This window comes from Tepidimonas ignava, from assembly GCF_004342625.1.
In the GTDB taxonomy this organism is placed as follows: domain Bacteria; phylum Pseudomonadota; class Gammaproteobacteria; order Burkholderiales; family Burkholderiaceae_C; genus Tepidimonas; species Tepidimonas ignava.
In genome coordinates this window covers 113440-168379 of the sequence record NZ_SMAH01000003.1, presented here as the reverse complement: position 1 = coordinate 168379, position 54940 = coordinate 113440, and the positions used below count along the sequence as shown (strand labels likewise).

Annotated in this window: 49 protein-coding genes, 5 tRNA genes, 2 pseudogenes and 2 riboswitches (2 of these 58 running past the window's edge); of the genes and pseudogenes, 25 read left to right on the top strand and 31 right to left on the bottom strand. The window is 70.0% G+C overall.

The window, feature by feature from the left end; all coding sequences use genetic code 11:
• The 3 genes in view from EDC36_RS03395 to mads1 are tightly spaced (at most 12 nt apart) and all read right to left on the bottom strand, a layout consistent with a single transcriptional unit that may run on beyond the window.
• On the bottom strand, window positions 1–1092 hold the 5' end (the start) of the coding sequence (locus tag EDC36_RS03395; RefSeq protein ID WP_132764525.1) for a DUF6079 family protein. The gene continues 2634 nt to the left of window position 1, outside the view; 1092 of the gene's 3726 nt are visible here — the first part of the coding sequence; the start codon lies at window positions 1090–1092; its stop codon lies beyond the left edge, outside the window.
• A gap of 12 nt (window positions 1093–1104) precedes the next feature.
• Window positions 1105–1572, bottom strand: coding sequence for a BREX-3 system P-loop-containing protein BrxF (brxF, locus tag EDC36_RS03390; RefSeq protein WP_062194137.1), 468 nt, complete (start codon window positions 1570–1572; stop codon window positions 1105–1107).
• 11 nt (window positions 1573–1583) lie between these two features.
• Window positions 1584–1811 carry a methylation-associated defense system helix-turn-helix domain-containing protein MAD1 gene (gene mads1, locus EDC36_RS03385; protein WP_055424393.1) on the bottom strand — a complete coding sequence of 76 codons (228 nt, stop codon included), beginning with the start codon at window positions 1809–1811 and terminating at the stop codon, window positions 1584–1586.
• A 277-nt stretch (window positions 1812–2088) separates the two neighbouring features.
• Here mads1 and EDC36_RS03380 point away from each other — a divergent pair.
• Window positions 2089–2421 (top strand): annotated as a pseudogene (locus EDC36_RS03380) (transposase); the annotation flags it as partial.
• A 386-nt stretch (window positions 2422–2807) separates the two neighbouring features.
• Here the strand turns inward: EDC36_RS03380 and EDC36_RS03370 are convergent.
• Window positions 2808–4508 (bottom strand): choice-of-anchor I family protein, encoded by a 1701-nt coding sequence (locus tag EDC36_RS03370; RefSeq protein ID WP_132961842.1) that lies wholly within the window; start codon window positions 4506–4508, stop codon window positions 2808–2810.
• Window positions 4509–4713: 205 nt separating this feature from the next.
• On the opposite strand from EDC36_RS03370, the gene EDC36_RS03365 reads away from it, so the two are divergent.
• A complete protein-coding gene (locus EDC36_RS03365) occupies window positions 4714–5373 on the top strand; it encodes a DsbA family protein (RefSeq protein ID WP_132961841.1) in 660 nt (219 codons plus the stop codon).
• A gap of 184 nt (window positions 5374–5557) precedes the next feature.
• Window positions 5558–5953 carry a cupin domain-containing protein gene (locus EDC36_RS03360; RefSeq protein ID WP_243646456.1) on the top strand — a complete coding sequence of 132 codons (396 nt, stop codon included), beginning with the start codon at window positions 5558–5560 and terminating at the stop codon, window positions 5951–5953.
• Here the strand turns inward: EDC36_RS03360 and EDC36_RS03355 are convergent.
• Entirely contained in the window at window positions 5935–6294 is a 360-nt protein-coding gene (locus EDC36_RS03355) for a helix-turn-helix transcriptional regulator (RefSeq protein WP_207895028.1), read from the bottom strand. The genes EDC36_RS03360 and EDC36_RS03355 overlap by 19 nt on opposite strands.
• A gap of 3 nt (window positions 6295–6297) precedes the next feature.
• Between EDC36_RS03355 and EDC36_RS03350 the strand changes: the two are divergent.
• Window positions 6298–7029 (top strand): annotated as a pseudogene (locus EDC36_RS03350) (transposase); the annotation flags it as partial.
• A 326-nt stretch (window positions 7030–7355) separates the two neighbouring features.
• Here EDC36_RS03350 and EDC36_RS03345 read toward each other — a convergent pair.
• Window positions 7356–7694, bottom strand: coding sequence for a YnfA family protein (locus tag EDC36_RS03345; RefSeq protein ID WP_132961839.1), 339 nt, complete (start codon window positions 7692–7694; stop codon window positions 7356–7358).
• 2 nt (window positions 7695–7696) lie between these two features.
• Window positions 7697–8083 (bottom strand): Hg(II)-responsive transcriptional regulator, encoded by a 387-nt coding sequence (gene merR / locus EDC36_RS03340; RefSeq protein ID WP_243646455.1) that lies wholly within the window; start codon window positions 8081–8083, stop codon window positions 7697–7699.
• A 166-nt stretch (window positions 8084–8249) separates the two neighbouring features.
• Between merR and EDC36_RS03335 the strand changes: the two genes are divergently transcribed.
• The 3 genes from EDC36_RS03335 (at window position 8250) to EDC36_RS03325 (ending at window position 10381) form a co-directional block, all read left to right on the top strand.
• Window positions 8250–8486, top strand: coding sequence for a GDCCVxC domain-containing (seleno)protein (locus EDC36_RS03335; protein ID WP_132961837.1), 237 nt, complete (start codon window positions 8250–8252; stop codon window positions 8484–8486).
• A gap of 135 nt (window positions 8487–8621) precedes the next feature.
• Window positions 8622–8816 (top strand): DUF2256 domain-containing protein, encoded by a 195-nt coding sequence (locus EDC36_RS03330; protein WP_132961836.1) that lies wholly within the window; start codon window positions 8622–8624, stop codon window positions 8814–8816.
• The gene (locus EDC36_RS03325) at window positions 8813–10381 is read left to right on the top strand and encodes a cryptochrome/photolyase family protein (RefSeq protein ID WP_132961835.1); all 1569 of its coding nucleotides are present in this window, start codon (window positions 8813–8815) and stop codon (window positions 10379–10381) included. The genes EDC36_RS03330 and EDC36_RS03325 overlap by 4 nt, the downstream gene beginning before the upstream one ends.
• 123 nt (window positions 10382–10504) lie before the next feature.
• On the opposite strand, the gene EDC36_RS03320 is transcribed toward EDC36_RS03325, so the two are convergent.
• The 4 genes from EDC36_RS03320 to aroE form a co-directional block, all read right to left on the bottom strand.
• A tRNA-Pro gene (locus EDC36_RS03320) sits at window positions 10505–10581 on the bottom strand.
• 10 nt (window positions 10582–10591) lie between these two features.
• Window positions 10592–11095 carry a MerR family transcriptional regulator gene (locus tag EDC36_RS03315; RefSeq protein WP_132961834.1) on the bottom strand — a complete coding sequence of 168 codons (504 nt, stop codon included), beginning with the start codon at window positions 11093–11095 and terminating at the stop codon, window positions 10592–10594.
• Window positions 11096–11161: 66 nt separating this feature from the next.
• Window positions 11162–12118: a transaldolase gene (gene tal / locus EDC36_RS03310; protein ID WP_132961833.1), complete on the bottom strand. Its 957-nt coding sequence runs from the start codon at window positions 12116–12118 to the stop codon at window positions 11162–11164.
• Window positions 12119–12167: 49 nt separating this feature from the next.
• Window positions 12168–13001, bottom strand: a complete 834-nt coding sequence (gene aroE / locus EDC36_RS03305) for a shikimate dehydrogenase (RefSeq protein ID WP_132961832.1) — start codon at window positions 12999–13001, stop codon at window positions 12168–12170.
• Between the two features lie 219 nt (window positions 13002–13220).
• Here aroE and EDC36_RS03300 point away from each other — a divergent pair, with 219 nt between their 5' ends.
• Window positions 13221–14027 carry a DODA-type extradiol aromatic ring-opening family dioxygenase gene (locus EDC36_RS03300; protein WP_132961831.1) on the top strand — a complete coding sequence of 269 codons (807 nt, stop codon included), beginning with the start codon at window positions 13221–13223 and terminating at the stop codon, window positions 14025–14027.
• A gap of 27 nt (window positions 14028–14054) precedes the next feature.
• On the opposite strand, the gene EDC36_RS03295 is transcribed toward EDC36_RS03300, so the two are convergent.
• A complete protein-coding gene (locus EDC36_RS03295; RefSeq protein ID WP_132961830.1) occupies window positions 14055–14357 on the bottom strand; it encodes a hypothetical protein in 303 nt (100 codons plus the stop codon).
• A 210-nt stretch (window positions 14358–14567) separates the two neighbouring features.
• On the opposite strand from EDC36_RS03295, the gene EDC36_RS03290 reads away from it, so the two are divergent.
• Window positions 14568–15203, top strand: coding sequence for a trimeric intracellular cation channel family protein (locus tag EDC36_RS03290; protein ID WP_132961829.1), 636 nt, complete (start codon window positions 14568–14570; stop codon window positions 15201–15203).
• Window positions 15204–15276: 73 nt separating this feature from the next.
• On the opposite strand, the gene gcvP is transcribed toward EDC36_RS03290, so the two are convergent.
• The 4 genes from gcvP to EDC36_RS03270 all read right to left on the bottom strand — a co-directional run bounded on the left by gcvP (window position 15277) and on the right by EDC36_RS03270 (window position 21792).
• Entirely contained in the window at window positions 15277–18213 is a 2937-nt protein-coding gene (gcvP, locus tag EDC36_RS03285) for an aminomethyl-transferring glycine dehydrogenase (protein ID WP_132961828.1), read from the bottom strand.
• A 24-nt stretch (window positions 18214–18237) separates the two neighbouring features.
• Complete coding sequence (gene gcvH, locus EDC36_RS03280) at window positions 18238–18603, bottom strand: glycine cleavage system protein GcvH (RefSeq protein ID WP_132961827.1); 366 nt, start codon at window positions 18601–18603, stop codon at window positions 18238–18240.
• A 42-nt stretch (window positions 18604–18645) separates the two neighbouring features.
• On the bottom strand, window positions 18646–19779 hold the full coding sequence (gcvT, locus tag EDC36_RS03275; RefSeq protein WP_132961826.1) for a glycine cleavage system aminomethyltransferase GcvT: 1134 nt from the start codon (window positions 19777–19779) through the stop codon (window positions 18646–18648).
• Window positions 19780–19829: 50 nt separating this feature from the next.
• Window positions 19830–19962, bottom strand: a riboswitch (glycine riboswitch).
• Window positions 19963–19977: 15 nt separating this feature from the next.
• A riboswitch (glycine riboswitch) is annotated at window positions 19978–20079 on the bottom strand.
• Window positions 20080–20106: 27 nt separating this feature from the next.
• Entirely contained in the window at window positions 20107–21792 is a 1686-nt protein-coding gene (locus tag EDC36_RS03270; protein ID WP_132961825.1) for an electron transfer flavoprotein-ubiquinone oxidoreductase, read from the bottom strand.
• A 151-nt stretch (window positions 21793–21943) separates the two neighbouring features.
• Between EDC36_RS03270 and EDC36_RS03265 the strand changes: the two genes are divergently transcribed.
• Window positions 21944–22369 carry an acyl-CoA thioesterase gene (locus EDC36_RS03265; RefSeq protein WP_132961824.1) on the top strand — a complete coding sequence of 142 codons (426 nt, stop codon included), beginning with the start codon at window positions 21944–21946 and terminating at the stop codon, window positions 22367–22369.
• 13 nt (window positions 22370–22382) lie between these two features.
• On the opposite strand, the gene EDC36_RS03260 is transcribed toward EDC36_RS03265, so the two are convergent.
• The 3 genes from EDC36_RS03260 to hemH are packed head-to-tail and all read right to left on the bottom strand — an operon-like array spanning window position 22383 to window position 24595.
• Window positions 22383–22970 carry a peroxidase-related enzyme gene (locus EDC36_RS03260; RefSeq protein ID WP_132961823.1) on the bottom strand — a complete coding sequence of 196 codons (588 nt, stop codon included), beginning with the start codon at window positions 22968–22970 and terminating at the stop codon, window positions 22383–22385.
• Between the two features lie 24 nt (window positions 22971–22994).
• Window positions 22995–23465: an RNA-binding S4 domain-containing protein gene (locus tag EDC36_RS03255; protein WP_132961822.1), complete on the bottom strand. Its 471-nt coding sequence runs from the start codon at window positions 23463–23465 to the stop codon at window positions 22995–22997.
• Window positions 23466–23503: 38 nt separating this feature from the next.
• Window positions 23504–24595: a ferrochelatase gene (gene hemH / locus EDC36_RS03250; protein ID WP_132961821.1), complete on the bottom strand. Its 1092-nt coding sequence runs from the start codon at window positions 24593–24595 to the stop codon at window positions 23504–23506.
• A gap of 18 nt (window positions 24596–24613) precedes the next feature.
• On the opposite strand from hemH, the gene EDC36_RS03245 reads away from it, so the two are divergent.
• Both EDC36_RS03245 and EDC36_RS03240 read left to right on the top strand, forming a co-directional pair.
• Entirely contained in the window at window positions 24614–25387 is a 774-nt protein-coding gene (locus EDC36_RS03245; RefSeq protein ID WP_165902802.1) for an HAD-IA family hydrolase, read from the top strand.
• A 75-nt stretch (window positions 25388–25462) separates the two neighbouring features.
• Window positions 25463–26125: a glutathione S-transferase family protein gene (locus EDC36_RS03240; protein ID WP_132961819.1), complete on the top strand. Its 663-nt coding sequence runs from the start codon at window positions 25463–25465 to the stop codon at window positions 26123–26125.
• Here the strand turns inward: EDC36_RS03240 and EDC36_RS03235 are convergent.
• From EDC36_RS03235 to hpnC, 5 genes are read right to left on the bottom strand one after another with little or no spacing between them, the layout of a single operon-like run.
• Entirely contained in the window at window positions 26097–27539 is a 1443-nt protein-coding gene (locus tag EDC36_RS03235; RefSeq protein ID WP_132961818.1) for a hydroxysqualene dehydroxylase, read from the bottom strand. The genes EDC36_RS03240 and EDC36_RS03235 overlap by 29 nt on opposite strands.
• Complete coding sequence (gene hpnD, locus EDC36_RS03230; RefSeq protein ID WP_132961817.1) at window positions 27533–28420, bottom strand: presqualene diphosphate synthase HpnD; 888 nt, start codon at window positions 28418–28420, stop codon at window positions 27533–27535. The genes EDC36_RS03235 and hpnD overlap by 7 nt, the downstream gene beginning before the upstream one ends.
• Complete coding sequence (locus tag EDC36_RS03225) at window positions 28417–31563, bottom strand: efflux RND transporter permease subunit (protein WP_132961816.1); 3147 nt, start codon at window positions 31561–31563, stop codon at window positions 28417–28419. The genes hpnD and EDC36_RS03225 overlap by 4 nt, the downstream gene beginning before the upstream one ends.
• Before the next feature lie 19 nt (window positions 31564–31582).
• A complete protein-coding gene (locus EDC36_RS03220; protein ID WP_132961815.1) occupies window positions 31583–32683 on the bottom strand; it encodes an efflux RND transporter periplasmic adaptor subunit in 1101 nt (366 codons plus the stop codon).
• Window positions 32656–33561 carry a squalene synthase HpnC gene (gene hpnC, locus EDC36_RS03215; protein WP_132961814.1) on the bottom strand — a complete coding sequence of 302 codons (906 nt, stop codon included), beginning with the start codon at window positions 33559–33561 and terminating at the stop codon, window positions 32656–32658. Before hpnC ends, EDC36_RS03220 begins: the two co-directional genes overlap by 28 nt.
• Before the next feature lie 146 nt (window positions 33562–33707).
• Here hpnC and EDC36_RS03210 point away from each other — a divergent pair, with 146 nt between their 5' ends.
• From EDC36_RS03210 to EDC36_RS03165, 10 genes are all read left to right on the top strand, one after another.
• Complete coding sequence (locus EDC36_RS03210; RefSeq protein WP_165902801.1) at window positions 33708–34733, top strand: GGDEF domain-containing protein; 1026 nt, start codon at window positions 33708–33710, stop codon at window positions 34731–34733.
• A 73-nt stretch (window positions 34734–34806) separates the two neighbouring features.
• Window positions 34807–34893, top strand: a tRNA-Leu gene (locus EDC36_RS03205).
• 64 nt (window positions 34894–34957) lie between these two features.
• Window positions 34958–36220, top strand: a complete 1263-nt coding sequence (locus tag EDC36_RS03200) for an ArsB/NhaD family transporter (RefSeq protein ID WP_132961812.1) — start codon at window positions 34958–34960, stop codon at window positions 36218–36220.
• Window positions 36221–36327: 107 nt separating this feature from the next.
• Window positions 36328–37638, top strand: a complete 1311-nt coding sequence (tig, locus tag EDC36_RS03195; RefSeq protein WP_132961811.1) for a trigger factor — start codon at window positions 36328–36330, stop codon at window positions 37636–37638.
• Between the two features lie 158 nt (window positions 37639–37796).
• Window positions 37797–38405 (top strand): ATP-dependent Clp endopeptidase proteolytic subunit ClpP, encoded by a 609-nt coding sequence (clpP, locus tag EDC36_RS03190; protein WP_132961810.1) that lies wholly within the window; start codon window positions 37797–37799, stop codon window positions 38403–38405.
• A 32-nt stretch (window positions 38406–38437) separates the two neighbouring features.
• The gene (clpX, locus tag EDC36_RS03185) at window positions 38438–39703 is read left to right on the top strand and encodes an ATP-dependent Clp protease ATP-binding subunit ClpX (RefSeq protein WP_132961809.1); all 1266 of its coding nucleotides are present in this window, start codon (window positions 38438–38440) and stop codon (window positions 39701–39703) included.
• A gap of 99 nt (window positions 39704–39802) precedes the next feature.
• Window positions 39803–42226, top strand: a complete 2424-nt coding sequence (gene lon / locus EDC36_RS03180) for an endopeptidase La (protein WP_132961808.1) — start codon at window positions 39803–39805, stop codon at window positions 42224–42226.
• Between the two features lie 89 nt (window positions 42227–42315).
• Window positions 42316–42391, top strand: a tRNA-Gly gene (locus EDC36_RS03175).
• Between the two features lie 73 nt (window positions 42392–42464).
• A tRNA-Cys gene (locus tag EDC36_RS03170) sits at window positions 42465–42538 on the top strand.
• Between the two features lie 37 nt (window positions 42539–42575).
• Window positions 42576–42651, top strand: a tRNA-Gly gene (locus tag EDC36_RS03165).
• A gap of 106 nt (window positions 42652–42757) precedes the next feature.
• On the opposite strand, the gene EDC36_RS03160 is transcribed toward EDC36_RS03165, so the two are convergent.
• A complete protein-coding gene (locus EDC36_RS03160; RefSeq protein ID WP_132961807.1) occupies window positions 42758–44383 on the bottom strand; it encodes a transglycosylase SLT domain-containing protein in 1626 nt (541 codons plus the stop codon).
• Window positions 44384–44422: 39 nt separating this feature from the next.
• Window positions 44423–45223 carry a hydroxyacylglutathione hydrolase gene (gene gloB, locus EDC36_RS03155; protein ID WP_243646453.1) on the bottom strand — a complete coding sequence of 267 codons (801 nt, stop codon included), beginning with the start codon at window positions 45221–45223 and terminating at the stop codon, window positions 44423–44425.
• Between gloB and xerD the strand changes: the two genes are divergently transcribed.
• Window positions 45224–46138 carry a site-specific tyrosine recombinase XerD gene (xerD, locus tag EDC36_RS03150; RefSeq protein ID WP_390616712.1) on the top strand — a complete coding sequence of 305 codons (915 nt, stop codon included), beginning with the start codon at window positions 45224–45226 and terminating at the stop codon, window positions 46136–46138.
• Window positions 46139–46148: 10 nt separating this feature from the next.
• Here xerD and EDC36_RS03145 read toward each other — a convergent pair whose 3' ends face one another.
• Window positions 46149–48221 carry a glutamine--tRNA ligase gene (locus tag EDC36_RS03145; protein WP_132961806.1) on the bottom strand — a complete coding sequence of 691 codons (2073 nt, stop codon included), beginning with the start codon at window positions 48219–48221 and terminating at the stop codon, window positions 46149–46151.
• Window positions 48218–49639 (bottom strand): GGDEF domain-containing protein, encoded by a 1422-nt coding sequence (locus tag EDC36_RS03140; RefSeq protein ID WP_132961805.1) that lies wholly within the window; start codon window positions 49637–49639, stop codon window positions 48218–48220. The genes EDC36_RS03145 and EDC36_RS03140 overlap by 4 nt, the downstream gene beginning before the upstream one ends.
• 213 nt (window positions 49640–49852) lie before the next feature.
• On the opposite strand from EDC36_RS03140, the gene EDC36_RS03135 reads away from it, so the two are divergent.
• A complete protein-coding gene (locus EDC36_RS03135; protein WP_185971202.1) occupies window positions 49853–50248 on the top strand; it encodes a hypothetical protein in 396 nt (131 codons plus the stop codon).
• A 71-nt stretch (window positions 50249–50319) separates the two neighbouring features.
• The gene (locus tag EDC36_RS03130; protein ID WP_132961804.1) at window positions 50320–51150 is read left to right on the top strand and encodes an undecaprenyl-diphosphate phosphatase; all 831 of its coding nucleotides are present in this window, start codon (window positions 50320–50322) and stop codon (window positions 51148–51150) included.
• Here EDC36_RS03130 and EDC36_RS03125 read toward each other — a convergent pair.
• The 3 genes from EDC36_RS03125 to recB form a co-directional block, all read right to left on the bottom strand.
• Window positions 51113–51988: an alpha/beta hydrolase gene (locus EDC36_RS03125; RefSeq protein WP_132961803.1), complete on the bottom strand. Its 876-nt coding sequence runs from the start codon at window positions 51986–51988 to the stop codon at window positions 51113–51115. The two genes, EDC36_RS03130 and EDC36_RS03125, sit on opposite strands and share 38 nt — an antisense overlap.
• Window positions 51989–52053: 65 nt before the next feature.
• Window positions 52054–53973, bottom strand: coding sequence for an exodeoxyribonuclease V subunit alpha (recD, locus tag EDC36_RS03120; protein ID WP_132961802.1), 1920 nt, complete (start codon window positions 53971–53973; stop codon window positions 52054–52056).
• On the bottom strand, window positions 53970–54940 hold the 3' end of the coding sequence (gene recB / locus EDC36_RS03115) for an exodeoxyribonuclease V subunit beta (protein WP_165902800.1). 2785 nt of this gene lie beyond the right edge of the window; only the last 971 of its 3756 coding nucleotides appear in the window; its start codon lies off the right edge, out of view — the gene reads right to left on this strand; the stop codon is at window positions 53970–53972. Before recB ends, recD begins: the two co-directional genes overlap by 4 nt.

Below are 54940 nucleotides of genomic sequence, written 5' to 3'. Positions count from 1 at the left end.
CAATACTGGGCCGATATTCGGGTCTGAGCGCAGCACCGAGTTGGAGGTGACCGTGTCCCAGAACTTGTCGTAGCCGATCAAGCCGGGGCGATCGGTCGGCACCTCCTCATCCAGGAGAGCCTGGATCTGGTCGCGCAAAGTGACCAGCGCGCCGCGCTTTTCGGTGAAGATCAGCCGCTCGAAGGTGCCGATGTAGTCCGGATGGACGGGAAACAGGCGGACATACTCATCCATCCGCTCGTTCATGTTGCTGTAGAACTTGGCGAAAGGCGTGAGGTAGGTGCGGATCTTGTGCTGCTGGTCCGCCGACTTCTTGAGCAGACGCTCCGCCACCACAAAGCTCACGTCCTGGCGGGCAAGCAGGACCTGGGTGAAGCGTTCGTTCACGCGACGCAGGCTGTCGGCGACATGCTGGAAGCGGCTGCTGTCGAAGATGGCTTCCTGCACGCCGGCCACAAAGCGGAAACGCAGATGCTTGGTGACCTCCCCGATCTCGCGCAGGAAGGACAGGTCCAGCACCAGATCGTGGTCCTTGCGGGAGCGCAGGTATTCGAGGAACTCGTCAACGACGAGGAGGACCCCATGGTTGGGGTGCACCTCGTCGAAGGCAGCCATCATCTCCTCGAAGGCGGCCTTGTTGTTGACCACTTTGTCGGCCGGCGGGAATGCGTAGCTGACGCCCTGGTTCTCCAGGAAGATCTCGAGCTCCTGCGTGATGATGTCGCGCAGGGACATCTGGCTGGAGATCTCGATACGGTGCACCTTGAACTTGCCGGCGATCGAACCGGCAGCCTCCGCGACTTTGGGGTGGTGGATCATCGGGACGTAGGCAGCGTCCTCGGCAATCAGCGAGAGCACCGACATCAAGTGCGACTTACCGGTGCCGTAGTTGCCGACCACGAGCACACCCTTGTGGTCGACCGATTCGTCGAACGAGAGCTGCGGGATCATCTGCTTGGTGATCCGCTCGGCCATGTCGTCGGAAATGACGTAGGTGGCGACGAGCTTCTTTGCCTCATCGGGCCGGTTGGCGTCGAGCAGCTGAATGACCGACTCGATCGGCTCGAACTGAATGAGATCCCCGTAGCGCATGCGTTTTCCTCTTTACCCCACCGTTTCAATCTCGAACGGGACCAGGCCGTCGAGGCCGTAGTCCTGATATTCCGGATGCCCCATCTCCGCGTAGATCAGGCGGCCATCCCGTAACTCTCCCGGCCACACCGCCACCACACGCCGGGCATGAGCGTGGCGCTTGAGCAGATCCAGCGGATCGAGCTTGAGCGACTGATCAAACAGCAGCTCGATGTTGTCGAGCAGGAGTAGATCGCCGCTTGCATATTCATCTGCCAGCTCCCGCAGGGCGACGTTGGCCTGGAGCGCCCGTTGCCGCTGCGGCAGCGCCGCGAGACGCTTTCCCAACACCGCTCCGACATTCATTACCTTCATACCGCGCTGATTGGCCAGCTCGGCCAGCAGCGCGCTCTTGCCGCATCCAGGGCGCCCAACAAGCAGGATCAGCTTGCTGTGCAGGGCCGCGATTTCGTCTACGAGACGGTCCAGTCGTGTGAGCATCCGGCAGCCCTTCACCCATTGCCGCCATGAGCCCCGCCAGGACCATCGTCGCCCTGGGCTTCCGCCGTCTGCTTCTTGATCCACAGGTCGATTTCCTGGCGCCGGAATCGCCACGTGCCACCGACTTTGAATGCGGGGATCTTCCTGCCCGCCGCCAAGCGATAGACCGTGCGTTTGCCGACCTTGAGGTAGGCAGCCACCTCGTCGAGCGTGAATATCTCTCCAGTGTCGTCTTTCATCGCTTCCCCGCCCGGCAACAGGACTGCGGCCGGTGATGATGGTAATCTTGGCAAGGATACGTCAAACTTGTGCATCTTTGAACAGCCAAGCGGCGGGAGGGGGGATGACAGATGGCCAAGGCGGTCGGCAGGTGAGCCAGGGCACTATGCAGGGATCGGTGGCCGAACACCCAGCGTGGCATCGGTTGGAAGACCAACTTCAGTGGTACGACAATTCAGGCCCCGCCCCCCGACGCGAGCCGACGAAGGCGCTCCGACTCGGCACGGGCTTCGGCCAGTGACATTGATCCATCGCGGCAAGAGCCGCTCGCTCACGCGCAGCCAGCGGCGCTGGCTGAAGCGGCGTCAGGCGGTCGAGCCGGCCATCGGGCATGCCAAGCACGATCACGGCATGAAGCGCTGCTGGCTCAAGGGGGCTGAGGGCGACGCGCTGCATGCGGTGTTGTGCGCAGCCGGCTTCAACATCCGCTGGCTGCTGCGTGCCATCGCCCGGCGGGGCATTGCTCCAGCCTTTTTGCGCTCGCTTTGGCTGCTGTCAACGCTCGCCGCGTCCGCGAGTCGACTCGCTACTCTTGCACGTCCGGCGCTTCTCGTCGGCGCCGCGAAATGAATTTTGCAGGGCCGACGACTTAGAGACCCCCGGTTGTAGTCAGAAACTGCCTTGCGGCGGCGACCCGGGCGCGACGAAGCGCAAAAAAGCCGCCCGCAGGCGGCTCCGGCAGCGGGCGGCGTGGCGGCAGTCAAGCAACCGCACCTGCTCGCGCGCCGCGTGCTGTACACGCCAGCACTGACCGCCAGTCGCCGCAACCCCGTCGTCCAGGCCTTCTACGAACGCCTGATCGCCGCCGGCAAGCTGCTGACGCACGCGGACTTCCTCGGGAGCCCGCGAAAGCGCATGGCAGGCCACATGGGTAGAGCCGAACCGTCAAGCCGTGATCCAAACGCCCAACCTCGTGAGGAGTTGGGCGCTCTCTTTTGCGCCGTCCGGCGCCTACCTCAGTAGCTCAGGTCGATCTGCAGGATCGTGGTGGTGCCGCTGACTTCGTGGCCGACCACGAGCAGGGGTTGGCCGTTGGGTGAGTCCTTGGCCGGGATGAAGGTGAGGCCTTCGGGGCCGAGGTCGCCGGTCTGGCCGCTGCGGGTGTTGAGGTAGGTCACGTAGGTCGGCGCGGTCGGTGCCGTGACGTCGTAGACCATCACGCCGCCCACGCGCTCCAGGCCGATGAAGGCATACGTCTTGGCGCCAAAGGTGGCGAGCACGACACCTTCGGGTTCCGGTCCCTTGTTGTCGCTGCGGTCGTCGAGGTTGTTGTTGCCGTTGCTCGCGTTGAAGGCGGCGATTGCGGGGGCGAGCGCGGCGGTGTGGCGCTCGAGCTGATCGCCGGAGTCCCACACCAGATCCCCGTCGGCCGACCATACCGAGAACGAGCGTCCGCCCAGCGCGAGCAGCTCGTTGCACTGCCCGCTTGCGTTCTTGCCGTTGCGGCCGCCATTGGGCATGGTCGTGATGGTCAGCCGGCCGAGGTTGGAATCGAAGAGCAGGGTGGCATCGGGGAACACCGTCGGGTCCAACCCTGCCGCGTTGCAGTAGGTGCGCACGCGCGACTCCTCCTTCAGGCCGGGCCACTCGCGGGCGTCGCCCTCGTTCGCGGTGACGAGGTAGCCCTTGCCGTCCACCGTGTAGTAGGCGATCGCGTCCGGCTGGTACATGCCTTTGACGGGTCGGTTGACGATCTTCACTGCCGGCGTGCCGCTGTTGGTGTTCGTGCCATCGTCCTCGTCGCTCGCATCCAGGCCGTTGCCCGGCAGGCTGTGGTCCTTCAGGCCGAGGGGCTTGATCGCGGTGACGGAGGCGCTCGCGATGTCGACGATGGCCAGGGCGTTGTTCTCCTGCAAGGTGACGTAGGCCGTCTTGCTGTCGGAGGAGACGGCGATGTACTCGGGCTCCAGGTCCTGCGCCACGGTGGCGTTGGGGCCGTAGATGCGCACGCCTGCCGCGCGCAACGCGTCGAGCTGCCCGTTGAAGCCGGCGAAGCCGGCCGTGCGCACCGGAAGGGCCGCGCCCTGGCTGGTCGGCGTGAGGGCGGAGACGTCGATCACGCTCACCGACCCCTCGGGGTCGACCGAGTCGGGCTGGCCGTAGCCGTTGGGCTCGCCTTCGTTGGCTGTCAGCAGGGTCTTGCCGTCGGGGGTGAAGGTGAGCATGTCGGGCTGCGCGCCCACCGTCACGCTGGCCAGCTGCGCCAGGGTCGCCGCGTTGTAGAAGACGACCCGGCCGGGGTCCGTTTTCACGGCGGCCTGCACCGCGACCGCCACCACGCCGTTGCGCACCGCGACGCTGTTGGCACTCTCGTTGGCCTCCAGCGTGAGGGTGCCGATCTGCGCGGGAGCGGCGGGATCGGCCAGGTCCAGCACGTCGACGGTGCCGAGCGCGCCGTTGACGACGAAGAGCCGCTTGCTCGCGGGGTCGTAGGCCGTGATCTCCGCGGAGGACTCGCCGCCGGTGTGCGCGAAGCCGCCGATCTTGCGCAGCGTCATCGCCGTGGGCGTCGGCTCCGGTGCGGGCGCGGGCGGGGGGGTGGACGCGCCATCCCCGTCGCTGCCGCCGCAGGCAGCCATCAGGACTGTCGCGCAGGCGGCGGCCAGCAGGGAGCGGATCGGCGTGCGGGCAAGGCATGAAGCGGGCAGCAGAGTCATTTCGTTCTTCCAGGTCGTTGGCGGGCAAAGTCCCCATGTTCTGGCGGCTTCGTGACTCGCCCGTGACAGGCCCTGGAGGGCGGTGCGTGGCCTCACCCCGCGCGGCCTTCGCGCCGCGGGGCGGCGGGCAGGCGCAGTGGCACACTTGGCCTGGGGCCCGCGGCACGTGCAGGGCGCGTGCGTCTTCGCCCCGAGGAAGTCCGCCATGGCCGATGCCGTCCTGCACTACATCCACGATCCCCTCTGCGGCTGGTGCTATGCCGCCTCGCCGCTCGTCGCGGCCGCGCGCCAGATGCCCGCGATGGAGATCCGCCTGCACGCGGGCGGGCTCTTTGTCGGCGCGAACCGCCGGCCCGTGACTCCCGAGTTGCGCGGCTATGTCCTGCCGCACGACCGGCGCATCGCGCAGCTCACGGGGCAGCCTTTCGGGGAGGCGTACACCGATGGCCTGTTGCGCGACCCCTCGGCCGTGCTCGACTCGGAGCCGCCCATCGCCGCCGTGCTGGCCGCCGACCAGATCGCCGGCCGGGGTCTGGATCTGCTGACGCGCCTGCAGGCCGCGCACTACGTGGAAGGGCGCAAGCTGGCCGAGCGCGAGGTGCTGGTCGCGCTGGCGAAGGACATCGGCCTGGACGAGACCGCGTTCGAGCAGGCGCTGGACGAGACGCTCGGCGCCCGCACGCAAGCGCACCTTGCCGACACCCGGACCTGGATGGCCCAGGTCGGCGCACGCGGCTTTCCGACGTTCGTGCTGGAACGAGGGGGGCGCCTTTCGACGATCGAGGCCGGCGAGTACCTCGGGCGTCCCGGACCGTGGCAGGCGCGGCTGCGCGCGCTCGCGGGGCATCGCGACCCGGCGACCTGAGCCGCAGCAGGAGGGACGGGCCGCGGCCGCGATGCTGCGCTACGCTTGCCGCACACACATATGGACTTGCGGAGGCAGCATGACGTGACCGATCGTCAACATCGACGAAGCGGACTACACCGACCTGGGTGAGCTCTCGCGGCGATGGGGCTCGGAGATGCCCGCGCAGCGGTACGGAGGGCGCATGGCGCCGGTCGGCCGCATGCTAGGCGCCCGGCAACTCGGCTACAACGTGACGGTGATCGCCCCCGGCAAGCGCGCCTATCCCTATCACTGCCACACCGTCAACGAGGAGATGTTCTTCGTCATCGAGGGCCAGGGCGAGGTGCGCATCGGGGGGCAGACCTACGCGATCCGCCGGGGCGACGTGATCGCCTGCCCGGCGGGTGGCCCCGAGACGGCCCACCAGATCGTCAACACCGGCACGGCAGAGCTGAAGGTGCTGGCAGTCAGCACCGCAGGCACGCCGGAGGTCTGCCACTACCCTGACACCGGCAAGTTCGGTGTGCTGGATCCCGAACACGGCTTCGCGTACATGGGCCGGGCAGAGGGGAGCCTGGACTACTGGGAAGGCGAGTGAAGGACCGCCCGCCCGGGCGGCCCCCCGCCGCGCCGGAACGTGCCGGGCGCCAGGCCCATTTCGCGCGCGAACGCGCGTGAGAAGGTCGATTCCGACTCGTAGCCGACCTCCGCGGCGATGCGCCCGATGGGCACTGCCGACTCGCGCAGCCGCCGGGCGGCCACGTACATGCGCCAGCGGGTGAGGTAGGTCATCGGCGGCATCCCGAGCACGCGCGTGAAGCGCTCGGCGAACGCGGAGCGCGACAACAGCGCCTCGCGTGCCAGCGATTCGGTCGTCCAAGGATGCTGCACGCGCGCGTGCAGGCCGTCGAGCAAACCGAGGAAGCGGTCCGTGGTCACGCGCTCGGGCGCGTGCTGCGCGACGTGCAACGCCGCCTGCTGGCAGCGCCGCAAGACGTGCGTGATCGCCTGCAGCCATGGCTGGAGCGCGCCGAGCGCATCCGCTCGCAGCGCCCCAAGGACAAGCACAAGCTGTACGCGCTGCATGCGCCGGAGGTCGAGTGCATCGGCAAGGGCAAGGCTCGCCAGCCCTATGAGTTCGGTGTGAAGGTCAGCGTGGCGGTGAGCGCCAAACAGGGCTTGATGGTCGGTGCGCGCAGCCTGCCGGGCAACCCCTACGACGGCCACACGCTGGCCGAGCAACTGGAGCAGACCACCGTCTTGCTGCAGGACCTGGGCGTCAAGCCGCACACGGCCATCGTCGACCTGGGCTACCGGGGGGCGGATGCCGACATTGGCGCGGTGACATTGATCCATCGCGGCAAGAGCCGCTCGCTCACGCGCAGCCAGCGGCGCTGGCTGAAGCGGCGTCAGGCGGTCGAGCCGGCCATCGGGCATGCCAAGCACGATCACGGCATGAAGCGCTGCTGGCTCAAGGGGGCTGAGGGCGACGCGCTGCATGCGGTGTTGTGCGCAGCCGGCTTCAACATCCGCTGGCTGCTGCGTGCCATCGCCCGGCGGGGCATTGCTCCAGCCTTTTTGCGCTCGCTTTGGCTGCTGTCAGCGCTCGCAGCGTCGGCGAGTCGACTCGCTACTCTTGCACGTCCGGCGCTTCTCGTCGGCGCCGCGAGATGAATTTTGCAGGGCCGACGACTGACCGGCGTTCATTGCCGAGGCCATTGCGTCCACAACAACCCGCAGGATTGCCCGGGATTGCTCAATCGTTGAGAGAGTGGGTTGGATTCCGGTCGCGTCTGCACCACCAAACACCCAGGCTCGGACGGTCTCCGGGCTTTTTTATCGCCGGCGAGACTTCGGTTTCTTGCCGGAAACTCCCCCGCCACGCGCGGGTTGGGGCCGTCTGTGCCGCACGTGGTCCTGCACCCCAGTCGGACCACCGCGCACGTGGCCCAGCATCACCGCCGGTTCATGGGCGTGTTCAGGTTCGATGGGGCAGGGCCTCAGGTGCCCGCGGTGGTCGGCTGCAGCGCGATGACGGCCATCCCCACCAGCGCGATGCCAGCGCCGGCAAGGTCCCAGCGGGTCAGGGTCACGCCATCGACGACGTACAGCCAGACCAGCGCCACGGCGATGTACATCCCGCCATAGGCCGCGTAGGTGCGCCCTGCCGCCGCCGGGTGCAGGGTCAACAGCCACACAAACAGCCCTAGCGACACGGTGGCCGGCAGCAGCAGCCAAACGGGCTTGCTTTGCTTGAGGACGAGCCAGGGCAGGTAGCAGCCGACGATTTCCGCGACGGCCGTGACGGCAAACAAGAGGGTCACTTTGATCAGTTCCATCGTCACACCTCGCGCAGGGCCTGGATCAGCGGACAGCGCACCGTGCCCTGGGCGGCGTCGCAGCGCTGCACAAGCTCGTGCAGTGCGGCTTCGATGCGGCGCAGGCCGGCCAAGCGGGCGCGCACGTCGGCCAACTTGCGCGCGGCCCGCGCGCGGGCCTCGGTGCAGTGCGATCCGTCTTCGAGCGTGAGCAATGCCCCGACCTCGTCCAAGCTGAACCCCAGCCGTTGCGCCGACTTGATGAAGCGCAGGCGCGCCAGGTCCGGCGCGCCGTAGCGGCGGATGCCGCCCGCGGGCCGGTCGGGCTGGCGCATCAAGCCCTTGCGCTGGTAGAAGCGGATGGTTTCAACGTTCACCCCGGCCGCAGTGGCCAGGGTACCGATGGTCATGGCGGCTGGAGCTTGGTGCATGGCGCTTGACGCCGTACGTAGGTACGGAAGTAAGCTTACCGCACAAAGGCCCAAGCGCCCGTGGACAGCGAGGCTTGGCGTGCAGGCTCGGGCGCGCTGGATCCAGGGGCGCGGCCCACACCTTCACCACAGCGATGAACGCCACATGACACAACCGATCCTGCAATCCACGCTGACGTGCCCCGCGTGTGGTTATGCCAAGACCGAAACGATGCCCACCGACGCCTGCCAGTGGTTTTACGAGTGCGAGCAATGCCACACGGTGCTCAAGCCCAAGCCGGGCGACTGCTGTGTGTACTGCTCCTACGGCACGGTGCCGTGCCCGCCGATCCAGGCGCGCGGCCATGGGGGCTGCTGCGGCTCGTCGGCCACAGGCCACTGACGCCGCCGCTCGCAGCCCCCAGGCCTGGTCGGGCGCTGTCTGCGAGCGGTGACGGTGTCGACCCTGATGCGCGCGCGGTCCGTGCGGCTGTGGCATGCTTGCACGGGACGAAGGCTGCCCGAGAGACTGACTTGCATGCGAAGCGCTCTACCGCGGGGGTACAAAGGCAACAAGGCCAGCTTGCCCAGCAAGCCGTGCGCCGTGTGCGGGCGGCCCATGAGCTGGCGGCGGGCGTGGGCCAAGAACTGGGAACAGGTGCGCTACTGCAGCGAGGCGTGCCGTGGGCAGGCCCAAGCGCAGCGCCGTGCTCGCCCTGAAGGGCACCCATGAGGGCCGCGCCGCGTCCGGTCCCACAGCCCCTGCGTCACCTGGTGCTCGTGTTGGGCGACCAGCTCGACCTGGCATCCAGCGCGTTCGATGGGTTCGACCCCGGGCACGACGCCGTGTGGATGGCGGAAGTGGCCGAGGAGTCGACGCATGTGTGGTCGGCCCAGCCGCGCATCGTGATGTTTCTGGCGGCGATGCGGCACTTTGCGGCCGAAGTAAGGGCCCGGGGCTGGGCGCTGCGTTACACCCATCTGGACGACGAGCACAACACGGGCACGCTGGCGGGGGAGCTCGCGCGGGCGGTGCAGGCGCTGCGCCCGCAGCGGTTGATCCTGACGGCGCCGGGCGATTGGCGTGTGCTGCACGCCTTGCGCGCCCAGGCCAAGGCGTTGGCCGTGCCGCTGGAGCTGCGCGATGATCGCCATTTTTGGGTCACGGTGCGTGACTTTGCCGCCTATGCCAAGGGCCGCCAGTCATTGCGCCTGGAATTTTTCTACCGCGAGATGCGCCGCCGGCACCGTGTGTTGATGGACGGCGACCGACCAGCCGGCGGGCAGTGGAATTTCGATGCGGACAACCGCGAGCGCTTCGACCCGGTGGCCGGCCCGCCGCCGGTGCCCGACCCGCTGAGCTTTGCGCCCGACGCCGTCACCCGCGAGGTCATCGCGTTGGTGCGTCGCCGCTTCGCCAGCCATCCGGGCGCGCTGGAGCGGTTCGACTGGCCCCTGACGCGGGCGCAGGCCTTGGCCGCGCTGGACGACTTCATCACCCACCGCTTGGGTGACTTCGGGCGCTGGCAAGATGCGCTGTGGCCGGGGCGTCCTTGGCTGTGGCACGCGCGCCTGTCAGCGGCGCTCAACCTCAAGCTGCTGCAGCCGCGCGAGGTGGTGGCGGCCGCCGAGGCGGCGTGGCGTGCCGGCCGCGTGCCACTGCGCAGCGCCGAGGGTTTTATTCGCCAAATCTTGGGCTGGCGCGAGTATGTGCGCGGCATCTACTGGACGCAGATGCCCGCTTACGCAGCGCTCAACGCACTGGGGGCCCACGCGCCGCTGCCGGCTTTTTTCTGGAGCGGCGACACCGACCTGGCGTGTCTGCGTGACGCCTTGACGCAGACCTTGCGCTTGGGCTACGCCCACCACATCCAGCGCTTGATGGTGATTGGTCTGTACGCGCTGCTGTTGGGTGTCGAGCCGCGCCAGATCAGCGACTGGTTTTTGGCCGTGTACGTCGATGCGGTGGAATGGGTGGAGCTGCCCAATGTCATCGGCATGGGGCAGTTTGCCGACGGCGGGCGCATGGCGAGCAAACCCTACATCGCCAGCGGCAAATACATCGAGCGCATGGCCGCCGGGCGCTATTGCGCGCAGTGCCGATACGATCCCGCTGCCCGCACCGGGCCACGGGCGTGCCCGTACACCACGCTGTACTGGGACTTTTTGCTGCGGCACGAAGCGTTGTTGGCCGCCAACCCACGCACCGTCATGCAGGTCAACAACCTCGCGCGGGTGGACGAGGGCGAGCGACGGGCGATACGCGCCCACGCCGAGGCCCTGCGCGCGCGCCCCTGAGCGGGTGGTTTCAGCGACCCCGACCCGCCGCTGGCCGAGGTGACCGACGGCGCGATCTCGTGCCGTGCGATGGCGCAAAAAACAAGGACTTGCATGGTGTGCCATGCAAGCCCCTGCGGTGAATGGTCGGCGTGGCGGGATTCGAACTCGCGACCCCTTGCACCCCATGCAAGTGCGCTACCAGGCTGCGCTACACGCCGAAGACCTCCATTATACGGCAACCGCGGGGGCTCGCGCGGACGCGGGCGGGTCGGCAGCGGCTTCGGCCACCAGGTCGCGGATGGCTTGCAGCTCCGCGCGCAGCGCAAGCTGTGCCTCGGCCGGCAGTTGGCGCAGGGCCGCGGCCAACCGGTCCAGGCCGTCGGTCAGCGCCGGTGTGGCGCTGTCGTCGTCCGGGTCGTCGGGCGGCAGGGTATCGTCCCAGCCGGGGCGACGTTGTTGGCGTTGCTGGCGCGTCCATTCGGCCAGGCGGTTGCGCGCGCCCTGGATGGTGAAGCCTTCCTCGTACAGCAGCTCCCGGATGCGGCGGATCATCAGCACCTCGTGGTGCTGGTAGTAGCGTCGGTTGCCGCGGCGCTTCATCGGGCGCAGTTGCGTGAACTCCTGCTCCCAGTAGCGCAGCACGTGGGGCTTGACGGCGCACAGCTCGCTCACTTCACCGATGGTGAAGTAACGCTTGGGTGGGATGGGCGGCAGCGTGACGTCGCTGGACATGGCGGTCTCGGATGGCAGAGTGCGCAACTGTAGCGCAACGCGCGCGGCGCCGACCAGCGCACGCGTTCAGCGGCTGGCCAGCAGGGCGTCGAGCGTGTGCGCGTCGGCGGCAAACAGCCGGATGCCCTCGGCCAGCTTCTCGGTGGCCATCGCGTCGTCGTTGAGGGCGAGGCGAAACGCCGCTTCGTCCGCAGCGCGGTAGTGCACCTCGGGCAGGTCGGCGCGGCGCGCTTCGTCGGGGTCGAGCTGCGGTGCCACGTCGCCGGGCGTATCGGCCAGCCTGGCCAACAGCTCCGGGCTGATGGTGAGCAGGTCGCAGCCCGCCAAGGCCAGGATCTGGCCGGTGTTGCGAAAGCTCGCGCCCATGACCTCGGTGGCGATGCCGAAGTGCTTGTAGTGGCGCCAGATGCGCGCGACGGATTGCACGCCGGGGTCGGCAGGGCCGGCCATTGCGGCTTCGCTCCACTGGGCACCGGCGCGTGCCTTGTGCCAGTCGTAGATGCGGCCCACGAACGGCGAGATGAGCCGCACGCCCGCGTCGGCGCACGCCACCGCCTGGCAAAAGCTGAACAGCAGGGTCAGGTTGGTGTGGATGCCGTCACGCTCCAGGCGTTCGGCGGCGCGGATGCCTTCCCACGTGGCGGCGATTTTGATCAGCACGCGCTCACGGGGCACGCCTTCGGCTTCGTACAGGGCAATGAGGCGCCGCGCCCGCTCGACGGTGGCGGCGGTGTCGAAGCTCAGGCGTGCGTCGACTTCGGTGGACACGCGCCCGGGGACGATGCGCAGGATTTCGGTGCCAAAGCGCACCAGCAGGCGGTCCACCTGCTCGTCGCGCGCCCGGTTGCGGTGGCGCCTCAGCACCTCATCCAACAGCGGGGCGTACTCGGGCTTGCGCACCGATTTGAGGATCAGCGACGGGTTGGTGGTGGCGTCGCGGGGCTGGAATTGGGCGATCTGCAAAAAGTCACCGGTGTCGGCGACGACGGTGGTGTGGCGCTTGAGGGCGTCGAGCTGGTTCATCGTGGGCGGGCGTGCTCAGTGCAAGTTGATGCAGCGTGGGGCGGGCGCGCTAGACCAGGGGCGTGGCCAGCGCCCGGATCACCGGGGCGGTGTCGGGGCGCACGCCGCGCCACCACGCAAACGCTTCGGCGGCCTGTTCGACCAGCATGCCAATGCCGTCGGCCAGCCGTGTGGCGCCTTGCTCGCGGGCCTGGCGCAGAAACGGCGTCAGACCCTGGCCATAGACCATATCGTAGGCCAGCGCCCCCGGGGCGAAGGTACCCATCGGCAGCGGCAGGGCCTGCGCGTCCAGGCTGGCGGCGGTGGCGTTGATGACGACATCGAACGCGCCCAGTGTGGTCAGCTCGTCCAGCCCCGTACCGCGCAGCACGCCACGCCCCAGGCCGTGGGCGGCAACGTGCTCGACCAGGTCGTGCGCCTTGGCCGGGGTGCGGTTGGCCACGACCAAGCTGGCGGGGTTGGCCTGCAGCAGGGGCTGCAGCACGCCGCGGGCGGCGCCGCCCGCGCCCAGCACCAGCACGCGTTGGCCCGCCAGGGGCCGTGCCAGGTTGACGGTGATGTCACGCAGCAGCCCCACGCCGTCGAAGTTGTCGGCACGGCAGCGCGCGCCGTCAAACGCCAGCGCGTTGGCCGCACCGGCCACGCGGGCACGCTCGCTGACCTCGTCGGCGTAGTCGTGCGCTTGCAGCTTGAAGGGCAGCGTCACGTTGAGCCCACGGCCGCCCGCGGCCCGAAACGCATCCACCGTGGCGGCAAAGCCGTCCCGCGGCGCTTCGATGGCGGTGTATTCCATGGCCTGGCCAGTGGCCTGGGCGAACAGGGTGTGGATGAGCGGCGACTTGCTGTGGCCAATCGGGTGGCCGATGACGGCGTAGCGGTCCATGGCGACATTGTCGCCGATGCACCCTCACACGACGCTGACGTGCCCGCCCGCGTGCAGCCGTTTTGGATGCTGGGCTCAACGCTGTGCAACCCTCGGCCGCGCCGGGCGACGTACCATGCGCGGGTCCGATGCGCCAGCCCCACGGGGCGGCGATGCTGCGCCTGCGGTGGCGCATCATCCCCAAGCACTGGCGCATCATTCAACGGTAAGGGGTGGTGGATGAGGGGTTTGCCAACGCTGTTCGTTTCACACGGTTCGCCCATGATGGCGTTGCAGCCCGGTGCGGCCGGGGTGGCGTTGCAGCAGTGGGGCGCAGGGCTGGCCGCACGAGCGGATCTGCGCGCGGTGGTGGTGATGTCGCCGCACTGGATGGACACCGTGGCGGCGGTGGGCAGCCACCCGATGCCGCCGACATGGCACGACTTTGGTGGCTTTCCGCCGGCGCTGTACCGGTTGCAGTACCCGGCGCCGGGCGACCCGGGGTTGGCCCACACGGTTGCCCAGCGGCTGCGCAACGCCGGCATCGCCACCGCCGAGGATCCCCAGCGCCCGCGCGACCACGGGGGGTGGTCGCCGTTGCGGTTTGTGCTGCCCCAGGCGCGCTGGCCGGTGGTGCAGGTGGCGCTGCCGGCCGATGCGCGCCCCGCCGACGTGTACGCGATCGGGGCCGCCTTGGCCCCGCTGCGCGAGGAAGGGGTGCTGCTGGTGGGGTCGGGAAGCCTGACCCACAACCTGATGGAGTTTTTTGGCGGGCGCCCGGGGTTGGACGACCCGGCCGAGCCTTATGTGCAGGCGTTTTCGGCGTGGGTGTGGCAAGCGTTGCAGACCAACGATCTGCCCGCGTTGCTGGACTACCGTGCGCGCGCGCCGCACGCCGTGCGCGCTCACCCCACCGACGAGCACTTCATGCCGTTGTTTTTCGCGCTCGGGGCCGCGCGCTGGCCGCAGGCGGGTTCGAAGGCTGAGGCGATCACGCGCGAGGTGCAGTACCGTTACCTGGCGATGGACAGCTACGTGTTCGGATGACCGTCCCCCGGCACCGCGGCGACCACCTTACGAGACCCACTTGGTGGCGTCGTCAACTTCGGGCGGGGTGTCGTCCTTGACCAGGGCTTCACGCAGGGCCATCAGGTTCATCAACACCTCGAATGGAAAACCGCGCCGGCTGCCACGATGATCCTGCAGCAGCTCATGGAACGCGGCGCGCAGCGCTTCGGGGTCGTGCCGCACCTCGGCCAACTGGTTGGCGATGCGAGGAAATTGCGTCACAAGGGCTTGCGGATAGCTCAACCCCGGCACGGCACGCAGCCACGCTTCGGTCTGCGGCAACAGGGTGTGTGCGTCGGTGTCGGCCATGATGACGCCATTATCGACCGCGGCGGCGGCTGACGCAACCGCGCCGGCCTCCGTCCGGTGCCCTGGGCACGCGGGACGAAGCGCGCCCACTTGGCGGTTGGGATCGGGGCTTGGCTCGCGTGTCCCCTCGATGGGACAGCCTCGGTGCGTTAGCATAGACAAACTTGGCATCGCGACAGATGCCACGATGTCCACCATGGATCGCCCCTGATGCAACTGCCATCGACGCTTCTGATCGCTTTTGAGGTGGGCGGCACCGTGGCGTTTGCCACGTCCGGTCTGATCGAGGCCATGCGCAAGCGCATGGACGTGGTGGGCGTGTTCTCGGTCGCCTTCGCCAGCGCCTTTGGCGGCGGGACGGTGCGCGACTTGTTGCTGGACCGCCGGCCGTTGTTCTGGGTCGAACACGAGGGCTACCTGTGGCTGGTGCTGGCCATGGCGGTGACCGCGCCGTTGTGGTTGTCGGTGGCGTTGCGCCAGACGGGGGCGCGGCTGATGGTGCTGGCCGATGCCTTGGGGTTGGGGCTGTTTGCCATTTCCGGCACGAGCATCGCCCTGACGGCCGGGATGTCGCCGCTGGTCAGTGCGCTGATGGGCATCGCCACCGCGATCGTCGGCGGGGTGGCGCGCGACGTGCTGTGCAACGAGGTGCCCCACGTGTACCGCGACCACCGTCCGTACGCGCTGTGCGCGCTGGCGGGCAGCGCCGTGTACCTGGGGTTGACGGCTTTGCAGGTGGGGTCGGGGTGGGCCAGCCTGGCCGGCGTGGTGGTGGCCACGGGCAGTCGGTTGCTGGCCGTGGCCTTGGGTTGGCGGTTGCCTGGTTGGCGCCCACGCGAGCCGTGACCGGCGCCGCCTACCCGGTGGCCGCGCCGGGCGGCTTGGCGGCGCGCTGCCGCGAGCGCCGGCGCGCCGCGCCTCAAGCCTCCTCGGCCAGCTCCGCCACGGGGACGCAACTGCAAAACAGGTTGCGGTCGCCGTAAACGTTGTCCACCCGGCCCACCGGCGGCCAATATTTGCTGCCCGCGCCGCCGTGCGCACGGTGAAACGGCAGGGCCGCCGCCTGCTCGCGCGGGTAGGGGTGGCGCCACTCGCCCTGCAGGCAGTGCTCGGCCGTGTGGGGCGCGTTTTTGAGTGGGTTGTCGTCGCGCGGCCACACGCCCAGCTCGACCGCGCGGATCTCCTCGCGGATGGCGATCATCGCGTCGATGAAGCGGTCCAGCTCGGCCAGGTTTTCGCTTTCGGTGGGCTCCACCATCAGCGTGTTGGGCACAGGGAACGACAGCGTGGGCGCGTGAAAGCCGTAGTCGATGAGACGCTTGGCGATGTCTTCGGCCATGATTCCCGCGCTGTCCTTGAAGCCGCGGCAGTCCAGGATGCACTCGTGGGCCACGTGCCCGTTGGCGCTGGCGTACAGCGTCGGGTAGTGCGGGCGCAAGCGGGCGCTGATGTAGTTGGCGGCCAGGATCGCCGTTTGCGTGGCGCGCTTGAGGCCCTGCGCACCCATCATGCGGATGTACATCCAACTGATGGGCAACACCGCGGCGTTGCCCAGCGGGGCGGCGGACACTGCGCCCACCGCAGCGTCGGGGCGCGCGCCACCCGTGTAGGCGCCGGCGGCGTGTGCGCTGGCGTGCCCGGGCAGGTAGGGGGCCAGGTCGTCCACCACGCACACCGGCCCCACGCCGGGGCCGCCGCCACCGTGGGGAATGCAAAACGTCTTGTGCAGGTTCAGGTGGCTGACATCACCGCCGAATTGCCCCGGCGCGGCCAGGCCCACCAGCGCGTTCATGTTGGCGCCGTCGATGTACACCTTGCCGCCGTGGGCGTGCACGACGCGGCACAGCTCGGCGACTTCGGTTTCGAACACGCCGTGCGTGCTGGGGTAGGTGATCATGACGCAGGCCAGCCGCTCGCTGTGCCGCTCGCATTGGGCGCGCAGGTCGGCCATGTCGACGTTGCCCTGGGCGTCGCACGCCACCGGCACGACACGGTAGCCGACCATTTGGGCGCTGGCCGGGTTGGTGCCGTGCGCCGAGGTGGGGATCAGGCACACGTCGCGCTGCGCCTGGCCGCGCGCGGCGTGGTAGGCGCGAATGGCCAGCAGCCCGGCGTATTCGCCCTGCGAGCCGGCGTTGGGCTGCAGGCTGATGGCGGCGTAGCCCGTGGCCTGGCACAGCCAGGCGCGCAGTTGTTCGTCCAGCAGCCGGTAGCCTTCGAGTTGGTCGGCCGGCGCAAAGGGGTGCACGTGGGCGAACTCCGGCCAGGTGATGGGGATCATCTCGCTGGTGGCGTTGAGCTTCATCGTGCACGAGCCCAGCGGGATCATCGTGCGGTCCAGCGCCAAGTCCTTGTCGGCCAGCCGGCGCAGGTAGCGCAGCATGGCCGTTTCGCTGTGGTAGGTGTTGAAGACCGGGTGCGTGAGGTACGCCGAGGTGCGCCGCAGCGTGGCGGGCAGCAACGGCTCGGCGCGCTCGGCCAGGGCGTCGAAGTCCGGCAGCGCCTGCCCCGGCAGCGCCAGCGCTTGCCACAGGGCCTGCACGTCGGCGCGGGTGGTGGTTTCGTCCAGCGCGATGCCCACGTTGCCGTGGCCCATGTCGCGCAGGTTGTAGCCCGCGGCGCGGGCGCGCGCCAACGCCGCGGCCGCTCCCTGGCCCAGGTGCAGCGTCAGGGTGTCGAACGCCGTGCCGTTGGCGGGGGTATGGCCCAGTTGCGCCAGCCCGGCGGCCAGGATGGCGGTGTAGCGCGCCACGCGCTCGGCGATGCGGCGCAGCCCCTGCGGTCCGTGGTAGACCGCGTACATGCTGGCTACGACAGCGGGCAGCACCTGCGCGGTGCAGATGTTGGAGGTGGCCTTCTCGCGCCGGATGTGCTGTTCGCGCGTTTGCAGCGCCAGGCGGTACGCGGGCTGGCCGTGGGTGTCGACGCTGACGCCCACCAGCCGCCCAGGCATCGAGCGCTTGAAGGCGTCACGGCAGGACAAAAAGCCCGCGTGCGGCCCGCCCGCCCCCATAGGCATGCCCAAGCGTTGCGCGCTGCCGACCACGATGTCGGCGCCCCATTCACCCGGCGGCGTCAGCAGCGTGAGCGCCAGCAAATCGGTGGCCACGATGAAGGCCGCCCCCTTGGCGTGCACGGTGGCCACGTCGTCGCGCCAGTCGTCGATGCGGCCGGTGGTCGCGGGGTACTGCGTCAGCACGGCGAACACGTCGTCGCGCGCCAGCGCCGCGTGCCACTGCTCGCGGCTGTGGGCCAGCAGCACCTGCAGCCCCAGCGGTTCGGCGCGCGTGCGCACCACTTCGATGGTCTGCGGATGGCAGTCGGCGCTGACGACCAACACCGTGCCGCCGGCCTTGACCGAACGTTTGGCCAGGGTCATCGCTTCGGCCGCGGCGGTGGCCTCGTCCAGCAGCGAGGCGTTGGCGATGTCCATGCCGGTCAGCTCCGCGACCATGGTCTGGAAGTTGACCAGCGCTTCCATGCGCCCCTGCGAAATTTCGGCCTGGTACGGCGTGTAGGCGGTGTACCAGGCGGGGTTTTCCAGGATGTTGCGCAGGATCACCCCGGGCGTGTGGGTGCCGTAGTAGCCCTGGCCGATGAAGCTCTTGAGCAGCCGGTTGCGGCTGGCGATGGCCTTGAGCTCGGCCAGCGCCTCGGCCTCGCTGGCGGGGGCGGGCAGTTGCATCGCGTCGATGCGCGCGATGGCCTGCGGCACGATGCTGCGCGTGAGGTCATCCAGGCTGGCTTCGCCGATGGCGGCCAGCATGCGGACCTGGTCGTCGGCGTCCAGGCCGATGTGGCGGGCGACGAATTCGCCGGCCGGCTCCAGGTCCGTCAGCGGGGTGGGGGCGGTCATGGTGTGGGGCTCCGGGGGCGCGCGTCAGTGGGCGAGTTGCTGGTAGGCGGCTTCGTCCAGCAGGCCGTCGAGTTCGCTGGGGTTGCTCAGCCGCACCTTGAAAAACCAGCCTGCGCCCAGCGGGTCGCTGTTGGCCAGCGAGGGGTCCGCGCGCAGCGCTTCGTTGACTTCGACGACCTCGCCGCTGACCGGGGCGTACACGTCCGCCGCCGCCTTGACCGACTCGACGACGCCGGCGACGTCTTTTTGCGCGAGGGACTTGCCCACCTCGGGCAGTTCGACGAACACCACGTCGCCCAGGGCGTCTTGGGCGTGGTGGGTGATGCCGACGGTGGCGATGTCGCCGTCGACGCGGATCCATTCATGTTCGGGCGTGTAGCGCAGGGTCATCGTAGGTTCTCCAGCAACGGGTTGGCAAACGGGGGCGAGGACTTAGCCGCGGTGGTAGCGGGGGGGCACGAACGGCAGCGGCACCACCTCCATCGGCACCGGCTTGCCACGCACGATGGCATGCAGCACGGTGCCGGTGGCGGCGTGGTCACGGGCGACATAGCCCATCGCAATCGGTTGGTCGAGCGTGGGCGACAGCAGCCCGCTGGTGACGTGGCCCACGGGGGCGTCGCCCCCAGGCAGGTGCAGCGCGGCGGGCTCGCGCACCGGCACGCGCTGCAGCGCCCGCAGGCCCACGCGCAGGCGCGACGGGGGCTCGCGGCCGTCGAGTTGCGCCAGCACCCGCTCGGCACCAGGAAAGCCGCCCGCGCGCGCGCCACCGCTGCGGCGTACCTTTTGGATCGCCCAGCCCAGCGCGGCTTCGGCCGGGGTGGTGGTGGTGTCGATGTCGTGCCCGTACAGGCACAGGCCGGCCTCCAGCCGCAGCGAGTTGCGCGCCCCCAGCCCCACCGGTTCGACCTCGGGCTGGCGCAGCAGCGCTTCGGCAAAGGCGCGCGCCGCCTCGGCCGGCAGGCTGATTTCGAAGCCGTCTTCGCCTGTGTAGCCGCTGCGGGTAACGTAGAGCTCGGCGCCCTCCCAGCGGGCTGGCATGCCGGTCATGAACACCAGGGCATGCACCTCGGGCAGCAGCCGCTGCAGCGCTTGCGCCGCCAGCGGGCCTTGCAGCGCCAGCAACGCACGCTCGAAGTGGGGCTGCACGCTGCAGCGCTGGCCGATGCGCGCTTGCAGGTGCGCCAAGTCGGCGTGTTTGCACGCGCCGTTGACGACCAGGTACAGGTCGTCGCCGCGGTGCACGAACATGAGGTCGTCGAGGATGCCGCCGTCGTCGTTCAGCAGCAGGCCGTAGCGCTGCCGGTGGTGCCCCAGACCCAGCACGTCCATCGGTATTAGGCTTTCCAGCGCGGCGGCGGCGTCGGGGCCGTGCAGGGTGAGTTGGCCCATGTGCGACACGTCGAACAGCCCCGCTGCGCGCCGCGTGTGCTGGTGCTCGTGCAGCAGGCCCTTGGGGTATTGCACCGGCATCGCGTAGCCGGCAAAGGGCACCATGCGCGCGCCCAGCGCCAGGTGCAGGTCATGCAAGGGGGTGTGCAGCAGCGGGGTCGGTTCGGCGGACATGACGGTATCCAGGCAACGGTGGTTCCACCGGCGCCCTCCAAGGGGGCGTCGGGCCACCTGCTGTCCACTTTACCTGAGAGATTCACGCCGCGCCGCACCCCTCAGGTCGGCGTGTCGGCGTTTGCTCCTTCGGTGGGCGCGCACCGGGGTCGCGGTGACACGCCTCTCTCCAGCAGGCAAGCGCCCCGGGCAGGGGCGCTGCATCAGTCCTTTTGCCTGAGCGTTCGGCCCGCGGGCCTGCGCCTTCGGCGGCCGCGCGTGCCCACGGGGCGTGCGGCGGCTCTCTCCTGATGGCGCGATTGTAGCCGAGTGCCTGCCGATGCCGGGTCACATGCCCGCATAGTTGGGGCCGCCGCCGCCCTCGGGGGTGACCCAGACGATGTTCTGGGTGGGGTCTTTGATGTCGCAGGTTTTGCAGTGCACGCAGTTTTGCGCGTTGATCACGAGCTGCGGCGCGCCGTCCTTTTCGATGAATTCGTACACCCCGGCGGGGCAGTAGCGCCCTTCCGGGCCGCCGTACAGCGCCAGGTTGACCGCCACCGGCACCGTGGGGTCTTTGAGCGTCAGGTGCGCGGGCTGGTTTTCTTCGTGGTTGGTGTTGGACAGGAACACGCTGCTCAGGCGGTCGAACGTCAGCACCCCGTCGGGCTTGGGGTAGCGGATCGGTTCGACCTGGCTGGCCGCGTGCAGCCGCGCGTGGTCGGGCGTGTGGCGCCGCACGGTCCAGGGCGGGCTCTTGATCCCCAGCTTGGGCAGCAGCCAGTGCTCGATGCCGGTCATCAACGCGCCGATGGTGTTGCCCTTTTTGAACCAGCTCTTGAAGTTGCGCGCGCGGTGCAGCTCCTCGTACAGCCAGCTTTGCTGGAACGCCGCCGGGTACGCCGTCAGTTCGTCGTGTTGGCGGCCGGCACGCAGCGCGTCGAAGGCGGCCTCGGCGCACAGCATGCCCGTCTTGATGGCGGCGTGGCTGCCCTTGATGCGCGCGGCGTTGAGGTAGCCGGCGTCGCAGCCCACCAGCGCACCGCCGGGGAAGACGGTCTTGGGCAGGCTCATCAAGCCCCCCGCGGTGATGGCGCGCGCGCCGTAGCCGATGCGCTTGCCCCCTTCGAGGTGCGCGCGGATGGCCGGGTGGGTCTTCCAGCGCTGCATTTCCTCAAACGGGCTCAGCCACGGGTTTTGGTAGTCCAGCCCAACGACAAAGCCCAGCGTGACCTTGTTGCCTTCCAGGTGGTACAGGAAGCCGCCGCCGTAGGTGTGCTCGTCCAGCGGCCAGCCGGCGGTGTGCACCACCAGGCCAGGCTTGGCCTTGTCGGCGGGGATCTCCCACAGTTCCTTGATGCCAATGCCGTAGGTCTGCGGGTCTTTGCCCTCGTCCAGGCGGTAGCGCGCGATCAGCTCCTTGCCCAGGTGGCCGCGCGCGCCCTCGGCGAACACGGTGTACTTGGCGCGCAGCTCCATGCCGAGCTGGAACGCTTCGGTGGGCTGGCCGTCCTTGCCCAGGCCCATGTGACCGGTGGCCACGCCGACCACGCGGCCTTGCTCGTCGTACAGCACCTCGGCGGCGGTAAAGCCGGGGAAGATCTCCACCCCCAGCGCCTCGGCCTGCTCGGCCAGCCACTTGGTCACCGCCCCCAGGCTGATGACGTAGTTGCCTTCGTTGTGAAAGCACTCGGGGATGGCCCACGACGGCGTGCGCAGCGCGCGGTCGGGTTGCAGGAACAGCACCTCGTCGCCGGTGACAGGTTGGTTCAGCGGCGCACCGCGCTCCTTCCAGTCGGGGATCAATTCGGTCAACGCGCGCGGGTCCATCACCGCGCCCGACAGGATGTGCGCGCCCGGCTCGCCGCCTTTTTCCAGCACGCAGACGCTGACGTCGCTGTTGTGCTGGGCCGCCAGTTGCTTGAGGCGGATGGCCGTGGCCAGCCCGGCCGGGCCGGCCCCGACGATAACGACGTCGTACTCCATGGCCTCGCGCGGGCCGTACTGCTCGATCAGGTGCGCCGGGGTTTTCATGGCGTGGGGGTCTTCCTCGGGATGGGGGCGCCGCCGCGGCGGGCGCAGCACCCCAGGCGGTTGTCGGGTTGGCGACGGATTGTAGTGGCCGCTGGCGTACGATGGTTGTCGTTGCGCCGACAGCGCGCTGCACCGCACAAGGAGTCACACGATGCGCTTGGAACTGCCCGCCCAACGCCGGTGGGTGCACACGATGACGATACCAATCCGCTGGGGCGACATGGACGCGATGGGCCACGTCAACAACACGGTCTACTTTCGTTATATGGAAAGCGCACGCCTGCAGTGGATGGGCGAGTGGGGCATGCCGGCCAACCCCCGGGGGGAGGGGCCGGTGATCGCCAACGCGTTTTGCAACTTTTTACGCCAGCTCGAATACCCGGGCGACGTGGTCGTGCGCAGCTACGTGGGCGCGGTGGGGCAGCGCTCGTTCGACATGTTCCACGAAATGCTGCGCGCCGACGGCGGCGACGTGGTTTACGCCAACGGCGGCGCCACCGTGGTGTGGGTGGATTTTCCGGCGCAGCGGTCGGCGCCGCTGCCGCCGGCACTGCGCCTGCGGCTCGGCGGCGGCTGAGGCGCGGGTGACCTCAGGCGCCCTTGGGCAGGCGACCCATCAGGTAAAACTCAGGGTTGGGCACCATGCCGCTGAAGGACGCCATGCGGTTGGACAGCCCGAACAACGCCGTGATGGCCGCGATGTCCCAGATGTCTTCGTCGTCCAGCCCGTGCGCGTGCAGCGCGGCGAAGTCGGCGTCGTCGATCTCGTGCGAGCGCTGGCACACCTTCATCGCGAAGTCCAGGATCGCACGCTGGCGCGGCGTGATGTCGGCTTTGCGGTAGTTGACGGCGACTTGGTCGGCCACCAGCGGCTTTTTTTCATAGATGCGCAACAGGGCGCCGTGCGCCACCACGCAGTACAGGCATTGGTTGGCGGCGCTGGTGGCCACGACGATCATCTCGCGCTCACCCTTGGTGAGGTTGGAGCGCCGCCCCACCGTCTCGGGCATCATCAGCGCGTCGTGGTAGGCAAAGAAGGCGCGCCATTCGGCTGGGCGGCGCGCCAGCATCAAAAAGACGTTGGGCACAAAGCCCGCTTTGGCTTGCACCTCCAGGATGCGGGCGCGGATGTCCTCGGGCACGTCGGCCAGCGCGGGCAGCGGGTAGCGGGGGCTCATGAAGTCTCCTCGGGTGGCAGGGGGTCAATCGTCCAGGGCGGCGCGCCAGCGTTCGTTCCAAGCGGGTGGCGCCGGCGGCTGGTTGCGCCAACGCTGCAGTTCGCGTCGGTCGCGTTTGGTGGGGCGGCCGCGAGGGTAGCTCGCGCCGGGCTCCGGCGCCAGCCGGCGTTGTTGCGCGTGCGCTTCGCGTGCCGCGATGGACTCGGGGGTTTCCTCGTACAGCAAAGCCGCCTGAGCGGCAGGCCCGCGGACGGCGGACAGCGCCCGCACCACCACGGTGCGGTCGACGTCGCCGGTGCGGGCGCGGATCACATCGCCCACGCGCGGCTCACGGCTGGCCTTGGCCGGCGCGCCGTTGACGAGCACGCGCCCGCGCTCGATCATGTCGGCCGCGAGCGCGCGGGTCTTGTACAACCGCGCGGCCCACAGCCACTTGTCCAGGCGGATGCGGGGGGGCGATGTGGGGTCGTGCTCGTGGGACCGCGTGTTGGCCATGGGTCGCTCCGACGGGTGGGGGCGGTGGGCCATGCCCTTTACTGCTGCGCCCCCAGCGCCAACGCCCGCTGGCGTGTGGCCGTGGCCGCGGCTTCGTCGTGGGCGTTGCGCGTTGGCCAGCCGCTCAAGTGGCGCTCGGCGATGTCGGCCAGTGCGCGCAACCAGCCGATGTCGTCGTTGAGGCAGGGGATGTAATGAAACGCCTGCCCGCCTGCGCCGAGGAAGGCGGCGCGGGCTTCCTGGTCGATTTCCTCCAGGGTTTCGATGCAGTCGGCGGTGAAGCCGGGGCAGACGACATCGACGCGGCGCACGCCCTGGCGCGCCAGCGCCACCAGGGTGGGCTCGGTGTAGGGCTGCAACCACTGGGCCTTGCCAAAGCGTGACTGAAACGTCACCAGCGCCTGCTCGGGTGGCAGGCCCAGCGCCTCGGCCAGCAATCGGCCCGTTTTGTGGCACTGGCAGTGGTAGGGGTCGCCGCGCTGCAGCGTGCGCGCGGGCATGCCGTGAAAGCTCATCACCAGCCGCTCGGGGCGGCCGTGTTCGGCCCAGTGGGCCTGCACCCGCGCGGCCAGCGCGGCGACGTAGCCCGCGTCGTCGTGGTATTGGTTGACAAAGCGCAGCTCCGGCACCCAGCGCAGGCCGCCCGCCCACGCGTAGACCTCGTCGAAGGCGCTGGCCGTGGTGGCGGCGCAATACTGCGGGTAGGCAGGCAGCACCAGGATGCGGGTGCAGCCCGCGGCCTTGAGCGCGTCGAGCGCCGCCCCGACCGAGGGCTGGCCGTAGCGCATCGCCCAGCGCACCTGCACGCGGTGGCCGCGTTCGCCCAGCAGCCCTTGCAGCAGCTTGGCTTGGCGCTCGGTCCACACCTTCAGCGGCGAGCCCTCGGGCGTCCAGATGGAGGCGTATTTGGCGGCGGATCGGCGCGGCCGCACGTTGAGGATGATGCCGTGCAAAATGGGCCACCACAGCGCGCGTGGCAGTTCCACGACGCGCGGGTCAGCCAAAAACTGCGCCAGGTAGCGGCGCAGCGCGGACGGCGTCGGGGCGTCCGGGGTGCCGAGGTTGACCCACACGATACCCGTGTGGGCCGCTTGGCCATGGGAGTATGGGGGCTCGGGGCGCATGGTCATGCGCTATTGTTACGCACGATGTGGAACCCGACCGGCCTGCGGGCCATCTGCCTGGACCTGGACGACACCCTGTGGCCGATGCGCCCGACGATCGAGCGCGCCGAGGCCGCCCTGATGGCGTGGCTGAGTGAGCACGCGCCCGCCACGGCGGCGTGGTTGCGCGAGCCGGGCCGGGCGCGAGCAGTGCGGCTGGCCGTGCAGCGCGACCATCCCGACCGCCACCATGACCTGACGTTTTTGCGCCGCGAGGCGATTCGCGTCGCACTGCGGCAGGCGGGCGACGCCCCGGCGCTGGCCGAGCCCGCGTTCGAGGTCTTTTTTGCCGAGCGCCAGCGCGTCGAGCTGTACCCGGACGTGCGGCCGGCGCTGCAGCGGCTGGCCGCACGCTACCCGCTGGTGGCGGTGTCCAACGGCAACGCCGACATCCACCGGGTGGGCCTGGGCGACTACTTCGTTGGCCACGTGGGCGCGCGGGAGGTCGGTGTGGCCAAACCCCACCCCGGGATTTACCACCAGGCCGTGGCGCGCGCACGGGCGCAGGCGCACGAGGTGATGCACGTCGGGGACGACCCGGTGCTGGACGTGGTGGCGGCGCGCCGAGCGGGCTTGGGGGCGGCGTGGCTGAACCGCCACGGCCGGTCGTGGGACGAGGCGGTGGCGCCACCGGCCTGCGGCTGCGGTGGGGACATGGCGCGCGCCCTGCACGCGCACGTGGTGCAGCCGCAGCCGCACGAGCGGCCCCACGCCGAACTGACGGATCTGCACGCCTTGGTGCGCCTGTTGGGTTTGTGACCGCGGTGGCCGCACCGGCTGGCTATCATCGGTGGGCCACGGGCGCGCGGTGCTGCCCGGCGAGGAACGACCACGATGGCGCTGACGATTTATGGCATTTTTGCTTCGCGGGCGGTGCGTCCGCTGTGGACGGCCGAAGAGCTTGGGGTGCCCTACACCCACGTGCCCACCCCGTACCAAGGCGGTGCGACGCGCACGCCCGAGTTTTTGGCCCTCAACCCCAACGGGCACATTCCGGTGCTGGTGGACGAGCGGCCCGAGGGGCGCGTGGTGGTGTGGGAGTCGATGGCCTGCGCGCTGTACCTGGCGCGTCACCACGGCAAGGGCGACGGCAGCGACATCGCCCCCGCCACGGCGGCCGAGGACGCCGAGGCGCTGCGCTGGGCGCTGTGGGCCGTGACCGAGCTGGAGGCGGATGCGCTGTGCGTGTTGATGCACCGGCTGGGGTTGCCGCCCGAGCGGCGCGACGCCGATAAACTGGCCGTGGCCGAAAAGCGCTTGCGCGTGCCGCTGCGCGTGTTGGACGACCATTTGGCGGCCGCCGCGGCCCGGGGGCACGACTACCTGGCCGGCGCGCGCTTCACCGTGGCGGACCTGTGCGTGGCCTGCGTGGCCAACTGGGCGCGGCCATCGCAGGAGCTGATGCACAGCTTTGAGCATGTTCACGCTTGGTTGCAGCGTTGCCACGCGCGGCCGGCGTACCAACGGCTCAAAGCCGCGGCCAAAACCCAGGGGTGAGGGCGGCGTCCAGCGCCTCGACGGCGTGCAAGCCGCTGCGCACGGCGCCTTCGAGCGTGGCGGGGTAGGGGCCCTCGACGTGGTCGCCTGCGGCCACGAGGGTGGGGCCCAGCACGGTCCACGGTCGTGCCAGCCCGGGCGTGCAGGCGAAGGTGGCGCGCTGCTCGACCACGGTGGCCAGCACCTGGGCGTCCGGCAGCGCCAGCGCCTGCCGCACCTGACGCTGCACCGCCGCGGCCAGGTCGGCGGCGCGGCCATGCCACGCGGGGTCGGGGGCGCTGACCACGCAGGCCAGCCGCCAATCCGCGCCAGGGGTGGCGCCGGCGCGCGCGAAAACGAACTGCGCGGGCGCACGTTCGGGGTGATGGCGCAGCGCCAGCATCGGCGTGGGCCAGCGCCACGTCCAACCGGGCGGGGGCGCGAGCCACACGGTGGCGATGGGCGCGTGCTGCAAAGCGAGGGCACGGCTGACCCAGGTGGTCCAGCGCGCCTCCCAGCCGGGTGGGCAGCCAGGGTCGGCGGCCAGCGCCTGGAGCAGCCGCGCCGATGCCCACGCCGGGGTGGCCAGCACGACGGCGTCGGCCTGCACGGGGTCGCCTTGTGCGACCGTCAAACGCCAGGCCGGTGCGTCGGCGTTGCCGTGGTCCGAGGCCGACACCGCGGCAGCGATGGCCTGCAGCCGCGTGACCCGGGCGCGCCGGCGCAGCGTGGCGCCGCGCTCGGCCAGCCAGCGCGTGGCGGCGTCGGGCAACAGCGTGCCCAGGTCCGCGCGGGGCAGCAGCAGGTCGCTGGGGGCGTAGGGGGCCGGCGCGGGGCCGTGCAGGGCGTCGTGCAGCACGCGCAGCCACACCGCGCCGCTGGCCTGCTGGATCGGGGTGTTGAGGGCCGCGACCGCCAGCGGCTCGACCCAGTCGGCCACAACCCGTGGCGGCAGGCCCACGCACAGCTCGGCCACGGTGGCCAGGGGCGCGCAGCGCCAACCGGCCAGCTGCCAGCGCACGAGCCGCGCCAGGGCCGCCCCGCGCTCGCGCCAGGTCCAGCCCTGGGCGCCCAGCAACCCGGCGGCCAGCCCAACGGCATGGGCCGGGCGGGGTAGGGTGCGGGTCCAGCGCGGCACGCGCATGCCGCCGCCATCCGGGTAGGCCAAGGCCATGGGCACGCGCTGCAGCGCCTGGTCCAGCGGCACGCCGAGCGTGGTCAACAGCCCCAGGGTGGCGTGGTACGCGCCGATCAGGATGTGTTGGCCGTTGTCCAGCGGGCCGATGCGGCTGGCCACGCGCCGCGCCCGCCCGCCCCAGTGGGGGCTTGCTTCCAGCAGCGTGACGCGCCAGCCGCGTTGGCACGCGGCCACCGCGGCGGCCAGGCCTGCCCAGCCTCCGCCCACCACCGCCACGTGGGGCGCGCGGTTCACCATCGGCCCAGCGCCTGCATCTTCCAGGCCAGCCACATTTTGTGCAACGGCGCCAGGGCAACGCGCTCGCGCAGCACCCGTGCGGGGTCACGCGCCACCCGCCGCAGCAGCGTGCGGTAGATGCTGGCCATCATCAGCCCGGGTTTTTGCGCCGCGCGGTCGGCGGCCGGCAGCAGGGCCACGGCCTCGTCGTAGGTGGCCAGCGCACGCTCGATCTGAAAACGCATCAGCGCGGCGAAGCGTGCCTCGAAGTCGGGCTCCGCCTCGTGCCCCAGGGTGAGCAGCTCACGCGCGCGCACCCCAAAGCGCTGCAGCTCGGCCACCGGCAGGTAGATGCGTCCGCGCAGCGCGTCGTCGCCGACGTCGCGGATGATGTTGGTCAACTGCATGGCCAGGCCCAACCGGTGGGCGTAGGCGGTGGTGCCGGGGTCGCTTTGGCCGAAGATGCGCGCCGCCACTTCGCCCACGACGCCGGCCACCAAATGGCAGTAGTGCGCCAGCGCCGCGTAGTCCAGGTAACGGTTGTGTTGCAGGTCCTGCTCGCAGCCGTCGATCACCTGCAACAGCGGCTCGGGCGTCAGGCCGTAGGGCTCGATGTGCGGCTGCAGCGCGATCAGCGCCGGGTGGTCGGGCACGCGCCCGGGGGTGAAGGCCAGCGCCACCTGCTGGCGCCACCACGCCAGCTTGGTGTGGGCGATGGTGGGTTCACGCACCTCGTCGACGATGTCGTCGATTTCGCGGCAAAAGGCGTAAAACGCCGTGATGGCGGCGCGCCGCGCCGGGGGCAAAAACAAAAACGCGTAGTAAAAACTGCTGCCCGAGGCGGCTGCGCGTTCGGCGGCGTAGGCCTGCGCCTGGTGCAACGTGCGGGGGGCGGCGGTCATGGCGACACCCCCTGCGCTTGCGCGCCGGCCAGCCGGCGTGCGTGGCCACGCATGAACACCAGGTACAGCAGCGGCACCACGAACAAGGTCAGCACCGTGGACACCAACAACCCCCAGACGATGGCCGAGGCCACCGGCCCCCACAACAGGCTGTGCCCGCCCAGCCCAAAGGCCAGCGAGATCAGGCCGCCGATGGTGGTGGTGCTGGTGATGATGACCGGCACCACGCGCCGCCGCGCGGCGTACAGCGTGGCGTGCGTCAGGCCCAGGCCTTGGCGCAGGCGCTCGTTGGCGGCGTCGATCAGCACGATGGCCGAGTTGACCGCGATGCCGGTCAGCGCGATGACCCCGTACAGCGTGTACAGCGACAGCGGGTTGCGCGTGATGGCCAGCCCGATGGCCACGCCGGCAAAGGCCAGCGGCACCGTGACCAGAATCATCAGCGGCTGGAAGTAACTGCGGAACTGCGTGGCCAGGATCAGGTAAATCAAGCCGACCCCGAGCAAGAAAAGCTGCTGCATCGCCGCCAGGCTCTCTTCGATGTCTTCCAGCTCGCCGGAAAAATCCAGGTCCACCCCTGGGTGGCGCAGACGCAGTTCTTCCCAGGCGGCGCGGATGCGGCGGTTGGCTTCGGCCGTGTCCAGCACGGTTTTGTCCAAGTCGGCCTCGACCGTGATGGCACGGCGCAGGTTGTGGTGGCGGATGAAGCCGCGCGTGGGCTCCGGCGCCGCCTGCACCAGCGTGCCCAGCCGCGTGACGTGCCCGCTGGGCAGCGCCACCGGCGTGGCCAGCAGCTCCGACGGCTCCAGGGGGCGCGCCGTCAGGCCGAGTTGGCGCACGCGCAGCTCGATTTTGTCGCCGCCCTCGCGCGTGAAGGCCACCGCTTCGCCGTCCACTGCCAGCCGCACCAGCCGCGTCAACTGCGCGGGGCTGAGGCCCAGCTCGCGCAGCACCTCGGGGCGCGGCTGCAGGCGCAGCTGCTGCCGTCCTGGGACGTGGTCGTCCTGCACGTCGCGTGCCCCCGGCAAGGTGGCGATGAAGGCCTTGAGGTCGGCGGCGGCCGCTTCGATCTGGGCGAAGTCGTCGCCCCGCACCTTGACGTTGATCGGCTTGCCGGCCGGTGGGCCGCCCGACAGCAGCGTGAAGCTCAGCCGCGCCGGGCCGTCCATGCCCTCGACCTCGGCCCGCATCGCAGCGACGATCTCGTCCACCTCGCGGGCGCCGGGCGTGCGCGGGTTGAGCGAGACGAACACCTGCCCGTAGGCGTCGCCGTACACCGGTTCGGTCTGGGTGAACTTCAGCCCCGCCGTCGAAGTGACCGCGCGCGCCTCGTGGCCCTGCTCGGCCGGCCCCACACCGCGCACGTGGCGGCGCACGATGCGCTCGACGCGCTCGGTTTGCACCAGCGTCTCCTCCAGCGACGCGCTGGCGGGCATGTCCACGTTGACGTAAAACGCCCGGATCGGATCGAAGGCGAAAAACTGCACCCGCACCACGCCCGTGGCCACCAGCGCCCCCGCCCCGGCGACGATGGCCAGCCCGCCGCCCAGAAACAGCCACGGGCGGCGCACCGCGTAGGCCAACGCCTGGCCGTAGCGCAGCCGCACCGCCCGGTTGAAGCGTTGGCGCCACGCCTGCACGCGCGACGGCCGGTCCAGCCGCACGTTCATCATGCTGACGTGCACCGGCAGCATCCAAAACGCCTCCAGCAGCGAAATCAGCAGCGCCAGCGTGACGACGAACGGGATGATGAACATGAACTTGCCCACGATGCCCGGCAGCAGCATCAGCGGCAAAAACGCCGCCAGCGTCGTGGCCACCGACGCCACCACGGGCTTCCACACTTCGGCCACCCCGTCGAGGCTGGCCGCCAGCGCCTGCTGGCCACGCTCTAGCCGGTAGTAGATCGCCTCCACCACCACCACGGCGTCGTCCACCAGCATGCCCAGCGCGATGACCACCCCCAGCAGAATCGAGATGTTGACCGTGTAGCCCAGCGCCCCCAGCAGCGCGAACGTGCCCAGCAGCGCAAACGGAATGCCCAGCGCCACCAGCACCCCGATGCGCCAGCCCAGAAAAACCCAGCAGATGGCCAGCACCAACAGCATGCCCAGCGCGGCGTTGGACTCCATCACGCCGATGGCCTCGCGCGTGGGGATGGTCTGGTCATCCGTCAGCGTCAGTTGCAGCCCGAGGCTGGCCAGCACCTGGTTTTCGCGCTCGATGAACGTGCGCAGCTCATCCAGCAACTGCAGGGTGTTGGTGCGCGCCTTTTTGGTCACCGCCAACGAAATCGCCGGCCGCCCGTCCATCGACGCCAGCGTGGTGGGCTTGGCACGCGCCCACTCCACGTGGGCCACATCGCCCAGCCGCGCCCACACCTGGGGCCGACCGGCGGCGCTGACCACCCACTGCGCCAGCGTTTCGGGTTGCAGCGAGATGCCGTTGAGCGCGATCGACCACACCCCCTGTTGCGTGGCCAGCGTGCCCGCCGCGGTGTCGCGCCACAGGCCGCGCAACGCGTCGGCCACGTCGGCGCTGGTCAGTCCGCGCGCGGCCAGCGCGGCCGGGTCGGGGCGCACCAGCAGCTCGGGGTCGCGCAGGCCCGAGGCAAACACCTGGTCCACCCCGCGCACGCGCTCCAGCAGCGAGCGCAGGCGGCGTCCCTCGCGGCGCAGCACCTCGTCGTCGGCGGCGCCGGTCAGGCGCATGATCGCCGTCGGAAAACCGTTGGAGGTGGAAATTTCCAGCACGCGCGGCTGCTGCGCCTCGGCGGGCAGCTCGGCGGCGGCCTTGTTCTGGATTTCGCGCCGCAGGTCGTTGATGCGTTTGTCAAACGTGCGCTCGTCGACCTCGCCAAAGCGCACCAGCAGGCTGGAGACGTTTTCGCGCGAGCTGGAGCTCACGAACCGGATGTCGGCCACGCCTTTGATGGCGTCCTCCAGCGGGTTGGTCACCAACCGCTCGACGTCCTCGGCGCTGGCGCCAGGCAGCACGGTGGTGACGTTGACCCAATTGAAGTTGACCTCCGGGTCGCGCTCGCGTGGCATCTGCAGGTAGGCCAACAGGCCCAGCAGCAGCACCACCACGAAGGCGATGTTGGCCAGCGGGTGGTTGGTGACGAGGGCACGCAGCATTCGCATCACGCGGGCTCCTGCGGGTTTAACGTGCCGAGGGCGTCACGCGCTGGCCGTCGTGCAGCGCGTGCTGGCCGCGCACGACCACGCGGGCGTCGCCGGCCAGGCTGGCCGCCGCCGCGGGGCGGCCTTCCTGCGCCTCGGGCAACGCCACGAAACGGGCGCGCGCCTGCTCGCCCTCGCCCTCGACGACGAACACCCCGAGCGCGCTGCCGCGTCGCACCAGCAGCTCGGCCGGCACGTGCGGCAGCGGCGCCTGCCAGCGCAACACACCGGCGGCGCCGGGAGGCAAAGGCTCGCCCAGCAGCGCCAGACGCACGGTCTGCAGCCGGGTGCCACCGGCCAGCGCCGGCACCGCGCGCAGCAGGCGCGCCGCGCGGGTGGCGCCATCGTCGGCCTCGAAACGCGCGTCGCGCACGCGGCCGAGTTCGCGCACTTCGGCGGGCGACAGTTGGGCCTGCAGTTCGGCCGCGCCCGTTTGCACCAGCACGAACAGCGGCGTGCCTGCGGCCACCGTCTCGCCTTGCTGGGCCAGCCGCTGCGTCACCGTGCCCGCGAACGGCGCGCGCACCACCGTTTTGGCCAGCGCGCGCTCGGCGCTGGCCAGGGCGGCTTGGGCGCTGGCCAACTCGGCGCGCTGCAGCGCCAGCTCGGTGTCGCGCAGCTGCAGCGCGTCGGCCGAGATGAACCCTTGCCCGTGCAGCTCGTGCGCGCGGCGTGCCTGCGCTTGCAGCAGCTCCAGGCGGGCTTGCGCGGCGTCACGCGCCGCGCGGGCGCGCTGCACGGCCAGCTCGTGGTCGGCGGGGTCCAGGCGTGCCAGCACCTGCCCCGCGCGCACGGGCGTGCCCACGTCGGCCTCCCAGCGCTGCACCACGCCGGTCACCTCGGCGGCGACGCGCGCCTCATTGCGCGCCACGACCTGGGCGCTGGCGCTGCGCTGTGGGTGGATCCCAACGTCGCGCAGCGCGCGGGTCTCCACCGGCGCCGGCGCGCCTTGGCTGGGCGCCGCGGGCGGCGTGGTTGGGGTGGCGTGCGCGGTCAGCGCGGCGGCGCCCGGCAGCACCAACAGGGCGGCGAGCACCCACCCGCAGGGGGCGGTCAAGGGAGCGGGCGTTGGTCGAGGCATGGATGGCGGTTCGTCTCAACGGGGCGGTGAACGGGGTGGCGCCACGCGCGCCACAGCAACAGGGGGCTATCGTGCCAGTGCAAGCGTGGTCGCCGCAGCCAGGTGCGTCCACCCTGGGCTTCGATGCGCTGGGCCAGCCGCAGCGCCGCGTGCAGCACCACGCGCAGCTCCCAGCCGAAGCGGCCGGGCACACCCAGCGGCAGGCCCCAGCCGCGCCGCAGGTGCTGGCGGGCCAGGGCCACCAGTTGCAGCACCCCGTGGGCCAGGGCGGGCGGCGGCCAGGTGGCGGGCGGCGCGTCGGGGTCGGCGCCGGCGGCCAGCAGCCAGCTTCGCGGCAGGTACAGCCGGCCACGGGACAAGTCCACCCCCAGGTCCTGCGCCATGTTCAGCAGTTGCAGCGCGGTGCACACGGCATCGCTTTGCGCGACGGCCTCGGCCCCGCGCACGCCCGCCAAGTGCAGCATCAGCCGCCCCACGGGGTTGGCCGAGCGGCGGCAGTAGTCCAACAATTCGGCTTCGTCCTGGTAGCGCCGTCCGGTGGCCGTCCAGCGCACGTCTTGTTCGAAGGCGTCGAGCAGGTCCAGCAGCGGCGCCAGCGGCAGCGCGTGCCGTTGACGCTGTTCGTGCAAGGCCCGCAGCGCGGGCGCCGCCGCGGCCAAGGTGGCCGTGTCGTCGGCCCACAGTCCCGCGAGCGTCGCGCGCAGTTGCGCCAGCGCCTGCAGCCGCACACCGGGCGGGTCGTCGCCTTCATCGGCGATGTCGTCGGCCATGCGCGCGACGCGGTACATGGCCACCACCGCGCCGCGCCACGCGGGCGGGCACAGCACCGAGGCGACGGGGAAGTTTTCGTAGTGATCGACGGCCGAGGCAAACGGCATGGTGGGCGGTATGTTGCCACAGCCGGGCAAACCCTCATGCGTCGGCGGGGCCGCGGTCCCCGGTGTGGTGGTACGATGAAAACCGTCTCACCTGTCAGCCCCATAACAACGTCATAACAACGCGAGGGGTTATGCCGCACGCCGCCATGCTTGACCATTTGGAGCACGTTGCTCGCCTGACCCACGGGCGTGACCGCGACGTGCTCGATGCCACCCTGGCCGACGTGGTGCTGGCCACCTTGCAGGCGCGGGCGGTGGTGTTGTGGGAGGTTTTGCCGGGTGACGAAGGTGAGCTGCTGGACGTGCGCGCCCATGCCCGCGCCGACGCGCTGCCCGCGCCGATGAGCGCAGCGGGCGGATCGGCCCCGGCCTGGCCGCGCTTGAGCGAGCGGCCGGAGCTCGTGCAAGTCCTGCACGCCGAGGTGACCACGGTGATCGGCGATGGCCGGGGCACCCGGATTTTGGTCCCCTTGCGCACCGAGACGCAGCGCCGGCTGGTGCTGGACGTGGCGCTGGCCGGCCCGGCCGACGCCCAGGCGCGCCGGGTGGCCGAGGGCATGGGCCGCATCTACGTCAACGTCATCAACCTGCTGGACGCCAGCGAGCGCGACACGCTGACCGGGCTGCTCAACCGCAAGTCGTTCGACGACACCTTTTACAAAGCCACGCGGTCGTCCCACGAAGCGGCGGCAGAGGCGCAGCGCCGTGTTGACAGCGGCGCCCACCACTGGCTGGGTGTGATCGATGTGGACCATTTCAAGTCGGTCAACGACCGCTTTGGCCACCTGATCGGTGACGAGGTGCTGCTGCTGATGGCGCGGCTGCTGCGCAGCACCTTCCGGCACGACGACCGCCTGTACCGCTTCGGTGGCGAGGAGTTCGTGGCCTTGGTGCGCGCTGACGACGCGGTGGCCGCGGCGGCGGCGTTCGAGCGCCTGCGCACCGCGGTCGAAGGCCACTCGTTCCCGCAGGTCGGCCGTGTCACCGTCAGCATCGGCTACACCGCGGTGCGTCCGTTCGACACGCCGGCCGACGCGTTTGAGCGGGCCGACCGCGCCGTGTACCAGGCCAAGGCGCAGGGGCGCAACCGCGTCGTGTGCTTTGAGAGCGACGTGGCCCCGCAGGCCGGGCAGCCGCTGCAACACGCGGGCGGCGACGTGGATTTGTTTTGAGCCGACCGCGCGGCCGCTGGGCCTCGCCCCGCTACAATGCAGCCCCGCCCCGGTGCTGCGCACGGGGCGGCCCGCGCGGGTGGCGAAATTGGTAGACGCACCAGGTTTAGGTCCTGACGGTGGCGACACCGTGGGGGTTCGAGTCCCCCCCCGCGCACCAGGCCGGCTGCACGGCGGTGGCCCGCCGTCGGCTCTGCCGTTGACATCCCTTGGCGTTCGCTGGCATGTCCTTCCCCCTGCACGGCGCCGATGTGGCGCACATCGGCACGATGCTCATCTTCGCCCTCGTGTACCTGGGCATGTTTTTAGGTGGGCTGCCGCGCACGGGGCTGGACCGCAGCGGTGTGGCGGTGCTGGGCGCCATCGCGATGATCGCGGTCAATGGCTGGTCGATCGGCGAGGCGGCGGCCACCATCGACCTGCCCACCATCGTGCTGCTGTTTGCGTTCATGCTGCTGTCGGCGCAGATGCGGCTGGGCGGGTTTTACGGCGCGGTGACCCGCGCGGTGGCGCTGCGCGCCCGGCACGCTCCCACGCTGATGGCCGCGCTGCTGGCGGTGGTGGCGGCGTTGTCGGCGGTGTTTTCCAACGACGTGGTGTGCCTGGCGGTCACGCCGGTGGTGGTGCGCGTGGCGTGGCGCCGCGGCTGGGACCCGGTGCCGTGGCTGGTGGCGGTGGCGTGCGCGGCCAACATCGGCTCGGCCGCCACCCTGATCGGCAACCCGCAGAACATGCTGATCGGCTCGGTGCTCGGGCTGCCCTTTGGCGCCTACACGGCGGCCGCGCTGCCCCCGGTGGCGCTGGCGCTGCTGGCGCTGTGGGGGTGGATGATGCTGGTGCTGCGGCGCGCGCCACCCCCAAGCGGCGCGGGTGCGGCGCGCGTGGACGACGACGAGGGCCCGCCGTTCAACGTTTGGCAGTCGGGCAAGGGGTTGGCGGTGGCGGTTGCGCTGCTGGCCATCTTCGTGGTCACCGATTGGCCGCACGAGGTGGTCGCCTTGGTGGCTGCGGGTGTGTTGCTGCTCAGCCGCCGGCTGCACTCGGCGCAGTTCATGGGCTTGGTCGATTGGCCGCTGCTGCTGCTGTTCATGGGCCTGTTTGTGGTGAACGGGGCGTTCGAGCGCACGGGTGTGGCGGCGCAGGCGGTGGCGTGGCTGGCGCAGCACGGCGTGCACCTGCGCGAGCCGACCGTGCTGGCGGTGGTGGGGGTGGCGCTGTCCAACCTGGTGTCCAACGTTCCGGCGGTGATGTTGCTGCTGCCGCACCTGAGCAGCCCTGAGCAGGGGGTGACCCTGGCGCTGGCCAGCACCTACGCGGGCAACCTGCTGCTGGTGGGGTCGATCGCCAACCTGATCGTGGCCGACCTGGCCGCGCGCGACGGCGTGCGGCTGGACTGGCGGCGCCATGCGGCGATCGGTGTGCCCGCCACCGTGCTGAGCCTGCTGACCTGGTGGGCTTGGCGGTGGGTGCAGGTCGCCTGGGCGTAGCGCTGCACTACAATCAACCATTTGTCCGGCCAGTGGCCGGGCATGCACCGGTTTGCACGGATTTGTCCACGCGGCAGGTCCATCCACGATCACAAGGAGTTTTTTCCATGGCTGTCAACGTCGAAACCCTGGACAAGCTCGAGCGCAAGCTCACGCTCGAGCTGCCGCTGGAGGCGATCCAGAAGGAAGTCGATACGCGCCTCAAGCGCCTGCAGCGCCAGGTGCGCATGGACGGTTTCCGCCCCGGCAAGGTGCCTTTGTCGGTGGTGGCCCAGCGCTACGGCTACTCGGTGCAGTACGAGGTCATCAACGACCAGGTCGGCCGTGCCTTTGCCGACGCCGTGGCGCAAGCGCAACTGCGCGTGGCGGGGCAGCCGCGCATCAGCGAAAAAGAAGGCGCCCCCGAGGGCGTGCTGGCGTTTGAGGCGGTGTTCGAGGTGTTTCCTGAGGTGCAGCTGGGCGACCTGTCGGCGCTGGAGCTGGAAAAGCTCGAAGCCAGCGTGGACGACGCCGCCATCGACCGCACGCTGGAGATTTTGCGCAAGCAGCGCCGCACCTTCACGCCGCGCCCCGAGGGTGAGCCGGCGCAGGACGGTGACCGCGTGACGATCGACTTCGAAGGCAAGATCGACGGCGAGCCGTTCGAGGGTGGCAAGGCCAGCGACTTCAGCTTCGTCATCGGCGAAGGCCAGATGCTGCCCGAGTTCGAAAACGCCGTGCGTGGCATGAAGGCGGGCGAGTCCAAGACCTTCCCGCTGGCGTTCCCCGAGGACTACCAGGGCCGCGAGGTGGCGGGCAAGACGGCTGACTTCCTCGTCACGGTCAAAAAAATCGAGCAGCAGCAACTGCCCGAGGTGGACGAAGCGTTCATCAAGTCGCTGGGCATCGAAGCCGGCACGCTCGAAGCGCTGCGCGACGACATCCGTCGCAACCTGGAGCGCGAGGTCAAGTTCCGCCTGCTGGCGCGCAACAAGACCGCGGCGCTGGATGCGCTGGCCAAGGCGGCCCAGCTTGACCTGCCCAAAGCCGCCATCGAGGCGGAAATCGACCGCCTGATCGAAGGCGCGCGCCAGGACCTGCGCCAGCGCGGCCTCAAGGACGCTGACAAGGCCCCCATCCCGCGCGAGCTGTTCCAGCAGCAGGCCGAGCGCCGCGTGCGCCTGGGGTTGGTGGTGGCCGAGCTGATCAAGGCCAACGACCTGCGCGCCACGGCCGAGCAGGTCGACGCGCACCTGCGCGAGCTGGCCTCGTCCTACGAGCAACCCGAGGAAGTCGTGCGTTGGTACCGCGCCAACCCCGAGCGCATGGCCGAAATCGAGGCCATCGTGCTGGAAAACAACGTGGCCGACTTCATCTTCGGCAAGGCCAAGGTCACGCCCAAGGCCATCACGTTCGCCGAGCTGATGGGGCAGGATTGACGCCGCGGCGCCCCCGAGGCCGCACGTTGGCGATGCCGGGGCGGGCCGTGGGCCCGCCCTTTTTGCTGGTGGGGTCCGGTGGGGCGGGCGCGAAGCGGTTACAGTAAGGCTTGGGTGCACGGCACCTGTAGCCATCGACGAGACGGAGTGAACGACGCATGAGCGCGCTGGACGCACAGGCCCTGGGCCTGATCCCCATGGTCATCGAACAGTCGGGCCGCGGTGAGCGGGCCTACGACATCTATTCGCGCCTGCTCAAGGAGCGGGTGGTGTTTTTGGTGGGGCCGGTCAACGACCAGTCGGCCAACCTGGTGGTGGCGCAACTGTTGTTTTTGGAAAGCGAAAACCCCGACAAGGACATTTCGCTGTACATCAACTCGCCGGGCGGCTCGGTCAGCGCCGGCATGGCCATTTTCGACACGATGAACTTCATCAAGCCGGACGTGTCCACGCTGTGCATCGGCATGGCCGCCAGCATGGGCGCGTTCCTGCTGGCGGCCGGCGCCAAGGGCAAGCGCTTCGCGCTGCCCAACGCGCGCGTGATGATCCACCAGCCGCTGGGCGGCGCGCAGGGGCAAGCCACCGACATCGAAATCCACGCGCGCGAAATCCTGCGCCTGCGCGCCGACCTCAACCGCATCCTGAGCGAGCGCACCGGCCAGCCGTTGGAAAAGATCGAGCGCGACACCGACCGCGACTTCTTCATGTCCGCCGCCGAGGCCGCCGAGTACGGCCTGGTGGACAAGGTGATCGACAAGCGGTCCTGATGGCCCCGCGCACAGCCTGCTAGAGTATTCCCATGGCCGACAAGAAAAGCCCGCGCGACAAGACCCTGTACTGCTCGTTTTGCGGCAAGAGCCAGCACGAGGTCAAAAAACTCATCGCCGGACCGTCCGTGTTCATCTGCGATGAGTGCATCGACCTGTGCAACGACATCATCCGCGACGAGGCCCGCGACGCCGCCACCCCGCTGGGCGCGGCCGCGTCGGCGCTGCCGACACCGGCGCAGCTCAAGGAGCACCTGGACCAGTACGTGATCGGCCAGGAAAACGCCAAAAAGGTGTTGGCCGTGGCGGTGTACAACCACTACAAGCGGCTGCGCCACAACGACCAGGCGGCCCAAAGCGGGGTCGAGTTGGCCAAGAGCAACATCCTGCTGATCGGTCCCACGGGCTCGGGCAAGACGCTGCTGGCCTCGACTCTGGCGCGCAAGCTGGACGTGCCGTTTGTGATGGCCGACGCCACCACGTTGACCGAAGCGGGCTACGTCGGCGAAGACGTCGAAAATATCATCGCCAAGCTGCTGCAGGCGTGCGACTACGACGTGGACAAGGCCCAGCGCGGCATCGTCTACATCGACGAGATCGACAAAATCACCCGCAAATCGGAAAACCCCTCGATCACCCGCGACGTGTCGGGCGAGGGGGTGCAACAGGCGCTGCTCAAGCTCATTGAGGGCACGGTGGCGTCGGTGCCGCCGCAGGGGGGGCGCAAGCACCCCAACCAAGACATGATCGCGGTGGACACCACCAACATCCTGTTCATTTGCGGCGGCGCGTTCGCGGGGCTGGAAAAAATCATCGAAGCGCGCACCGAAGCCAGCGGCATCGGTTTTGGCGCTGCGGTGCGCAGCAAGCGCGAGCGCGCGCTGACCGAGCTGTTCACCCAGGTCGAACCCGATGACCTGGTGCGCTACGGCCTCATTCCCGAGCTGGTCGGGCGGCTGCCCGTGGTCACGGTGTTGGCGGAGTTGGACGAGGAGGCGCTGGTGCGCATCCTGACCGAACCCAAAAACGCCATCGTCAAGCAGTTTGCCCAGCTGTTCGCCATGGAGGGCGTGGAGCTGGAGGTGCGCCCGGCGGCGCTGCGGGCGATTGCACGCAAGGCGCTGCAGCGCAAAACCGGCGCGCGCGGCCTGCGCTCGATCCTGGAGCAGGCCCTGATGGACACGATGTTCGAGCTGCCCAACCTGCACAACGTGCGCCGCGTGGTGGTCGAGGAAGCCACGATCACCGAAGGGCGGCCACCGCTGTTGGTGTACCACGAAGAAGCCAAGCAGGCCTGAGCGCCGCCGCGCTGGCGCCGGGTGCGGCGGCGTGGCGGGCGAGCTTGAAGTCCAGCCCCGGCGCCCCCACCTGCGCCTGTGTACGAAAGGAATCCCACGATGTCTGGACTGCCCCCGCTGCCTGCCGAACCCGTGACACTGCCGCTGTTGCCGTTGCGCGACGTGGTGGTGTTTCCGCACATGGTGATCCCGCTGTTCGTCGGGCGGCCCAAGAGCATCAAGGCGCTTGAGGCGGCCATGGCGCACGAGCGGCGCATCATGCTGGTGGCGCAAAAAACCGCCGCCAAGGACGAACCCACCCCCGCCGACCTCTTCGAGGTGGGGTGCGTGGCCAGCATCCTGCAAATGCTCAAGCTGCCCGACGGCACGGTCAAGGTGCTGGTCGAGGGCGTGCAACGCGCCAAGGTGCTGCGCGTCGACGACGATGCCGAGGGGCACTTCTCGGCGCACCTGTTGCCGGTCGACGCCGAGGCCGAGCGCGCCGAAGCCGACCCGAAGGAGCTGGAAGCGCTGCGCCGCGCCGTGATGCAGCAGTTCGAGCAGTACGTCAAGCTCAACAAAAAGATTCCCGCGGAGATCCTGACCTCGATCGCCAGCATCGACGACCCCGGTCGCCTGGCCGACACGATCGCCGCGCACCTGCCGCTCAAGCTCGAAGCCAAACAAAGCATCCTGGACCTGGAGCGTTTGGTGCAGCGGCTGGAGCACCTGTTTGCGCAGTTGGAGGCGGAGGTCGAAATCCTCAACGTCGACCGGCGCATCCGTGGGCGCGTCAAGCGCCAGATGGAAAAAAACCAGCGCGAGTTCTACCTCAACGAGCAGGTCAAGGCGATCCAAAAAGAGCTGGGCGAGGGGGACGCCAGCGCCGAAATCGAGGAGCTGGAAAAGAAAATCAAGGCCGCACGCATGCCCAAGGAGGCGCGCCAAAAGGCCGAGGCCGAGCTCAAAAAGCTCAAGCTGATGTCGCCCATGTCGGCCGAGGCCACCGTGGTGCGCAACTACATCGACGTGCTGGTCAATCTGCCCTGGAGCAAAAAGACCAAGGTGCGCCACGACCTGGCCTACGCCGAGGAGGTGCTCAACGCCGACCACCACGGGCTGGACAAGGTCAAAGAACGCATCCTGGAATACCTGGCCGTGCAGCAGCGCGTCGACAAGGTCAAGGCGCCGATTCTGTGCCTGGTGGGGCCGCCGGGGGTGGGCAAAACGTCGCTGGGGCAGTCCATCGCCAAGGCCACCGGGCGCAAATACGTGCGCATGGCGCTGGGCGGCATGCGCGACGAGGCCGAAATTCGCGGTCACCGGCGCACCTACATCGGCGCGCTGCCGGGCAAGGTGCTGCAAAACCTCACCAAGGTGGGCGTGCGCAACCCCTTGTTCCTGCTGGACGAGATCGACAAGCTCGGCATGGACTTCCGCGGCGACCCGGCCTCGGCGCTGCTGGAGGTGTTGGACCCTGAACAAAACCACACCTTCCAGGACCACTACGTCGAGCTGGACTTCGACCTGTCGGATGTGATGTTCGTGGCGACGTCCAACTCGCTCAACATCCCGCCGGCGCTGCTGGACCGCATGGAGGTGATTCGCCTGTCGGGCTACACCGAGGACGAGAAGGTGGCGATCGCCTTGCGCTACCTGCTGCCTAAGCAGCGTGGCAACAACGGCGTCAAGGACGACGAGCTGGAGGTGACCGAGGCCGCCGTGCGCGACATCGTGCGCTACTACACCCGCGAAGCCGGCGTGCGCGCGCTGGAGCGCGAGATCTCGCGCATCTGCCGCAAGGTGGTCAAGGGCTTGCTGCTGGGCAAGATGAACAAGCCCGTGGTCGTGACGCCGGACAACCTGGCGGACTTTTTGGGCGTGCGCAAGTACACCTACGGCCGCGCCGAGCAGCAAAACCAGGTCGGCCAGGTGGTGGGGCTGGCGTGGACCGAGGTGGGCGGCGACCTGCTGACCATCGAAGCCGCCATCATGCCGGGCAAGGGCAACGTGATCCGCACCGGGTCGCTGGGCGATGTGATGAAGGAGTCGGTCGAGGCCGCGCGCACCGTGGTGCGCAGCCGCGCACGGCGGCTGGGCATCGCCGACGAGCTGTTCGAGAAAAAGGACATCCACATCCACGTGCCCGACGGCGCCACACCCAAGGATGGCCCCAGCGCCGGCATCGCGATGACGACGGCGATCGTGTCGGCGCTGACCGGTATCCCGGTGCGTGCGGACGTGGCGATGACCGGCGAAATCACGCTGCGGGGCGAGGTCACCGCCATCGGCGGCCTGAAGGAAAAGCTGCTGGCTGCGCTGCGTGGTGGCGTGCGCACCGTCATCATCCCGGAAGAAAACGTCAAAGACTTGGCGGAGATCCCCGACAACGTCAAGCAGGGGCTGGAGATCGTGCCGGTGCGCTGGATCGACAAGGTGCTGGAGCTGGCGCTGGAGCGCCAGCCGGTGCCGTTGCCGGATGAGGAGCCGACGGTGGCGGCTGCGCCGGCGGCCGAAGGCACGGCGCCGGCGGTGACGCACTGAGCCGCGCCCACGGCGGCACCGGGCTTTTTTTCGGCTATAATGCAGGTCTGTCGGCGCTGCTGGTTGTGCAAACCACCGGCAGCGGCAACGCGGGAATAGCTCAGTTGGTAGAGCGCAACCTTGCCAAGGTTGAGGTCGCGAGTTCGAGACTCGTTTCCCGCTCCAAGTTGACGTGGTGGTTGCTGGGTTCGCATGTTCAGCAACCGCCCTCCGGCGGTTGTCGGGTTGAACCAGACAAGGCGCGGTAGCAAAGCGGTTATGCACCGGATTGCAAATCCGAGTAGGTCGGTTCGACTCCGGCCCGCGCCTCCACAATGCGCGGCTCAGGCAATCGGCCCGAGCCCACCAGGCGGGAATAGCTCAGTTGGTAGAGCGCAACCTTGCCAAGGTTGAGGTCGCGAGTTCGAGACTCGTTTCCCGCTCCAAACATCCAGCCCCGTGCGCCTCCAGGCGGCACGGGGCTTTTTGTCGTGTGGCGCAGGGCTTCAGCGGTGGGCCGCGGCGCCCGCGGGGCGCCGCCGTGCGGGCCGTTCAGCGGGCGTGGGCCGCCGGTGCCCGGGCCGTGGCCAGCCGCTGCAGCTTGCCGCCTTGCGCGGGGGCGCCCGGCGTGGCGCGCTTGGCCGCCACGCGTGCCGACGCCCGTTGGGACGCCGCCTTGCCTTTGGCCACTTGGGTGGCCTGGCCCTGCTTGGGGGCTTTGCCTCGCACCTGGACGACGAGCGCTTGGCCAGCCCGCAGCGCGCTTGTCGGCTTGAGGCCATTCCACGCCGCCAGGTCCGCCACCTTCACACCGTGACGCTTGGCCAGCGTGGCCAGCGTGTCGCCCTTGCGGGCCTGCACGCGCACCGTGCGCAGCGGTGGCACTTCGGGCGCCAGCAGCACTTGGCCATGGTCGGCCAAATGCTCCGGCACGTCGCGGTCGAGCCGTCCCTCGCGCGGCACCAGCAGCGTGGAGCCGGCTTTGAGCTTCATGCGCGGCGGGATGCGGTTGGCCGCGCGCAGCTCGGCTTCGGACCAGTCCAGCTCGCGTGCGGCCTGGGCCACGGTCATGTCGCGCGGCACGCGCCAGGCGGTCCAGCTCGCGGTGGAGCCACGGTGCTGCCGCAGCCGCTCGGTGAACAGCACGGCGTTGTCCCACGGCAGCAGGATCTCGGGCGTGCCCGCGGCCATGATGACGGGCTTGTCGTGTGCGGGGTTGAGGGTGCGAAAGTCCGCCTCGGACACGTCCGCCAGGCGCGCGATCAGCGCCACGTCGAGGTCGCGCTCGATGCGCACGGTGTCAAAAAACGGGTGGTTGCCCACCGGCGGCAGTGTCACGCCGTGCTGCTGCGGCGCGCGCACCAGGTTTTTGACCGCCTGCAGCTTGGGCACGTAGTGGCGGGTTTCGTCGGGCATGCGCAGGTCGGAGTACCCGGTGGGCAGCCCCGCGGCGGCGTTGCGTCGAATGGCGCGCTGCACGTTGCCTTCGCCCCAGTTGTAGGCCGCCAGGGCCAGGTGCCAGTCGCCAAACATGCGGTGCAGCCGCTCCAGGTAGTCCAGCGCCGCCCGGGTGGACGCCAGCACGTCGCGCCGGTCGTCGCGAAAGGCGTTTTGCTTGAGGTCGAAATGTTTGCCGGTGGCCGGCATGAACTGCCACATGCCGACGGCCTTGGCGCGCGAGACCGCCTGCGGGTTGAACGCGCTTTCGATGAAGGGCAGCAGCGCCAGTTCGGCCGGCAGTTGGCGCCGCTCCAGTTCTTCGACGACGTGGAACAGGTACTTGCTGCCGCGGTCCACCATGCGTTGCAGGTAGTCCGGGCGGCTGGCGTACCAGCGTTCCCATTGCGCCACGCGCTCGTCGTCCAAATCGGGCATGGCAAAGCCGCGCTCGATGCGCTCCCACAAGTCGCGCGGGGCCTGCACCGGGGCCACGGCGGGGGGCTCGGGCAGTGGCGCGGCGGCGCTGGGCGGCTCCACCCGCTCGACGATGGCCACCGCCGTGGGGGCCGCTGCGGGTGGCGTGGCGGCATGGGATGCCGCCTTTGGCTCAGGGATGGCCGCGGTGGGCGTGGCGGCAGCGCTGAGGTCCGCACCGCCGGGCCGGTGGGCGCAGCCAGCCAGCACGAGCGCGGCGGTCAGCGCAGCACAACGCACAGCCCAGGGGGATCGTGAAAGCATCGGCATTCGGTGGGCAAGGCAAGGGGACGGCGCCGCCGGTCAGCGAAAGCTGTCCTTGAGACGACGCAGCGCGGCGAACACGTCGGCGTCGTGGGCGGCGCCGGCAACGTGGGGTTGGACGGCGGCGCGCACCGCGGGTTCCCGCGTGCGCAAAAACGGGTTGATGGCCCGCTCCAGCCCGATGGTGCTGGGCAGGGTGGGCTGGCCCTGGGCGCGCCACGCTTCGCAGCGCGCCTGGTGCGCCCGCAGCGCGGCGTTGGCCGGTTCCACGCTCAGGGCAAAGCGCAGGTTGGCCAGCGTGTACTCGTGCGCGCAACAGACCCGGGTGTCGTCGGGCAGGGCGGCCAGGCGGTCCAGCGACGCTAGCATCTGCGCCGCCGTGCCCTCGAACAGGCGGCCGCAGCCCGCGCTGAACAGGGTGTCGCCGCACAGCAGCCAGGCCGGCTCACCGTCGCCGGCCGGTTCGCTGACGTAGGCCACGTGTCCAAGCGTGTGCCCGGGCACGGCCAGCACCCGCCAGCGCCGCCCCAGCAGGGTCAGCGTGGCGCCGTCGTCGACCGGTTCGCCGTCGTCGAAAGGCAGCGGCTCACGCGCCGGGCGCACCACACGGCAGCCGGTGGCGGCCCGCAGCGCCGCCACACCGCCGATGTGGTCGCCGTGGTGGTGGGTGATCAGGATGCCTTGCAGCGACAAGTTACGCGCGTGCAGCGCCCGCTGCACCGGCTCGGCCTCGCCCGGGTCCACGACCCAGGCCTGGCGCCCATCGTGCAGCAGCCAGATGTAGTTGTCGCTCAGCGCCGGCACGGGCTCGACGCTCAGCGGGGGCGCTACCATCGTCATATGGCGATGATACCCGGGGACGATGCACTGGTGGACCGTTGGGCCGACGCGCTGTGGCTGGAGGAGGGGCTGGCCGCGCGAACGCTGGCCGCGTACCGCAGCGACCTCAAGGGGCTGGCCGGCTGGCTCGCCAGGCGCGGGCAGCGCTTGTTGGCGGCGGACGCGGCCGACGTGCAGGCTTACATGGCCGCGCGCCTGCCGGGCAGCCGCGCCACCAGCAGCAACCGGCGCCTGAGCGCTTTCAAGCGCTTTTACCGTTGGGCGCTGCGCGAGGGGCTGATCGAGCGCGACCCCACGCTGCCGCTGCTGGCGGCGCGCACCCCGCTGCGGGTGCCCAAGACCCTGACCGAGGCGCAGGTGGAGGCCCTGCTGGCCGCGCCCGACGTGACGACCCCGCTGGGTCTGCGCGACCGTGCGATGCTGGAGCTGATGTACGCCAGCGGCCTGCGCGTCAGTGAGCTGACCGCGCTGCGGCTGCACGAGCTCAGCCTGGCCGACCAGGTGCTGCGCGTCACCGGCAAAGGGGCCAAGGAGCGGTTGGTGCCGTTTGGCGACGTGGCGGCCGACTGGCTGCGCCGCTACCTGGGCGAGGCGCGCCCCGCCCTGCTGGCCGGGCGCGTCAGTGACGACCTGTTCGTGACGCAGCGCCACGGTGCGGCGATGACGCGCGAGATGTTTTGGCACGTGGTCAAACGCCACGCGCGCGCGGCCGGCATCCAGGCGCCGCTGTCGCCGCACACGCTGCGCCACGCGTTTGCCACCCACCTGCTCAACCACGGGGCCGACCTGCGCGCGGTGCAGCTGTTGCTGGGGCACGCCGACATTGCCACCACCACCATCTACACGCATGTGGCGCGCGAGCGGCTGCGCCAGCTGCACGCGCGCCACCACCCACGCGGGGGCGGGGGGGCGTAGCGGCGCGCGCTCAGCGCCCGCCCCAGCCGTCTTTGAGCGTGGCGATGCGGTTGAACACCGGCTGCTCGGGACGGTGGTCGAGCCGGTCGGTGCAGAAGTAGCCGTGGCGCTCGAATTGCCAGCGCGATTCGGCGGGGAGGTTGGCCAGGGTCGGCTCGACGTACCCGCGCACGGTGCGCAGGCTGGCCGGGTTGAGCACGGCCCGGAAGTCCTTACCGCCGGCGTCGGGCTGCGGGTCGGTGAACAGGCGGTCGTACAGGCGCACCTGCGCGGCCACCGCCTCGTGCACGCCGACCCAGGTGATGGTGCCTTTGACCTTGATGGCGTCGGCGCCGGGGGTGCCGCTTTTGGTGTCGGGGATCACGCGCGCCAGCACCTTGGTCACTTGCCCCTGGGCGTCCTTTTCGCAGCCGGTGCACTCGACGACGTAGCCGTACTTGAGGCGTACCTTGTTGCCGGGGAACAGCCGGAAATAGCCCTTGGGCGGCTGTTCAGCGAAGTCCTCGCGCTCGATCCACAGCCGCGGGCCCAGCGTGAACTGGCGCTCGCCCCAACCGGGGTGGTGGGGGTGCAGCGGGGCGCGGCAGGCCTCGCGGTGCGTGGCGCTGCCAAACACCTCGGCCCAGTTGGTGAGTTCGAGTTCGACCGGATCCAGCACCGCCATGGCGCGCGGGGCTTGGCCTTCCAGGTCGTCGCGCAGCGCGACTTCGAGGTTGCCGTAATCGATCCACCCCCCGGCTTTGCTCACGCCGGTGCGTTCGCAAAACAGCCGGATCGCCTCCGGCGTGTAGCCGCGTCGGCGCAGGCCGGCGATGGTGGGCAGGCGCGGGTCGTCCCAGCCGGCGACGATGCCCTCGTCCACCAAGGCCTTGAGCTTGCGTTTGCTGGTGACGACGTAGGTGAGGTTGAGGCGCGCGAATTCGTACTGGTGCGGCAGGTCGAACGGCTCGGGCTCGTAGGCGGTGAGCACCTGCGCCAGCAACGGGGTGAAGTGGTGCAGCTCGGCCAGCAGCAGCTCGAAAAAGCCGTCCAGGTCGCGCAGCACGGCGTCGCGGTCGTGCTCCCAGCGCGCGAACAGCGCGGCCATGCGCCGCTCGGCGTCGGTGTTGCGGCCGAGCTTGGCCGCGGCGTTGTGGCAGCGCAGCGCGAACGTCTTGGCTGCTTCGACGCCCTGGGCGCGCAGGTCTTCGATGCGTTGGCGGGCGCGCGCAAAGTGCGGCGCGCGCAGCAGCGGCACCAGGCGCTCCAGCAACCAGTCGTAAAACGGGCGTTGGTCTTCGAACTCCAGCGTGCAGATGCTGTGCGTGATCTGCTCCAGCGCGTCCTCGATGGGGTGCGCGAAGGTGTACATCGGGTACACGCACCAGCGGTCGCCGGTGTTGTGGTGCGTGGCGTGCTTGATGCGGTAGATCGTCGGGTCGCGCAGGTTGATGTTGGGGCTGGCCATGTCGATCTTGGCGCGCAGCACCATTGCGCCGTCGGGGTGCTGGCCAGCCAGCATCTCGCGCCAGCGGCGCAGGTTGTCCTGCACCGGGCGGTCGCGCCAGGGGCTGTCGATGCCCGGCTCGGTCAACGTGCCACGGTTGGCGCGCATTTGCTCGGGCGTTTGCTCGTCCACGTAAGCGTGGCCGGTTTCGATCAGGTACTCGGCCGCGCGCGCCATCGTCTCGAAATAGTCGCTGGCGAAGTAGCGGTGTTCGGTGCCGTGGGCGTGCCAGCTCCAACCCAGCCACTGCACGGCGTCGGCGATGGCGTCGACGTAGGCCTGTTCTTCCTTTTCGGGGTTGGTGTCGTCGTAGCGCAGGTGGCACACACCACCGTACTCCTGCGCCAGGCTGAAGTTGATCCAGATGCTTTTGGCGTGCCCGATGTGCAGGTAGCCGTTGGGCTCGGGGGGAAAGCGGGTGCGGATGCGCGCCGGGTCGGGCACGCCGCGGGCGTGGTGGTCGGCGTCGCCGGGGCTGCCGCCCCAGTGGCGGCCCTGGTGGCGGCCTGCGGCCAAGTCGCGCTCGATGATCTGGCGCAGGAAATTGCTGCTGGAGGCGGGGTGGTGTTCGGGGGTATGCGGGGCGTGCTCGCTCATGCCCCGATTGTAGGTTCGCCGGCCGACGCGCGGTCGGCCAACACGACCCGGTTGCGTCCGCCACGTTTGGCCTCGTACAACGCGGTGTCGGCTTGGCGAATCAGGTACTGGTAGTCGGGGTGGCCCTGGTAAGGGGCCACGCCGATGCTGGTGGTCAAGCGCAGCGTGGCGCCCCCAGGCAGCTCGTACCCGTGTTCGGCGACGCGCTGGCGCAGCTTGTTGGCATGGTGCAGCGCTTGCTCCGGCGTGACGTCCACCAGCACGATGAGGAACTCTTCGCCGCCGTAGCGAAATACAAAGTCGCTGGCGCGCACGTGGTTGAGCAGCAGCAGTGCGGTCTGTTGCAGCACGGCGTCGCCGGCGTCGTGGCCGTGCTGGTCGTTGACGAGCTTGAAATGGTCCAGGTCGAGCAACAGCAGCGCAAACGGGATACGGCGCTGCTGGGCCAGGTGCACTTCCCGGGCCAAGATGGGGCCAAGAAAGCGCCGGTTGAGCAGCCGGGTGAGCGCGTCGCGGCCGCTTTCCAGTTCGATGTGGCGCTCGAACAGCATTTGCACGAGGTACTGCAGGTTGTCCAGCGCGGTTTGCAGCTCGGTGATCAACACCGGCTGGCGTTGCGCGTCCCCGGCTTGCAGCTGTGGCAGCAACGTGCCGTCGATGTGGTCGAGGCCGGCGTGCACCAGCTCGACTTCAGGGGCACCCTCGAACAGGTTGGCGCCTTTGTGCAGAAACCACAAGCCGAATTCGGAGCCGCGCAGCGTTGGCAGCACCAACGGCTGACCGCCGCGATGCAGCGCGAACAACACCTCCTGGCCCCAGGCGGCGAGCAAAAAACGCTGCCGCTCGCGCTCCACCTGCAGGTTTTGGCTCAGCGCGTGCAAGCGAAAGGCTTCCTCCGTGCGGGCGACGCGTTGGGTGTCACGCACGTACGATTCCGCCATCAACTCCAGCGCCAAGTCGAACAGGTCGTTGACATAGCGCAGCGCCGCCTCGGTCTGGTCCGCATCCAGCGCGTTGTCCGCTCGGCGCAGCAGTCGGCTGAGCAACCGACCTTTGAGGAAGCGTGCCCCGCGCGCGACCAGATGCATCGGCAACTGGATGCGGGCGTGCACCTCGCCGACATAACGCTGGTGGGCCACGATGGCCGGCAACGCCTCGGGGGGATGGGGTGCGAACAGCTCGCCCAGCCAACGGCGCATCGAGGCGTGCAGACGCTGGTGCACGATGTCGGCGTCCAAGAACAACTTGGCCTTCGGGTGGGCCAGCATTTCCGCGTAGAAAGCCTCGGCCAGTTCGTCGCCCAGGTCGTGCACCAGCGCGCTGATGCGCTGCGCGACGGCCGTCGGGGTGTTGGCCACGATGGCGCGCCATTCGGCCACGGGGTCGAAGCCTGGGCGCTCGTGTGTTGGTGTTGCCATTGATATCAATTATGGTTGTTGTTCGACCAGTCTAGCACGCAGCCACCGCGTTGACCCACCGGTGCGCCGCGGCCCCGCGCCTGGGCCCCACGCCGCCGTTACCACCGGTTACGTTCGACACGATTGGGTGATACCTGTAGCTTGCGCGGGGTGCTTCAATGACGGGGCGTGCATGATCATCAAACTCGCGCTCGCGAGGCAGGAGAGATCGCTATGAACATCCTTCGTTGGAAGCGCGCCGCGGTGGCGGCATGGTGGGGCATGGTGGGGTCGGTCGGCGTGGCCCACGCGGGTGACGTGTACTGGTCGGTCGGTGTGCACCAGCCGGGCGTGAGCGTGCGGGTCGGCAACACGGTGCCGGTTGTCGTCGCACCGCCCGTGGTGGTGGCGCCACCGCCGGCGGTGGTGTGGGGGGCGCCGGTGGCCGTTGTGGCGCCGCCGGTGCTGTGGGCGCCGCCGGGCCACCGCAAGCACCACCACCATCATCATCACCGTTGGGATCGCGATGGTGGCCCACGCGTGGTGGTGCCGGGGGCCTGGGGCGCGCCGCCCGCCTGGGGGTACCCGGGGCACGGCCGGTGGGACGACGACCGTCGAGGCTGGCGCTGATCACGGCGCCGTAGGCTGGCACGCCGCGCCGCTACACTAGCGGGCTTGTCGGGCTGCCCTTGCCGTTGCTCATGGATATCGCTTTGCTGCTCAAAGCCGCCCTGATGGGGGTGGTGGAGGGCTTGACCGAATTTTTGCCTGTTTCGTCCACCGGACACCTGATTTTGGCCGCCGCGCTGCTCGATTTGCCCGATGAACGCACCAAGGTGTTCGAGGTGGTGATCCAGACCGGGGCGATTCTGGCCATCGTGGGGGTGTACTGGCAGCGCCTGCTGGCCACACTGCGCGGCTTGTCACGGGATGCGCTGGCGCAACGCTTTACGCTCAACGTGGCGTTGGGCTTTGCGCCGGCGGCCGCGGCGGGGTTTGCGTTCATCGGGCCGATCAAAGCGTACCTGTTCAACGCCTGGGTGGTGGCGGCCGGGTTCGTGCTGGGCGGGCTGGTGATGCTGTGGGTGGAGGCACGTCAGCGCCACGGGGCGCGGCCGCGCATTGACGATGTCGACGCCATCCGTGGGCGCGACGCGCTGGCGGTGGGGCTGATCCAGTGCCTGGCGCTGTTTCCGGGGGTGAGCCGCTCCGGCGCCACCATCATCGGGGCGATGGCGCTGGGGTTTTCGCGCCGCGCGGCCACCGAGTTCAGTTTTTTTCTGGCCATCCCGATGTTGTTCGGGGCCGCGGCCTACGACCTGTACAAGCACCGCGCGCTGCTGGGCGCGGCGGACGTGCCCTTCTTCGCCGTCGGGCTGGTGGTGTCGTTCGTGTCGGCGTGGGTGTGCGTGAAGTGGCTGCTGCGCTACGTGGCCAGCCACACGTTTGTGCCGTTTGCCTGGTACCGCATTGCTTTCGGGGTGTTCATCGCCGTCAGCGGTTGGCTGGGGTGGGTGCATTGGGCGCCATGAAGTGGCGCAGCGCGCGGTCGATGGCGGCCGCGGTGGCTTCGGGCTTTTCCATCGGGAACAGGTGCGTGCCCTCGATGAATTGCAGTCGCGGTGAGGGCTCGCGGCCGCACAGTTTGTGCGTCATCGTCAGGCCCACGCGGCGCATTTCCTCGGAGTGGGTGCCACCCACGAACGCCACCGGGCAGCGCAACGGGTGACGCCGCAGCAGCCGGTCCAGATGGTGCGGCAAGGTGTCGTAGATGGCCGTTTCGATGTCGCGGTCGAAGCTGAGCACCCGGTGCACCTGACCGTCGGGGCCGACCTCGTCGTGCGTGCCGGCGGCGATGTAGTCGGCCAGCACGCGCGCGTCCCAACGGCTGAAGGCGCGTTTGTGGCGGAAGTGTTGCAGCGCTTCGTCGGCGCTGGCCCAGCGGTTGCGCCGTTTGCGGCTGATGCGCCCGGGCGAGACGGCGCCGATCAGGCGGGTGTGTTTGGCTGCGGCCAGCGCGCGCGCCTTCCAGCCGCCCAGCACGGGGGAGTCGAGCATGACCACGCCGCCCACCGCGCTGCCGCCCAGTTGCGGGTGCAGCGCGGCGCACATCAGGCTCAGAAACCCGCCCAGCGAGTGGCCGACCAAAAACAGCGGCTCGCCCTCGGGCCGGACCTGCTGGGCGATGAAATCGGCCAGCTGGCGCACCAGGTGGGGCCAGTTGCTGGTGACGGGGTAGCGCGGGTCGTGGCCGAATTTGTCCAGCGCTTCGACGCGCCAACCGCGGGCGCGCAGGTCGTCGAACAGCACGCGGTAGGTGCCGGCAGGGAAGCTGTTGGCGTGCGAAAAGACGATGCAGGGTGGGTTCATGGTCGCGTCAGCCAGGCAGGCCGCCCGCAAGAGCGGCCATTTGCGAACGATCGTTCGAAAGTTGGCTATGGTAGCGCGGCCAGCACGGCGTCGCGCAGGCCACTGTCGCGTTCGGTGCGGCGCTGCAGCGCCGCCAGCAGCGTGTCGGGCCCGCCGGGCAACACCAGGCTGAGGCGCTGGCGCGCGCGCGTGATGCCGGTGTAGAGCAGCTCGCGCGTGGCCAAGGGGCTGTCGGGGTCGGGCGGCAGCACAAGGATGACGTGGTCGAACTCGCTGCCCTGGGCCTTGTGCACCGTCATGGCCCACGCCAGCTCCTTGTGCCCCAGTTGGGCCGGCAGCACCCACTGCACGCCGCTGGCCTGCGCGCCCGGCAGCGCCAGCCGCCACTGCAGACCTCCGCCGGGGGCGCGCCGTGGCAGCAGCAGCCCAAGGTCACCGTTCATGACGCCCAGCGCCGGTTGGTTGCGTGTGATCAGCCACGGTTGTCCGGCCGGCCCCCACGGCCCTTGCGGCAGCGTGGGCGCGGTGGCCTCGGCGCGGCGTTGCAGGCGGGCGTTGAGGCCTTCGACGCCCCAGGGGCCGTGGCGCAGCGCGCACAGCACCTGCAGCCGACCGTGCTGGGCCAGACGCTGTTGCGCCCAGGCGTCCACGTCGGCCGCGTCGGGCAGCGCGTCGGCCAGCGGCCGCAGCAGGGCGTGCGCGTGCGCGGTCCAGGTGGCCAGCCAGCGGTCGTCGTCGGCGCTGCTGTGCACGCTGACGTCCGGGCTGGGTTGGCGCAGCAGGTGGCGCACGGCGTCCACGTCGCCTTGGCGCACGGCCTGCGCCCAGCGGCCGATGCCGCTGTCGGCGTCGAAGCGGCGGCTGCGCCGCAGCATCACAACGGCCTGGTCCAGCGGGTCGCCGCCGGGGTCGGTCCATTCGGCGGGCACCGGCACACCCGTGGCGGCGTGCAAGGCCTGCGCCGTGCTGGGGCGCCAGCGCGCGGCGTCGGCGTGCAGGCACAGCTCGGCCAGCACCGCACCCGCCTGCACCGAGGCCAGTTGGTCGCGGTCGCCCAGCAGGATCAGGCGCGCCTGCGGGGGCAGCGCCTGCACGGTGGTGTGCAGCAGTTCCAGGTCCACCATCGAGGCTTCATCGATCACCAGCACATCCAGCGGCAATGGCTGGTCGGGGCCGTGGCGGGCCGCGCCCCCGTCGGGGCGCTGACCCAGCAGGGCATGCAGGGTGCGGGCGGTGCTGGGCAGGTGGCGCCGCAGGATGTCGGTGGGCACGGGCAGCCCCGCCGGGGGCAGGGAGGGCCAGGCTTGGCTCAGGGCCGCCGCCAGCCGCGCGGCGGCCTTGCCGGTGGGGGCGGCCAGGGCGATGGTCAGCGGCGCGCCCTGGGCCAGCGCCAGGCCTTGCAGGGTGGCCAGCAGCCGCGCCACGGTGGTGGTTTTGCCGGTGCCGGGGCCGCCGGTGATGACGGTGAGCGCTTGGCGCAGCGCGCACGCGCAGGCCCAGCGTTGGTCAGCATCAGGCGCGTTGGCGGCGGGGCCGAACAGGGCGTCCAACCACGCCCGCGCCTGATTCGGCGCCGGCGCCTGGGCGGGTTGCAACCGGGCGGCCAACGCGCGCGCCACCGCCTGTTCGCGCTGCCAGTGGCGCCACAGGTACAGCCGGGGACCGTGGCGCACCAGCGGCGTGGCTGCGCTGCCGTCGCCCAGCCAGTGGGGGTGGTCGGCGGCGTGGGGGGCGTGCGCGAGGAGGCGTTGCAGCCACGCACGGCACGGACCGCCGGTCGCCGCCGTGCTGTCGATCGGCCACGCGATGTGGCCGTCGGCGGCGTGGCGGCTCACCACCGCGCTGGCCAGGCAGGTGGCCAGCGGGGCATCCGGGCACAGGCGCTGCGCCATGCGGGCAAAGGCGACGTCGGCGGCGCGCAGCTCGCCACTGGCCAGGCCGCGCTGCAGCAAGGCGTCCAGGGTGTCGGTGGCGGGGGGCGTCATGCCGTCGTGGTCTCCGCAGGCGCTTGCAGCAAGGCGTCGAGCTCGTCGAGCAACGCCACGGGCGTTGGGGCGCACCACACGCCCGCGCTGGGGTGGTCCACGCCGCGCCAAAAGGCACACAGCGCGCCGCCCAGGTGCCGCGCGGGGTTGTAGCCGGGCAGCCGCTGGCGCAGCAGCCGGTGCAGGGCCAGCAGGTACAGCACGGCTTGCACGTCGTAGCGTTGGCGCAGCACCTCGGCCTGCACCGCGGCGGGGTGGTAGGCGTCGTCGGTGTCGCCCAGCGCGTTGGATTTGTGGTCCAACACCCAGTAGCGTCCGTCATGGGCAAACACCAGGTCGATGTAGCCTTTGAGCATGCCGTGCAGCACCGGGCCGCTCAGGGCCGGGCGCGGTTGGCCCGGCAGCACGTGCTGGGCGATGCGCCGATCCAGCGTGTCCGCAGGGACGGTGGCGTCGATCGGCAGCCAGAACCCCACCTCGGGCCAGGCTCGCTCGAGCTGCGCCAGCGCCACGGGCGCGGCGCCGGGCAACGGCAGCGGCCGTTGCACGATGCGCACGGCCCAGACGGCGAGGTCGGCGGCGTCGATGGTCTGTCGATCAGCGGGCCAACCGTGCTGGGCCAGCAGCCGCTGCGCGATGGGCTGCAGGGTGGCGGCGTCGTTGGCGGCCGGGGCCCAGCGTTGTTCGGCGCAGTGCTGCAGCAGCGCGTGCAGCACCACGCCGGCCTGGGCGCCGCGGGGCCAGCGGTGCCAGGGGTCAGGCGTGCCGACGGCGTGGCCGGCGGGCGCCGCGGGGGGGCTGTCCGGCGTGGGGTCGTCGTCACCCGCGTGGTGGTCGGCGGCGGCCTCCGGCGGTGGGCCGGGGTCGGCGGCGGCGCGGGTGAGGGCGGTGTAGCTGGCGATCCACCACGTGGGGGTGGCGCGCGCGCGGGCCTGGTGGGGGTAGGCCGGCGGCGGGGGGGCGGCGT

Bases quoted from the DNA above. Each gene is read 5' to 3' on its own strand.
- brxF (WP_062194137.1), bottom strand. From the start codon at position 1,572: ATGCTCACACGACTGGACCGTCTCGTAGACGAAATCGCGGCCCTGCAC.
- mads1 (WP_055424393.1), bottom strand. From the start codon at position 1,811: ATGAAAGACGACACTGGAGAGATATTCACGCTCGACGAGGTGGCTGCC.
- EDC36_RS03370 (WP_132961842.1), bottom strand. From the start codon at position 4,508: ATGACTCTGCTGCCCGCTTCATGCCTTGCCCGCACGCCGATCCGCTCC.
- EDC36_RS03365 (WP_132961841.1), top strand. From the start codon at position 4,714: ATGGCCGATGCCGTCCTGCACTACATCCACGATCCCCTCTGCGGCTGG.
- EDC36_RS03360 (WP_243646456.1), top strand. From the start codon at position 5,558: ATGGCGCCGGTCGGCCGCATGCTAGGCGCCCGGCAACTCGGCTACAAC.
- EDC36_RS03345 (WP_132961839.1), bottom strand. From the start codon at position 7,694: ATGGAACTGATCAAAGTGACCCTCTTGTTTGCCGTCACGGCCGTCGCG.
- merR (WP_243646455.1), bottom strand. From the start codon at position 8,083: ATGACCATCGGTACCCTGGCCACTGCGGCCGGGGTGAACGTTGAAACC.
- EDC36_RS03335 (WP_132961837.1), top strand. From the start codon at position 8,250: ATGACACAACCGATCCTGCAATCCACGCTGACGTGCCCCGCGTGTGGT.
- EDC36_RS03330 (WP_132961836.1), top strand. From the start codon at position 8,622: ATGCGAAGCGCTCTACCGCGGGGGTACAAAGGCAACAAGGCCAGCTTG.
- EDC36_RS03325 (WP_132961835.1), top strand. From the start codon at position 8,813: ATGAGGGCCGCGCCGCGTCCGGTCCCACAGCCCCTGCGTCACCTGGTG.
- EDC36_RS03315 (WP_132961834.1), bottom strand. From the start codon at position 11,095: ATGTCCAGCGACGTCACGCTGCCGCCCATCCCACCCAAGCGTTACTTC.
- tal (WP_132961833.1), bottom strand. From the start codon at position 12,118: ATGAACCAGCTCGACGCCCTCAAGCGCCACACCACCGTCGTCGCCGAC.
- aroE (WP_132961832.1), bottom strand. From the start codon at position 13,001: ATGGACCGCTACGCCGTCATCGGCCACCCGATTGGCCACAGCAAGTCG.
- EDC36_RS03300 (WP_132961831.1), top strand. From the start codon at position 13,221: ATGAGGGGTTTGCCAACGCTGTTCGTTTCACACGGTTCGCCCATGATG.
- EDC36_RS03295 (WP_132961830.1), bottom strand. From the start codon at position 14,357: ATGGCCGACACCGACGCACACACCCTGTTGCCGCAGACCGAAGCGTGG.
- EDC36_RS03290 (WP_132961829.1), top strand. From the start codon at position 14,568: ATGCAACTGCCATCGACGCTTCTGATCGCTTTTGAGGTGGGCGGCACC.
- gcvP (WP_132961828.1), bottom strand. From the start codon at position 18,213: ATGACCGCCCCCACCCCGCTGACGGACCTGGAGCCGGCCGGCGAATTC.
- gcvH (WP_132961827.1), bottom strand. From the start codon at position 18,603: ATGACCCTGCGCTACACGCCCGAACATGAATGGATCCGCGTCGACGGC.
- gcvT (WP_132961826.1), bottom strand. From the start codon at position 19,779: ATGTCCGCCGAACCGACCCCGCTGCTGCACACCCCCTTGCATGACCTG.
- EDC36_RS03270 (WP_132961825.1), bottom strand. From the start codon at position 21,792: ATGAAAACCCCGGCGCACCTGATCGAGCAGTACGGCCCGCGCGAGGCC.
- EDC36_RS03265 (WP_132961824.1), top strand. From the start codon at position 21,944: ATGCGCTTGGAACTGCCCGCCCAACGCCGGTGGGTGCACACGATGACG.
- EDC36_RS03260 (WP_132961823.1), bottom strand. From the start codon at position 22,970: ATGAGCCCCCGCTACCCGCTGCCCGCGCTGGCCGACGTGCCCGAGGAC.
- EDC36_RS03255 (WP_132961822.1), bottom strand. From the start codon at position 23,465: ATGGCCAACACGCGGTCCCACGAGCACGACCCCACATCGCCCCCCCGC.
- hemH (WP_132961821.1), bottom strand. From the start codon at position 24,595: ATGACCATGCGCCCCGAGCCCCCATACTCCCATGGCCAAGCGGCCCAC.
- EDC36_RS03245 (WP_165902802.1), top strand. From the start codon at position 24,614: ATGTGGAACCCGACCGGCCTGCGGGCCATCTGCCTGGACCTGGACGAC.
- EDC36_RS03240 (WP_132961819.1), top strand. From the start codon at position 25,463: ATGGCGCTGACGATTTATGGCATTTTTGCTTCGCGGGCGGTGCGTCCG.
- EDC36_RS03235 (WP_132961818.1), bottom strand. From the start codon at position 27,539: ATGGTGAACCGCGCGCCCCACGTGGCGGTGGTGGGCGGAGGCTGGGCA.
- hpnD (WP_132961817.1), bottom strand. From the start codon at position 28,420: ATGACCGCCGCCCCCCGCACGTTGCACCAGGCGCAGGCCTACGCCGCC.
- EDC36_RS03225 (WP_132961816.1), bottom strand. From the start codon at position 31,563: ATGCGAATGCTGCGTGCCCTCGTCACCAACCACCCGCTGGCCAACATC.
- EDC36_RS03220 (WP_132961815.1), bottom strand. From the start codon at position 32,683: ATGCCTCGACCAACGCCCGCTCCCTTGACCGCCCCCTGCGGGTGGGTG.
- hpnC (WP_132961814.1), bottom strand. From the start codon at position 33,561: ATGCCGTTTGCCTCGGCCGTCGATCACTACGAAAACTTCCCCGTCGCC.
- EDC36_RS03210 (WP_165902801.1), top strand. From the start codon at position 33,708: ATGCTTGACCATTTGGAGCACGTTGCTCGCCTGACCCACGGGCGTGAC.
- EDC36_RS03200 (WP_132961812.1), top strand. From the start codon at position 34,958: ATGTCCTTCCCCCTGCACGGCGCCGATGTGGCGCACATCGGCACGATG.
- tig (WP_132961811.1), top strand. From the start codon at position 36,328: ATGGCTGTCAACGTCGAAACCCTGGACAAGCTCGAGCGCAAGCTCACG.
- clpP (WP_132961810.1), top strand. From the start codon at position 37,797: ATGAGCGCGCTGGACGCACAGGCCCTGGGCCTGATCCCCATGGTCATC.
- clpX (WP_132961809.1), top strand. From the start codon at position 38,438: ATGGCCGACAAGAAAAGCCCGCGCGACAAGACCCTGTACTGCTCGTTT.
- lon (WP_132961808.1), top strand. From the start codon at position 39,803: ATGTCTGGACTGCCCCCGCTGCCTGCCGAACCCGTGACACTGCCGCTG.
- EDC36_RS03160 (WP_132961807.1), bottom strand. From the start codon at position 44,383: ATGCTTTCACGATCCCCCTGGGCTGTGCGTTGTGCTGCGCTGACCGCC.
- gloB (WP_243646453.1), bottom strand. From the start codon at position 45,223: ATGACGATGGTAGCGCCCCCGCTGAGCGTCGAGCCCGTGCCGGCGCTG.
- xerD (WP_390616712.1), top strand. From the start codon at position 45,224: ATGGCGATGATACCCGGGGACGATGCACTGGTGGACCGTTGGGCCGAC.
- EDC36_RS03145 (WP_132961806.1), bottom strand. From the start codon at position 48,221: ATGAGCGAGCACGCCCCGCATACCCCCGAACACCACCCCGCCTCCAGC.
- EDC36_RS03140 (WP_132961805.1), bottom strand. From the start codon at position 49,639: ATGGCAACACCAACACACGAGCGCCCAGGCTTCGACCCCGTGGCCGAA.
- EDC36_RS03135 (WP_185971202.1), top strand. From the start codon at position 49,853: ATGAACATCCTTCGTTGGAAGCGCGCCGCGGTGGCGGCATGGTGGGGC.
- EDC36_RS03130 (WP_132961804.1), top strand. From the start codon at position 50,320: ATGGATATCGCTTTGCTGCTCAAAGCCGCCCTGATGGGGGTGGTGGAG.
- EDC36_RS03125 (WP_132961803.1), bottom strand. From the start codon at position 51,988: ATGAACCCACCCTGCATCGTCTTTTCGCACGCCAACAGCTTCCCTGCC.
- recD (WP_132961802.1), bottom strand. From the start codon at position 53,973: ATGACGCCCCCCGCCACCGACACCCTGGACGCCTTGCTGCAGCGCGGC.